At 62.5% G+C, this 41,610-nt stretch carries 27 protein-coding genes; 15 read left to right on the plus strand and 12 right to left on the minus strand.

Translation table 11 applies throughout. The annotated features are described in order from the left end of the window. The 6 genes from PMI30_RS13470 to PMI30_RS13445 form a co-directional block, all read right to left on the minus strand. Positions 1-944 (minus strand): vWA domain-containing protein (locus PMI30_RS13470; RefSeq protein ID WP_008010399.1); only part of this gene is annotated, 944 nt, incomplete at its 3' end. Next, positions 941-2,035, minus strand: a complete 1,095-nt coding sequence (locus PMI30_RS13465; RefSeq protein ID WP_008010400.1) for a vWA domain-containing protein — start codon at positions 2,033-2,035, stop codon at positions 941-943. The genes PMI30_RS13465 and PMI30_RS13470, both read right to left, overlap by 4 nt. After that, on the minus strand, positions 2,028-2,522 hold the full coding sequence (locus PMI30_RS13460; protein ID WP_008010402.1) for a DUF4381 domain-containing protein: 495 nt from the start codon (positions 2,520-2,522) through the stop codon (positions 2,028-2,030). The genes PMI30_RS13465 and PMI30_RS13460 overlap by 8 nt, the downstream gene beginning before the upstream one ends. Then, positions 2,519-3,463 carry a DUF58 domain-containing protein gene (locus PMI30_RS13455; protein WP_008010405.1) on the minus strand — a complete coding sequence of 315 codons (945 nt, stop codon included), beginning with the start codon at positions 3,461-3,463 and terminating at the stop codon, positions 2,519-2,521. Before PMI30_RS13455 ends, PMI30_RS13460 begins: the two co-directional genes overlap by 4 nt. A gap of 5 nt (positions 3,464-3,468) precedes the next feature. Further along, complete coding sequence (locus PMI30_RS13450) at positions 3,469-4,428, minus strand: AAA family ATPase (protein WP_007901181.1); 960 nt, start codon at positions 4,426-4,428, stop codon at positions 3,469-3,471. Between the two features lie 287 nt (positions 4,429-4,715). Next, entirely contained in the window at positions 4,716-5,069 is a 354-nt protein-coding gene (locus tag PMI30_RS13445; protein WP_008010408.1) for a hypothetical protein, read from the minus strand. A 503-nt stretch (positions 5,070-5,572) separates the two neighbouring features. Between PMI30_RS13445 and PMI30_RS13440 the strand changes: the two genes are divergently transcribed. Then, a complete protein-coding gene (locus PMI30_RS13440) occupies positions 5,573-10,480 on the plus strand; it encodes an NAD-glutamate dehydrogenase (RefSeq protein WP_008010410.1) in 4,908 nt (1,635 codons plus the stop codon). Positions 10,481-10,859: 379 nt separating this feature from the next. Here PMI30_RS13440 and PMI30_RS13435 read toward each other — a convergent pair whose 3' ends face one another. Together PMI30_RS13435 and pdxR are read right to left on the minus strand one after the other, a co-directional pair. Then, positions 10,860-11,153 (minus strand): antibiotic biosynthesis monooxygenase family protein, encoded by a 294-nt coding sequence (locus tag PMI30_RS13435; protein WP_008010413.1) that lies wholly within the window; start codon positions 11,151-11,153, stop codon positions 10,860-10,862. A gap of 123 nt (positions 11,154-11,276) precedes the next feature. Continuing rightward, positions 11,277-12,710, minus strand: a complete 1,434-nt coding sequence (gene pdxR / locus PMI30_RS13430) for a MocR-like pyridoxine biosynthesis transcription factor PdxR (protein ID WP_008010415.1) — start codon at positions 12,708-12,710, stop codon at positions 11,277-11,279. A 205-nt stretch (positions 12,711-12,915) separates the two neighbouring features. On the opposite strand from pdxR, the gene PMI30_RS13425 reads away from it, so the two are divergent. Then, on the plus strand, positions 12,916-13,356 hold the full coding sequence (locus PMI30_RS13425; protein ID WP_008010417.1) for a carboxymuconolactone decarboxylase family protein: 441 nt from the start codon (positions 12,916-12,918) through the stop codon (positions 13,354-13,356). A 166-nt stretch (positions 13,357-13,522) separates the two neighbouring features. On the opposite strand, the gene PMI30_RS13420 is transcribed toward PMI30_RS13425, so the two are convergent. After that, positions 13,523-13,870 carry a hypothetical protein gene (locus tag PMI30_RS13420; RefSeq protein ID WP_008010419.1) on the minus strand — a complete coding sequence of 116 codons (348 nt, stop codon included), beginning with the start codon at positions 13,868-13,870 and terminating at the stop codon, positions 13,523-13,525. Between the two features lie 191 nt (positions 13,871-14,061). Here PMI30_RS13420 and PMI30_RS13415 point away from each other — a divergent pair, with 191 nt between their 5' ends. The 3 genes from PMI30_RS13415 to PMI30_RS13405 are packed head-to-tail and all read left to right on the plus strand — an operon-like array spanning position 14,062 to position 16,254. Beyond that, positions 14,062-14,745, plus strand: coding sequence for an STN domain-containing protein (locus PMI30_RS13415; RefSeq protein WP_008010420.1), 684 nt, complete (start codon positions 14,062-14,064; stop codon positions 14,743-14,745). Then, positions 14,742-15,287, plus strand: coding sequence for an RNA polymerase sigma factor (locus PMI30_RS13410; RefSeq protein ID WP_007901197.1), 546 nt, complete (start codon positions 14,742-14,744; stop codon positions 15,285-15,287). The genes PMI30_RS13415 and PMI30_RS13410 overlap by 4 nt, the downstream gene beginning before the upstream one ends. Positions 15,288-15,324: 37 nt before the next feature. Beyond that, positions 15,325-16,254 (plus strand): FecR family protein, encoded by a 930-nt coding sequence (locus tag PMI30_RS13405; protein ID WP_032835545.1) that lies wholly within the window; start codon positions 15,325-15,327, stop codon positions 16,252-16,254. Between the two features lie 140 nt (positions 16,255-16,394). Here PMI30_RS13405 and PMI30_RS13400 read toward each other — a convergent pair whose 3' ends face one another. Together PMI30_RS13400 and gspH are read right to left on the minus strand one after the other, a co-directional pair. Then, positions 16,395-17,003, minus strand: coding sequence for a prepilin-type N-terminal cleavage/methylation domain-containing protein (locus PMI30_RS13400; protein WP_008010424.1), 609 nt, complete (start codon positions 17,001-17,003; stop codon positions 16,395-16,397). After that, entirely contained in the window at positions 17,000-17,452 is a 453-nt protein-coding gene (gspH, locus tag PMI30_RS13395; protein WP_008010426.1) for a type II secretion system minor pseudopilin GspH, read from the minus strand. Before gspH ends, PMI30_RS13400 begins: the two co-directional genes overlap by 4 nt. Positions 17,453-17,572: 120 nt before the next feature. Between gspH and PMI30_RS13390 the strand changes: the two genes are divergently transcribed. After that, positions 17,573-18,004, plus strand: a complete 432-nt coding sequence (locus PMI30_RS13390; protein ID WP_007901203.1) for a type II secretion system protein N — start codon at positions 17,573-17,575, stop codon at positions 18,002-18,004. A gap of 17 nt (positions 18,005-18,021) precedes the next feature. Here the strand turns inward: PMI30_RS13390 and gspI are convergent, their stop codons facing one another. Beyond that, the gene (gene gspI / locus PMI30_RS13385) at positions 18,022-18,402 is read right to left on the minus strand and encodes a type II secretion system minor pseudopilin GspI (protein ID WP_032835548.1); all 381 of its coding nucleotides are present in this window, start codon (positions 18,400-18,402) and stop codon (positions 18,022-18,024) included. Positions 18,403-18,549: 147 nt separating this feature from the next. Between gspI and gspG the strand changes: the two genes are divergently transcribed. The 9 genes from gspG (at position 18,550) to PMI30_RS13340 (ending at position 41,225) form a co-directional block, all read left to right on the plus strand. Then, on the plus strand, positions 18,550-19,008 hold the full coding sequence (gene gspG, locus PMI30_RS13380; protein WP_007901208.1) for a type II secretion system major pseudopilin GspG: 459 nt from the start codon (positions 18,550-18,552) through the stop codon (positions 19,006-19,008). Positions 19,009-19,016: 8 nt separating this feature from the next. Further along, positions 19,017-20,003 carry a type II secretion system minor pseudopilin GspK gene (gene gspK, locus PMI30_RS13375; protein WP_008010428.1) on the plus strand — a complete coding sequence of 329 codons (987 nt, stop codon included), beginning with the start codon at positions 19,017-19,019 and terminating at the stop codon, positions 20,001-20,003. After that, positions 20,000-21,175, plus strand: a complete 1,176-nt coding sequence (gene gspL / locus PMI30_RS13370) for a type II secretion system protein GspL (protein WP_008010430.1) — start codon at positions 20,000-20,002, stop codon at positions 21,173-21,175. Before gspK ends, gspL begins: the two co-directional genes overlap by 4 nt. After that, a complete protein-coding gene (gspM, locus tag PMI30_RS13365; protein ID WP_008010432.1) occupies positions 21,168-21,725 on the plus strand; it encodes a type II secretion system protein GspM in 558 nt (185 codons plus the stop codon). The genes gspL and gspM overlap by 8 nt, the downstream gene beginning before the upstream one ends. Beyond that, complete coding sequence (gene gspD / locus PMI30_RS13360; protein WP_008010434.1) at positions 21,722-24,097, plus strand: type II secretion system secretin GspD; 2,376 nt, start codon at positions 21,722-21,724, stop codon at positions 24,095-24,097. Before gspM ends, gspD begins: the two co-directional genes overlap by 4 nt. A 190-nt stretch (positions 24,098-24,287) precedes the next feature. After that, positions 24,288-25,706: a type II secretion system ATPase GspE gene (gene gspE, locus PMI30_RS13355; protein WP_008010436.1), complete on the plus strand. Its 1,419-nt coding sequence runs from the start codon at positions 24,288-24,290 to the stop codon at positions 25,704-25,706. Continuing rightward, positions 25,706-26,917 carry a type II secretion system inner membrane protein GspF gene (gene gspF / locus PMI30_RS13350; RefSeq protein WP_008010438.1) on the plus strand — a complete coding sequence of 404 codons (1,212 nt, stop codon included), beginning with the start codon at positions 25,706-25,708 and terminating at the stop codon, positions 26,915-26,917. Before gspE ends, gspF begins: the two co-directional genes overlap by 1 nt. Before the next feature lie 474 nt (positions 26,918-27,391). After that, positions 27,392-28,564 (plus strand): substrate-binding domain-containing protein, encoded by a 1,173-nt coding sequence (locus PMI30_RS13345; RefSeq protein ID WP_008010440.1) that lies wholly within the window; start codon positions 27,392-27,394, stop codon positions 28,562-28,564. A gap of 211 nt (positions 28,565-28,775) precedes the next feature. Beyond that, positions 28,776-41,225: a filamentous haemagglutinin family protein gene (locus PMI30_RS13340; RefSeq protein WP_008010441.1), complete on the plus strand. Its 12,450-nt coding sequence runs from the start codon at positions 28,776-28,778 to the stop codon at positions 41,223-41,225. The last annotated feature ends 385 nt before the right edge of the window (positions 41,226-41,610 follow it).

Below are 41,610 nucleotides of genomic sequence, written 5' to 3' on the forward strand. Positions count from 1 at the left end.
GGCAGCACCAGCCAATAGCCTTGATCGGCCCAGGTGTCGAGGCGCAATGTCTGGCCGTCGCTGCGCAGATCCCGTGGGCCATCGAGCAGGCCAAGGCCGCGCAGGTCGGCATCGTCCAGGCGCGCCTGGCGATAACGTCCGCCCAGGCCATTGGCAAAGGCTTTCAGGCTGGGGCCGTCCAGACGGGGCACCAGAATGGCGCCCAGGTCATCCTTGAGGAAACTGCCGTCGTCCTGCGCAACCGGCGCCCCTTCGGCGGTGCCGATACCGAGCATCAGAAACTGCGTGGACTTGTCGTCCAGCGCCTGACGAATCCCTTGGCGTTCCTGTTCCGTCAGTGACGAACCGATCAGCAGGATACGCCCCTGGCCGAGTGCGCCCTGATCCAGCAGCGCAAGGGCCTTGGCCACCGCCAGATCGGCACGATGACCGGCTTGGGGCATCAGCGACGGCTTGAGTGCATCCACCAGGTTGCGGCTGGTCGACAGGTCATCCGACAGCGGCACCAAGGTGTGGGCGCTGCCGGCGTAGACGATGATTGCGGTCTGCGCGTCGCTGCGATTTTGCAGCAGATCGAACAGTTTGCGCCGGGCTTGTTCCAGCCTGTTTGGCGCAGTATCGGTGGCGAGCATTTCCGGAGTCAGCTCAAGCAACACCACCAGCGGGTCGGCGGGTTTCTGGCTGGTTTGTTCGACGCGCTGCCAGCTCGGGCCGAGCAGGGCCAGAACGGTCAGCACCCAGGCCAGGCCGAGGGCGACCCATGGCAGTTTGCTTTCGCGACCGCTGCCACCACTGAGCAACGCGGCATGGAAGGCCGGCGGCAGAATCATTTGCCAGCGGCCAGCGCGTTTCTGTCGATGCCAGAGTTGCCAGAGCAACCAGCCCAGCAACGGCAACAACAGCAGCCACCAGGGGCGGAACCAGTGCGGCCAGAGCGCAATCATCGGCGCCTCCGCAGGCGCAGGCGTTTGAGCCGCTGACGCCAGTCGGGCAGTTGCGTTTGCAGAAACCGCTCTTTGTTAAACAGCTTCTTGGTAAGCAGCCGTTGCAACGGATTGTCCGGCCAGCGCTCGCGGATCACCAGCAGCATGCTCAACAGCAGCGCCATCGCCAAAGGCCAGTGATACAACGCTTGGGCCGGGCGGGCCTGAGTGGGTTGCTGGGTCACCGGCTCCAGTTTGTCGAGGGTGCGCTTGATCGCCTGCAATTCCTCGCCGTCGCGGGCGCGGAAGTACTGGCCGCCGGTGGCTTGGGCGATGGCTTTCAAGGCCGGTTCGTCGAGGTCCAGGCTCGGGTTGATGCCCAGGAATCCCAGGGTGCCGCTTTGTTCCGGATCGGCGCCAATACCGATCGGGTAGATTTTCACGCCTTCGTTGGCCGCCAGTCGGGCGGCGGTCAGCGGATCGATCTCGCCGCCGTTGTTGGCGCCATCGGTGACCAGAATCAGCACACGGCTTTGTGCCGGGCGTTGGCGCAGGCGTTTGAGCGCCAGGCCAATCGCGTCGCCGATGGCGGTGTTCTTGCCGGCGATGCCGATCCGCGCTTCGTCGAGCCACACGCGAACGGTGTGCCGGTCAAAAGTCAGTGGCGCTTGCAGATAGGCCTGGCTGCCGAACAGGATCAACCCGACCCGGTCGCCGTCGCGACTTTCAAGAAAGTCACCGAGCAAATGCTGCACCAGCGTCAGTCGGCTGACGTCTTCGTCCTGCCACTGCATATCGGGAAAATCCATGGAGCCGGACACGTCCACCGCCACCAGCAGGTCGCGACCACTGGCGGCAACCGGCAGGGGTTCGCCGAGCCATTGCGGCCGCGCGGCGGCGATCAGCAGTAACAGCCACAGCAGAATGAACGGTGCTTGCTGACGCCACGCTGGCAGATTCGCCCGGGCACGGCGGCGAGCGAGGCCTTCGAGGTCGCTGAGGAAGCTGACTTTCAGCGCCGGTTCGCCACTGTCGGCCACCGGCAGCAGCACCCGCATCAGCCAGGGCAGTGGCAGCAGGGCGAAGATCCACGGCCAGGCAAACTCAAACATGTTTGCGAATCCAGGTGTCGACGGCTTGAGTCAGGCCGGCGATGGCCTTGTCGTCGAGTTTGCATTCGGGTTTGTAGGCGCCTTCCACCAGCACCATCCAGCGTGTGAGGCCGGCGGCCGGGCAGCGGTTATCAAGGAACGCCAGCCATTTGCGCCCGTTAAGGGTGTGGCTCTGGCTGTAGGGGTAATGGTTGCGACACAGGCGTTTGAGCAAGCCGTTGAGTTGCTGCAGCCAGGCACCGGCCGGGGCGCCGTCGTAGGGTTTGGGCATCCGGGCGAGTTCGGCCAGCGCAGCGAGACGCACCGGGTCCAGCGGTTGTTCGGCGCGCGCGACAGGGCGCTTGTTCGGGATGAAACGGCGCAACTGCCACAGGCCGAAACCGATCAATGGCAGCAATAACAGCAGCAGCCACCAGCCCGGCGCCGGCGGCCAGAAGCCGATCGGTGGCGGGGAAATCAGCGGTTGCAGTTGATCGAGGCTGCTCATCGACCTTTCCCCGGACGTTGAGGATTGAGGTATTCGCGCAGTTGCTCGACCATTTCGCTTTGGGTGCTCAAAGGCATCAGCAATACCCGCAACTTTTGCGCCAGCAGCTCCCAGCGGGCGATGCGCGCTTCAGCCTGTGCGCGATAGGCCTGGCGCAAGTCGAAATTCAACGTGTCGAGTTCCAGCTGTGCCCCACGTTCCGCAAAGCGTAAAAGCCCGGCAGCGGGCAGGGCGTGATCCAGCGGGTCGGACACGGGTAGCAGCAACAGGTCGCAGTGGCGCGACAACAGGCTCAACTGCTGCTCCGCACCGTCGGACAGGGCGCGTTCGTCGCAGATCACGATCACCAGGCTGCCGGGGCGCAAGACTTCCCGGGCGCGACGCAGGGCAATGCCGAAGGCGTCGCGGTCGGGCTCGCGTTCGGTGTGCAGCGACTGATTGACCCGCACCAGTCGGTTGAGCAATTGCAGCAGGCTCTGCTTGCTGCGTCGCGGTTTGATCTCGTAGTGTTCGTTGTCGCCGAACACCAGCCCGCCGACCCGGTCGTTATGGCCCAGCGCGGCCCAGCCAATCAGGCTCGCCGCCTGAGCGGCAAGCACCGATTTGAACATCAGCCCGGAGCCGAAAAACAGCCGGCAGCTCTGTTCGACCATGATGAAAATCGGCCGCTCGCGTTCTTCATGGAACAGCTTGGTATGAGGTTCCTGGGTCCGGGCGGTGACGCGCCAATCGATGCTGCGCACGTCATCGCCGGCCTGATAGACCCGCACCTGATCGAAGTCCACCCCGCGCCCGCGCAGTTTGGAGTGATGCAGGCCGATCAGCGGGCTGCGCTGGCTCGGCGTGGAAAACAACTGCACTTCGCGCACGCGATGACGCATCTTGATCAGCTCGGAAAGGCTGACCCGGATTCCCGGCTCGGGCGGCAGGAGGGCGTTCATCGGGGTCAAGCGACGGCTACGACGTCGAGAATCCGCTGGACCACCCGGTCCTGGTCGATGCCAGCAGCTTCGGCTTCAAAGGAAAGAATGATGCGGTGGCGCAACACATCGAACAGCACCGCCTGAATGTCTTCCGGGCTGACGAAGTCGCGACCGGCCAGCCAGGCGTGGGCCCGGGCGCAACGGTCCAGGGCAATGGAGCCACGGGGGCTGGCGCCGTAGGCGATCCATTCGGCCATTTCCGGGTCGAACTTGGCCGGCGTGCGTGTGGCCATGACCAGTTGCACCAGGTATTCCTCCACGGCGTCGGCCATGTACAACCCGAGGATTTCCTTGCGCGCGGCGAAGATCGCCTGCTGGCTGACCCGGCGTTCGGGCTTGGTTTCGCCGTGCAGCGCTTCGCCACGAGCCTGTTGCAGAATCCGGCGCTCGACGGCGGCGTCAGGGAAGCCGATTTTCACGTGCATCAGGAAACGGTCGAGCTGGGCTTCGGGCAGCGGGTAGGTGCCTTCCTGCTCGATGGGGTTTTGCGTGGCCATGACCAGAAACAGCGGCGACAGGTCGTAGGTGCTGCGCCCGACACTGACCTGGCGTTCGCCCATGGCCTCAAGCAGGGCCGACTGGACCTTGGCCGGGGCACGGTTGATTTCGTCCGCCAGCACCAGATTGTGGAAAATCGGGCCTTGCTGGAACACGAAGCTGCCGGTTTCCGGGCGATAGATTTCCGTGCCGGTGATGTCGGCCGGCAGCAGGTCGGGGGTGAACTGGATGCGATGGAACTGTGCTTCGATGCCTTCGGCGAGCTCTTTGATGGCTTTGGTCTTGGCCAGCCCCGGGGCGCCCTCGACCAGCATGTGGCCGTCGGCGAGCAAGGCGATGAGCAAGCGCTCGATGAGTTTTTCCTGGCCGAGAATCTGCGTTGAAAGAAAGGTTCGCAGCGCGAGCAGCGCTTCACGATGTTCCATCGATGACTGTTCCTGGAAAGGGTGACCGAAGACGTTCGAATAACGCCAGGGCTGGGGGCGTTACTTTAATCCATCGCGGGGGGCGGCGACTAACGGCATTTTGTGCAAAGTGCGGGAATTGATGGGCTAAATTGTTGGAATTTTGTAGGGGGTGGGTATTGCGGTGTTCTTTTGGACGCCTTCGCGGGCAAGCCTCGCTCCTACAGGTATCGAGGCGCCGCGATATTGTGTCGACGCAAAACCTGTAGGAGCGAGGCTTGCCCGCGAAGGCGCCAGCTCAAACACCATCAGAGCTGGCTTATATAAGTACCAATCCCCTTGAGAATGTTCTGCAAGGTTTCTTCCACCTCGGCCAGGTCCTGCGCATCGGTGCTGTGCAGGATTTCCAGCGAATCTTCGCCATCGAGCACATCGGCGTCCGCGGCGGCGATTTCGATCAGCAGGCGGTCAGGGCTGAGGGTGACTTTCACACCGTTGAGGGCCGAAGGCTTGTCGTGGAAGATGATCTCCAGCTCATCTTCGTCCGGAAAGCGGCTCATCAGGAACATTTCGCCCTCGGCGCTGTTGCAGCAGAGCATGGCCAAGTTGTCTTCTTCTTCGTCGCACGGGTTGACGATCAAGAGGTCAGTTGTCATTTGCATGGGGAAAATCCTGGCTCGGCGAGCGTGGTGAACGTTACAAAAAGCAATTCTGCCAGCCTTGGGGAATTTCTGCTCGGCTGAGTGTCAGAAGATGTGTCGTGAACATTCGGGGTGTTACTGGTCATTTTTGGCACGCATGTACCGCAAAACCGGGCATAAAACGCCCATTTTGCTTCACGGCTGCTAGTGTTGTTCAGGGCGCATGCCGCGCGCTGCGTACCGTTGACCGAATATGTCGCAGCGCTGCAAGCACAGCCCTTGCCGCACTCGTTAAGCTGCGCAACGGATGAGCACCCGTAAAGGCATTGCCTGTTGCCTTGGCAGTCGTTTTTGCAGATGCCCATTCAATGGAAGGTGAATGTGACCTGAGTGTCTCGTCCAGCTTCACCCACCTGTCATCCTGTTTCCTCTGCCCGAGAATCAGGAACAGGGTGACGGATTGCCCCGAAAGGGGTTTGCACGCGACGCTTCCATCAATAACAAGCCCAAGCGGAGTACCACAGATGGCGTTCTTCACCGCAGCCAGCAAAGCCGACTTCCAGCACCAACTGCAAGCGGCACTGGCGCAGCACATCAGTGAACAGGCACTGCCACAAGTGGCGCTGTTCGCCGAACAATTCTTCGGCATCATTTCCCTGGACGAGCTGACCCAGCGTCGGCTGTCCGACCTCGCCGGCTGCACCCTTTCTGCGTGGCGCCTGCTTGAGCGCTTCGATCACGCGCATCCGCAAGTGCGCGTCTACAACCCTGATTACGAACGCCACGGCTGGCAATCGACCCACACCGCGGTCGAAGTGCTGCACCACGATCTGCCGTTCCTGGTGGACTCGGTGCGCACCGAGCTGAACCGTCGCGGCTACAGCATTCATACCCTGCAAACCACTGTGCTGAGCGTGCGTCGCGGCAGCAAGGGCGAGCTGCTGGAAATCCTGCCCAAAGGCACCCAGGGCGAAGGCATTCTGCAAGAATCGCTGATGTACCTGGAAATAGACCGTTGCGCCAACACGGCCGAACTCAATGTCCTGACCAAAGAGCTGGAGCAGGTTCTCGGTGAAGTCCGCGTCGCGGTCGCCGATTTCGAACCGATGAAAGCCAAGGTCCAGCAGCTGATCGAAGGCATCGACAACAGCCAGTTCATCATCAACGCCGACGAAAAGTCCGAAATCAAGAGCTTCCTGGAATGGCTGGTGGGCAACCACTTCACCTTCCTGGGCTACGAAGAATTCGTGGTGGGTGAGGATCAGAACGGCGGTCACATCGAATATGACCAGAACTCGTTCCTCGGCCTGACCAAACTGCTGCGTGCCGGTCTGACCGTCGACGATCTGCGCATCGAAGACTACGCCGTCAACTACCTGCGCGAACCGACGCCGCTGTCGTTCGCCAAGGCTGCACACCCAAGCCGTGTCCACCGTCCGGCTTACCCGGATTACGTATCGATCCGCCAGATCGATGCCGATGGCAAAGTCATCAAGGAATGCCGCTTCATGGGCCTGTACACCTCCTCGGTGTATGGCGAAAGCGTGCGGGTCATTCCTTACATCCGTCGCAAGGTCGAGATCATCGAACAGCGTTCGGGCTTCCAGGCCAAGGCTCACTTGGGCAAGGAACTGGCCCAGGTACTCGAAGTATTGCCGCGCGATGACTTGTTCCAGACCCCGGTGGACGAGCTGTTCACCACCGTGATGTCGATCGTGCAGATCCAGGAACGCAACAAGATCCGCGTGTTCCTGCGCAAAGACCCGTACGGCCGATTCTGCTACTGCCTGGCCTACGTGCCGCGCGACATCTACTCCACCGAAGTGCGCCAGAAGATCCAGCAAGTGCTGATGGATCGCCTGAAAGCCTCGGACTGCGAGTTCTGGACCTTCTTCTCCGAATCCGTGCTGGCCCGTGTGCAACTGATTCTGCGGGTCGATCCGAAGAACCGTCTGGACATCGACCCGGTTCTGCTGGAAAAAGAAGTGGTACAGGCCTGCCGCAGCTGGCAGGACGACTATGCGAGCCTGGTGGTCGAGAGCTTCGGCGAAGCCCAGGGCACCAACGTGCTGGCCGACTTCCCGAAAGGCTTCCCGGCCGGTTACCGCGAGCGTTTTGCAGCCCACTCGGCTGTGGTCGACATGCAGCACCTGCTGAGCCTGAAAGAATCCAATCCACTGGTAATGAGCTTCTATCAGCCACTGGGTCAGGTCTCCGGTCAGCGCGAGCTGCACTGCAAGCTGTATCACGCCGACACCCCGCTGGCGTTGTCCGACGTATTGCCGATCCTGGAAAACCTTGGCCTGCGCGTGCTGGGCGAATTCCCGTATCGCCTGCGCCACAACAGCGGCCGCGAATTCTGGATTCACGACTTCGCGTTCACCGCCGCCGAAGGCCTGGAACTCGACATCCAGCAACTCAACGACACCTTGCAGGACGCTTTCGTCCACATCGTGCGCGGCGATGCCGAGAACGATGCCTTCAACCGCCTGGTGCTGACCGCCGGCCTGCCATGGCGCGATGTCGCGCTGCTGCGTGCCTACGCCCGTTACATGAAGCAGATCCGCCTGGGCTTCGACCTGGGTTACATCGCCAGCACCCTGAACAACCACACCGACATCGCTCGCGAGTTGACCCGGCTGTTCAAAACCCGTTTCTACCTGGCCCGCAAGCTCGGTACTGACGATCTGGAAGACAAGCAACAACGCCTGGAACACGCGATTCTGGCAGCACTGGACGATGTTCAGGTGCTCAACGAAGACCGCATCCTGCGTCGTTACCTGGACCTGATCAAAGCGACCCTGCGGACCAACTTCTACCAGACCGACGCCCACGGTCAGAACAAGTCCTACTTCAGCTTCAAGTTCAACCCGCACCAGATTCCAGAGCTGCCGAAGCCGGTACCGAAGTTCGAAATCTTCGTTTACTCGCCTCGCGTCGAAGGCGTGCACCTGCGCTTCGGCAACGTTGCTCGCGGTGGTCTGCGCTGGTCCGACCGTGAAGAAGACTTCCGTACCGAAGTCCTCGGTCTGGTAAAAGCCCAGCAAGTGAAGAACTCGGTCATTGTACCGGTGGGTGCGAAGGGTGGCTTCCTGCCGCGTCGCCTGCCACTGGGCGGCAGCCGTGACGAGATCGCGGCCGAGGGCATCGCCTGCTACCGCATCTTCATCTCGGGCCTGTTGGACATCACCGACAACCTGAAAGACGGCGCGCTGGTACCGCCGGCCAACGTCGTGCGTCATGACGACGATGATCCGTACCTGGTGGTGGCGGCGGACAAGGGCACTGCAACCTTCTCCGACATCGCCAACGGCATCGCCATCGACTACGGCTTCTGGCTCGGCGACGCCTTTGCGTCCGGTGGCTCGGCTGGCTACGACCACAAGAAAATGGGCATTACCGCCAAGGGCGCGTGGGTCGGCGTACAACGCCACTTCCGCGAGCGCGGCATCAATGTCCAGGAAGACAGCATCACTGTAGTGGGCGTCGGCGACATGGCCGGTGACGTGTTCGGTAACGGCTTGCTGATGTCCGAGAAGCTGCAACTGGTCGCAGCGTTCAACCACCTGCACATCTTCATTGACCCGAACCCGGAGCCAGCCAACAGCTTCGCCGAGCGTCAACGTCTGTTCGATCTGCCGCGTTCGGCGTGGTCGGACTACGACACCAGCATCATGTCCGAAGGCGGCGGGATCTTCTCCCGTAGCGCAAAAAGCATCGCGATTTCCCCGCAGATGAAAGAGCGCTTCGACATTCAGGCTGACAAGCTGACCCCGACCGAACTGCTGAATGCCTTGCTCAAGGCACCGGTAGACCTGTTGTGGAACGGCGGTATCGGTACTTACGTCAAAGCCAGCAGCGAAAGCCACGCCGATGTCGGCGACAAGGCCAACGATGCACTGCGCGTGAACGGCAACGAACTGCGCTGCAAAGTCGTGGGCGAGGGCGGTAACCTCGGTATGACTCAGCTGGGTCGTGTCGAATTCGGCCTCAATGGCGGCGGTTCCAACACCGACTTCATCGACAACGCCGGTGGTGTGGACTGCTCCGACCACGAAGTGAACATCAAGATCCTGCTGAACGAAGTGGTTCATGCCGGTGACATGACCGACAAGCAACGTAACCAGTTGCTGGCGAGCATGACCGATGAAGTCGGTAACCTGGTGCTCGGCAACAACTACAAGCAGACTCAGGCACTGTCCCTGGCGGCACGCCGAGCCTTGCCGCGGATTGCCGAATACAAGCGTCTGATGAACGATCTGGAAGGCCGCGGCAAGCTGGATCGCGCCATCGAGTTCCTGCCGGCTGAAGAGGCGATCAACGAGCGCGTCGCGGCGGGCCATGGCCTGACCCGTGCCGAGTTGTCGGTACTGATCTCCTACAGCAAGATCGACCTCAAGGAAGCGCTGCTCAACTCCCTGGTGCCGGACGATGACTACCTGACCCGCGACATGGAAACCGCTTTCCCGCCGACGCTGGTGAGCAAGTTCTCCGATGCCATGCGCCGTCACCGTCTGAAGCGTGAAATCGTCAGCACCCAGATCGCCAACGATCTGGTGAACCACATGGGCATCACCTTCGTTCAACGACTCAAAGAGTCGACCGGCATGAGCCCGGCGAATGTTGCGGGGGCATATGTAATAGTTCGGGATATCTTCCACCTCCCGCACTGGTTCCGGCAGATAGAAGCCCTGGATTATCAGGTATCGGCCGACGTCCAACTGGAGCTGATGGATGAGCTGATGCGTCTGGGCCGCCGCGCTACGCGCTGGTTCCTGCGCAGCCGTCGCAACGAGCAGAATGCTGCCCGTGACGTCGCGCACTTCGGTCCGCACCTGGCGGCGTTGGGCCTCAAGCTCGACGAACTGCTGGAAGGCCCGACCCGTGAAGGCTGGCAGACCCGCTACCAGGCCTACGTCGCTGCTGGCGTGCCTGAGTTGCTGGCGCGCATGGTTGCAGGCACCACTCACCTGTACACCTTGCTGCCGATCATCGAAGCTTCGGATGTGACCGGTCAGAACGCAGCCGACGTGGCCAAGGCCTACTTCGCCGTGGGCAGCGCGCTGGACATCACCTGGTACCTGCAACAGATCAGCGCTCTGCCGGTTGAAAACAACTGGCAGGCCCTGGCCCGTGAAGCGTTCCGTGATGACGTCGATTGGCAACAACGTGCGATCACCATCTCCGTCCTGCAACAGGGCGACGGCACCCAGGACGTGGAAACACGCTTGGCGCTGTGGATGGAAGAGCACGAAGGCATGATCGAACGCTGGCGCGCCATGCTGGTGGAAATCCGTGCCGCCAACGGCACCGACTACGCCATGTACGCGGTGGCCAACCGCGAACTGCTGGATCTGGCGTTGAGCGGTCAAGCGGTAGTGCCTGCTGCTGTCACTAGCAGTGCGGACGCCGAGCTGGAGCCGGCTGCCTGATAAGCGCTGAATGAAGAAAGCCCCGTCTCGAAAGAGATGGGGCTTTTTTTTGTCTGAAGGTTTTGTGGTGTCTGGTCGGGCCTCTTCGCGGGCAAGCCTCGCTCCTACAGGTTTTGCGTTGAACGCCGATTTTGTGGTCACCCGCAATCCCCGTAGGAGCGAGGCTTGCCCGCGAAGAGGCCATCAGCCGCACCGAGACTTTTTTAGGTACGGCGCTCAGTTCTCCAAAGGAATCAACACTTTCTCATCCGGGGCCAACACCATGAACACGAAGCAGCCCCAAAATCGGTGGACGCGCAGGACAATGCAGACTGCGTTCGCCGGATTTACGTCTGCTGCGCAGACGAGCGGGAGCAAGCTCCCTCGCCACAGGTGTTTGTCAGACGATTGGAAAGCTGTTGAAGTCGACGGCATTGGCCAGTCGGCTGTCGATCAGGCCGATAAAGCCTTGCACTTCGGGGCAGTTGAAATGCGATTGCATGGCCGCTTCCGATTGCCAGCGGGCGCTGACTGTCCAGCGGGTGTCGTCCTCGGGGCAGCGGTCGACCATATAGGAGTCACAGCCCGGAAGTTCGCGCAGGGTGTCGACAATCTTTTGCAGTTGCTTACCCAGTTCGTCCGAGCGGCCGGCGGCAGCCTGCACCTTTACGGTGTTGATCACTTCGTTGGACATTGCTCACACTCCTGAATCAGGCCGGACGAATCCTGCTCACTGAGGGATAACGCCCAGTCAGGATAGGCCTGCCCCCCCAGACCGCCAATAGCCAATCGCCGGATAAAGCCACAGACCAATCCCTCAACCGAGCTGCTGCAAAATGTCCCTCAAGCGGTCCAGGGCGATGTCGATGTCCAGGGTTTCGATCGCGCCGAACCCCAGGAAAAGCCCGGCCTGAGGCGCTTGCTGGTAAAAAAAGCTGTCCAGGGCATAGAGCCCCACTTCGACTTTTCTTGCCAATTCGATCACCAATGGAATATCGACCGGCACCTTACACAGCACCGCCATGTGGAACCCGGCCGTGGTCGGCACCGCTTCAAACCACGGCGAAAGGTCGCCCGCCATGCGCGCCAGGATCCGTTCACGACGCCCGGCGTATATCGTATGGCAGCGCCGGATGTGCTTGAGCAGACAGCCCTCGGCGATGAACTTGGCGAGCGCCCATTGGGGCAGGGTGGAGGTATGCAGGTCGGTGAGTTGCTTGGCGCGGATCACCGCTTCGAGAATCGCCGGCGGCAAAATCGCGTAGCCGAGCCGCAGCTCCGGCAACAAGGTCTTCGAGAAAGTGCCGACGTAGGCGACGATACCGCGCTGATCCAGGCTTTGCAGCGAGTCGGTGGGCCGGCCTTCGTAGCGGAATTCGCTGTCGTAGTCGTCTTCGATGATGATCGCCCCCAGCTCATAGGCCCTGGCGAGCAGGGCTTCCCGGCGGGCCTGGCTTAAGGGCATGCCCAAGGGGAACTGGTGGGACGGGGTGACGTAAATCAGCCGGGTGCCGTCGGGAATGTGCTCGACCTGAATACCTTGCGCATCCACCGGCACGCCGACCACCGTCGCGCCATGGCTCCCGAACAACAGACGCGCCGGCGGGTAGCCGGGGTCTTCCATGGCCACGAGGCTGCCCGGTTGGGTCAGCACCCGGGAAATCAGGTCCAGCGCCTGCTGCGCGCCGTTGCACACCACCACGTCCTCGTCCTGACAATTGACCCCGCGCGAAAACGCGATGTGCCGTGCGATCGCATTGCGCAGCGCCGGCAGGCCTTCGGGCAGGCTATAGAAACCTTTGGAGCCGGCAATCTGGCGCAAGGCATGGGAAGTGCAGCGGCGCCAATCGTCCTGCGGGAACTGGCCCTTGCTGGTGGCGCCACCAATGAACTCGTAACGCAACGAACCTTCCAGCGTCGGGTGGCGCAAGAATGTCGGCAGGTTGCGCCAGCGTTCGATGACCTCAAAGCTCGCCAGCTCCGAGTGGCTCTGCTTGTGGACGATTTTCGCCGCCCGGGCATTGACGTAAGTGCCTTTGCCGATCACCCCGGTGAGGAAGTTCTCATAGGTCAGTTGCGCATACGTGTCGGAAATGGTCTTGCGCGAAATCCCCAGCTGTTCGGCCAGCAAACGGCTGGGCGGCAGCTGCGTCCCGGCTGTCAGGCGACCGGATTCAATGGCGTCGCGCAGTTGCCGGTACAACTGGCCTGTAAGGTCCTTGCGGCCGTTGATGACAACATGAAGTTCCATACCGGCGGGGCTCCCTGGGCGGTTGAGGCGACTGTGCGTCGCGCCAGATTACCCGCATGAACGGCTGCGCAGAAGTTGCGTGGGCGAAAAACCTGCGATTGGCCTGCTGCCGGGCGGTCCATGGTTTTTTCGACGAATTGGACCTGTGACGCCCGCGGATCAGCCTCTACCTTGGAGTCACCTATCCGATCCACGAGGTCGCCCCATGAACTCCCGTCTGGATTACTACAGCGCATCGCCCAAAGCGATGAAAGCCATGATCGCCATGGAGGCCTTGACCCGCGACCTGAGCATCGAACCGGCCTTGTTGAACCTGATCAAAATCCGCGCCTCGCAGCTCAATGGCTGCGCCTTCTGCACCGACATGCATTGCGTGGACGCGCGCCGCTTCGGCGAGAGCGATCGCCGGCTGTACGCGATCGTAGTCTGGCGCGACAGCAACTTTTTCAACCCTCGGGAGCGGGCTGCCCTGGCCTGGACCGAAGCGGTGACCCTGCTCTCGCAAAGTCACGTGCCGGACGACGTTTACGCTCAGGCCCGGGAGCAGTTCAGCGAAGGTGAACTGGTCGACCTGACAATGGCTGTCAGCACCATCAACAGCTGGAATCGCCTGGCGGTGAGCTTTCGGCAAACGCCCAGTGATTGAGCCGAGCAACTGTGGCGAGGGGGCTTGCCCCCGTTCGGCTGCGAAGCAGTCGTAAACCCAGGCAACTCGGTGGGTCTGAAAGAATGCAGGGGGCCGCTTCGCGACCCAACGGGGGCAAGCCCCCTCGCCACAGATGCAGGGGGACCGGCAGATTTCACGTGGCAGATCACCTGCCATTAAGCAGCGGTGAAGTTGCACTCGCCGGTGCCGGCCGCTGCGGTTTCACCGATGTGCCAAAGGTATTGCCCATGCGCGTGCTGGTGGCGGCTGGTGTGGCCAGGCCCAACTGATGGGGTGGCCGCTTGTTGATCGGCACGTTCATCGCCTGCTGATTTTTCTGCTCCGCCGTGGCACCCGCCGGGTTGTTGCCCATCTGCTGGCTGAGGCAGTTGTAGTCCGGCGCCTTGTAGCCACCGACCGTCACTTCGACGCAGCCCTGTGGTTGTTCGGCGTGAGCCAGCGACAGCCCGCTTATCAGCAGCACGCCCGCTGCAAGGCTCGATAGATGTTTCATTGAAGGCCTCCTGGCCGGCCACAAAGGGGCCGCTCTGGAGCGTGAGTCTAGAGCAATGCGCTTGAACGGCGCGTGATGGTTTTTTTGCACCGGCCGTCACATCAGGTTCATATACAGCCCTCAGGATGACGGTTTTCAGGGGTACGTCAGCCGTGCAGCGAGGCAGAGCCAGGGACGGGCGCCAGTTTTTAATGACTCACGTTCGCCAGGCTTGCCTGGCGTTGCTGTTTTGGTTGATGTCATCGGCAGTGTCCGCAGGTCCGGTCGATCCACGCACACCACTGGAACTGGACATCCCGGCCCAGGCATTGGCCAGCGCGCTTGAGCGGTTCAGCCGCTCCACCGGCATGGCGGTGCTGGTGGATCGCCAGCTGACCCGCGGTCGTCGTTCGGTCGCCGTGAAAGGACACTTGAATGCTACCGATGCGTTGAGCCTGATGCTCAGCGGCAGCGGGTTGATGGCGCGGTATGCCCGAGCGGATGCCTTCACCTTGCAGGTGGCGCAGGTCGCCGAGGTGCCCACGGTGTCAGGCACAGTCACAAACAATGCGCCGCTTGCGGGCGGCAGTTATGCGACGGCGATTCAATCAGCGCTCGAACGTCGCTTGTGTCGCTCGCCGTTGACCCGCCCGGGCAGTTTTCGGGCGTTGTTGCAACTGTGGATCGGCCGTGACGGTGTGGTGCAGTACAGCCGCCTGGTCAGTTCCACAGGTGATGTTCAGCGCGACTCGGCGCTGGTGGAAAGTTTACGCAACCTCAGAATAGAACGCCCGGCGCCCAGCTCCTTAGGTCAGCCGGTCACGCTGCTTTTGCTACCGGACTCGTCAGGAAAACGCATGGAATGCACACAATGGGAAGGAGTTTCCGGGGGATGAAAGACACCGGGCAAAGTTCGATGGTCAGGCTGTTCCTGACGTCCTATGACGATTTCAAGGTGCGCTTGCGCAGGCGCCTCGGTTCGGAGGATCTGGCCAACGACGTCCTGCACGAAACCTACCTGCGGGTCGACCGCATGGAAGCCCCGCCGAACATCGCGCAACCCAATGCCTACCTCTATCGCATGGCCCTGAACATTGCTGCCGACCGGCGCCAGTCGGACGCCCGGTTGCTGACCGGCAGCGAGGTGGAGGAGTTGTTGCAGGTGTCCGACGAAGCGCTCGACCCGGCACGGGTGGTGGGCGGTCAGAAGGAAATTCAGTCGCTGCTCAAAGCGCTGTACGAGTTGCCGGCGCGTCGGCGCAAGATATTTATCGCCGCGCGTCTGGAAGAGGCGCCGCACCTGGAAATCTCCCAGCGTTTCGGCATTTCGACACGGATGGTCGAGAAGGAAATCAAAGCGGCCCTGGGTCATTGCGCCGCGCGCCTCGAAAGAAAAGTCATTCAGCGGTTCGGTCCCGGCGCGGGAAAACCGTCTTGATAGAAGAGTCCAGATTAATCCGTGAGTACCCCCGCGCTTGAACATCTTCCGTATGTCATTCCCTGAGGCGACACCCCAGGATCGGCTGCAAAGCGAAGCCCAGGACTGGTTGATCCTTTTGACCTCGGGCCGGGCGACCGTCGCCGATGCCCGCGCCTTGCGCCAGTGGTGCGCGCAAAGCCCCGAACACGCCCGCGCCTTCGAGCAAGGCAAGCTGTTGTGGCAGCAGTTGCAGCCCGCCGCCGAAGGTTTGCAGGCACCGCGGCATATTGGGCGTCGGGCGTTTCTTGGCGGCGCCATCGCAGCGTCCGCGGCGTTCTTGCTGATTCGTGGCACCGTGCCGGGCGGTTTTTCCGGACTGGGTGCTGACTACATCACGCAAGTCGGCGAGCAGCGGCGGGTCGATCTGGCGGACGGCGTGAGCCTGGAACTCAATACCCAGACGCGGATCAACCGCCGTGACAGTGCCGATTTCGAACTGGTCAGTGGCGAAGTCGAGGTTCTGACCCGTGCTCAGGCGCCACTCAAGGTTCAGGCCGGGGCAGGGTGGTTGAGTGCGAGCCAGGCGCGGTTCAATCTGCGCAACACCGATCAGAGCGTATGCGTTACCTGTCTGGACGGCGCGTTGCAGATTGATGTGCAGGGGCGCAGCATTCGCCTGGAGTCAGGTCAGCAACTGACCTATGACGCCCAGCGAGTCGGCACGCCGCAAGCGGTCGACACCTCGGCGGTGATTGCCTGGCGCCAGCAAGTACTGGTGTTCAACGACGCCACGCTGTCGACGGTGATCGACGAGATCAACCGCTATCGCCCCGGGATGTTGCTGTTGCTCAACAGCGAGTTGGGCAAGCGCAAGGTTCAGGCACGTTTCAGCCTGGATCAACTGGCGGGGGTGGCGTTGTTGATCCGCGATGCGTATGGGGCCAAATGCACTGAATTGCCGGGTGGGGTGGTGGTGCTCAGTTGATGTGAAGGTGGCTGTTCTGACGCCATCGCGAGCAGGCTCGCTCCCACATGGAATGTCTGGCATACACAAAATCCATGTGCACTGAAGAACCCTGTGGGAGCGAGCCTGCTCGCGATGAACGATAACGCGGTCTGTGTGAGTCACTCCAACGGCCCGATCACCTGCCGATACTGCTCAACCCCCTGAGGCGTTTGCCGCGTCAGGCTGATCTCGATCCCCAGTGGATTCTCCCGCCGATTACCGCTCAGTTTCCTCCAGCCCTTGTCCACTTCCCACACCCGCAACGCGGCTTCGCTGACGTCATTGAGCACGGCAACTCCACCGGTGGGGGCTGGCAGTGAATACTGGCTGCGCGACGGTGCCTGAGCCCGATAGAGCGTGTCGCCCTTGAGCCACCAGCGCACGCGTTGCAACTCGCCATTCTGGTTGGGCGCGACGCGGATCACGTCCAGACGAAAGCCTTTGCCGTCGGTGCTGCGCACGGTCAGCGCAGGCGGGGCGCTGGGCGGTTCGTCGTCTGCCCCGGGCCTGGCCGGCTCGGACAGCTCGATGCTGGCGCGCATCGCGACGTCGCGCTCCAGTTGGTTCAGCGCCCGCAGCAGGGCTTCGGTCTGTTCGGTGCTGGCCTGCAAATGAGCGTCGGCACGGGTGACACTGTCCAGGCCACGCCAGGCAATCAGACTGACCACGGCCATCAGCATGATCGCGACCATCACTTCGATCAGGGTAAAACCTTGTTGGGCTTTCATTGGACGCTCACCTGGCCGGTGGCGTTGCGTTGCACGCTGATGCTGTTGAGCCCGTCCGACAGCTTCAGCTGCAAGGGCGGGTTGATCCACTCGGCGTTCAATACGACTTTTTGCCTGGGCTCCACCCGCACTTCCATCCCCGGCGTTTGCCAGGGGCGGGGGCGCAGTTGTGGGTCGTTGTTGAAGTGATCGAAGCCTTTGTCCTGGTCATTGCGGCGACTGAAACGAAAGCCCTTGGCATCGGCCAGCCAGGTGATCGGCCGCCCATCGGCGCGGGCTTCGGCCTGGGCCACCTGGAGCAACTGCGCGACACGCTCGGCGTCCTTGCGCAGCAGGTGCAACGGGTCCGGTTTGATGCTCAGGCTGATCGCCGCGCTGGCGATGCCGATGATCACCAGCACCACCATCAACTCGATCAAGGTAAAGCCCTGTTGTTTGAAGCCATTCATCGACTGCGCGCTCCTTTGCGTCGGCTTTTATCCTGCACGGCAAAGATGATGGGTGTGTGAAATAAAAACGTGAGAATTAAGCGGTAGGCTCAGGGCAGGGACTAAAAGGAGATTCAGCCCATGTCGTTCACCGATCGGTTTTCCCCGGCACAGTGCGTGCAGGCTGTTGCCTTGCTGGCGACCCTGGCCGGTGTCGTCACCTGGTCATCACTGCTGCTCACCTCGGCCGAATCGCGAACCCCGGAGGCGGCGCCGCAATTGATTGCCGAGCGCTCCAACAACCCGGCCCTGCAATGGTTTTCCAACCAACCGGCGCCGGTCGATATCAAGGTCGGCGGCGTGCTGGCGGGCAGCCGTGGCGCCGTGGCCATTCTCAGCCTCAACGATGGCCCGCCACGCAGCTTTCTGGTGGGCGAGCGCGTGAGCCAAGGGGTGAAAGTCGTGGCCATCGACGGCGACGCCGTGGTGATCGAACGCGGCACCGAACAAACCCGGCTGGTGCTCGACAAACTGCCAGATTCACCGGTACTGCCCGTGTTGACTCAACCCTGAAACCACAGGGATCGCGTTTATTTGGTGATCGGTCGACTGAGCAAGGTATCGAGTCGGGCCAGTGGCGGTGCTTCGCGGCTGCGGTCGAACACTTGCAGATCGACCCGCAACAAGCGGCCGTTCTGCGCGTTGCCGATGGCCTGTTCGCAGCGCAACAGCAATCGCCCCTGATCGCATTCGATCGCTTTCGCCCCCAGCGGCAAACGGCCCTCCAGGCGCAGCTCGGCCAGACGACTCTGGGCCGCCAGCAGCGCGATGGATTTGTCGCGCAACAGACCATTGCTCTGGGTCATCAACCCGGCCACCCGCACTGCGGCAGACATCGCGACGGCGATGATCGCCAGCGCCACCAGCACTTCAATCAAGGTAAAACCGGCTTCTCGGGAAGGGCGTTGCATCAGGCGCTCGGGCAGTCGGGACAGCACTTGACGGTAGCGTCCGGGCTTGACGGCTTGACGACCAAAGCTCCCGAGGAATTTCAACATCACTGACATATCTTCTTGCAACACTGCGCGTCGAATCGAATCAAGCCAGGGAATGTCGAGATGGATATCGCGCGCTTCAAGTTGCTGAATCAGCAACCCCGCCTGCCTCGGGGGCAGCAAGGTTTCACCTTGATCGAGATCATGGTGGTGGTAGTGATTCTCGGGATTCTGGCGGCGATGGTGGTGCCCAAGGTGCTGGACCGTCCGGACCAGGCGCGGGCCACGGCCGCCAAACAGGACATTGGCGGCTTGATGCAAGCCTTGAAGCTGTATCGCCTGGACCACGGCACCTATCCGAATATGACCCAGGGCTTGAAAGTGCTGGTCGAACGCCCGGCGGACGCCAAGAACAGCAACTGGCGTTCGTATCTGGAACGCCTGCCGAATGACCCGTGGGGCCGTCCCTACAACTATCTGAATCCGGGCGCGAATGGCGAAGTCGATATCTTCTCCCTCGGTGCCGACGGCCAGCCTGACGGCGAAGGCGTGAATGCCGATATCGGCTCCTGGCAGTTGTAAGCGCGGTCATGAAAGCCTATTCGCTGGCAGTGGCGAAGCAACGCGGCATGGCGATCATCAGTGCCTTGCTGATCGCGGCGGTGGTGGCGGTGATTGCTGGCGGCATGCTCACCCGGCAAACGGTGTTTACCCGAAGCCTTGAGGCTGAGCAGTTGCGAGTGCAGGGCGCCTGGGTGCTGCACGGCGGCATCGAAATCAGCCGACATCTGCTGTGGGATGCGCGCCGGCGTGACCCGTTGACCCGTCTCGATCAGCCGTGGGCGCAGCCGTTGGTGATGGCGCCTTATGACGGTCGTGATTTGCCCTTCGAAGGCCGGCTGGAAGATGAGCAGGGCAAGTTCAACCTGCGCAACCTGGTCGCCAATGAACGAATCGACGAGGAACAACGGGTGAACTTTCAGCGCCTGTGCCAGTTGATCGGGGTCAATGGGGCTCTGAGCCAACGCATCATCCAGCGGGTGATCGCCTCCTACCCCCGTCTGTTGAACCCAGAGTTGGCGGACAAAGCATCGCCCAAAAGCGGCTTTGACAGTGGCCGCGATACCTCGCCGAATGCCGTGCGCAAACCTCAATTGCCCACGCGCCCGATGCTGCGCAGCCTCGACGATTTACGCAGTATTGAAGGTATGAGTGATGCGCTGCTGGCGAAGATCACGCCTTACCTGACCATTCTCCCAGCCAATACCTGGCTCAACGGCAACACCGCCAGCGCACCGGTGCTGGCCGCTTATGTGCCGGGGCTGTCGATCGAACGCGCCCAGGCCTTGATCAACGAGCGTGACGGCGGTCAGTGGTTCATCAATCGGGGGGATTTCGTCAACCGCCTGCGCATGCCGAATCTGGAGCTGGCGACCGTCAAAGTCGGGATCACCAGCGACTGGTTCCGCCTGCGTGGCAAGGCTCGCAACGATCAGCGTCGGGTCCGCCTCGATGCCTTGCTGCACCGCAGCGAAGACCGCTTGCCCGAGGTGATCTGGTCACGGGTGGGTGTATGAGTCAGTTGCGCATCGCCTTGCCGCCACTGGCTGATCTGACCCTCGACAGCCCGCTGCAATTCGCCTGGCTGGACCGTCAGGGGCAGGTGACCCGCGAGGGCGAAAGCACCTTGCTGCAATTGGGCCAGAGCGGAAAAACCCCGGCGATTGCATTCTTTCTGCACCCCCAGGACAGCCTGTTGGCGAGTATCGACCTGCCGATTTTACCGGCCAGCAAAACCACGGCAGCGGTGCAGTGCGCGGCGCAGGCGTTGATCCTCGGGTCCTGCGAGCAGATGCACATCGCCCACAGCCCACGGGACGAGCAGGGGCGCGTGCACATTGCGTGGTTGTCCCGGGAATGGCTGAGCCAGTTCGGCCAGCTACTGCGGATGGCGCGATTGACCCTGCGCGGTGTGTACTCGGGTGCGTATTGCTTGCCTGTCGCGGATGGCCCGGTGGCCTGCGTTCGGGACGGGCATCTATTGGTGCGTTACAGCCTTCAGTACGCGGTCGTACACCCGGCGGTGGAGGAGGCGTTGAGTGATCTGTTGCTGGAGCACGGCGCCAGCGTGCAATGGATCGGCGAAGCGCTGCCAGAGACGACGATCACGCCGTTACCCGCCGAACAACGCTGGACCGGTGCCTTGCCCGGCTGGGGCGTGCACGGCGGGATTCAACAACGCAGCGCCGGTCAATCAGGCTGGGGTCGGGCGGCGGCCTTTTGTGCGATGGCCGTGGCGGTCTGGACCTTGGGGCTGAATCTGTACGCGGCCCGTGAAGCGACGCAGGGCCAGCGACTCAAGACGCACATGAACCAACGGGTGAAGCAGGCCTTCCCTGAGCTGCCGGTAATCCTCAATCCGCTGCAACAAGCGCGTCAGCAATTGGCCGCCCGCCAGAGCGGCGCCGCGACCGACCCGACCCAGCGTTTCGCCAGCCTGGTGCTACAGGCCGGCAGCGGCATGCCTTTCATCGCCGGCAGCGTGCAACAGCTGGTGTTTGAACAGGGCGAGTTGCAGCTGAGCTTGCTCAGCGATGCGCGTAAAACCGGCAGCGACAAGCAATGGCAAACCGCGCTGACCCAGGCCGGCGTTGCAATCAACGCCACCGACGATGGCTGGGCCTTGCGTCCGGCCGCCGAGGCTGCGGCCAGCGATGTAGACAACGCCAGCGGAGCCGACGATGAGTAAATATTCCCTGGGGATTTACCGTGCGCGCTGGCAGCACTTCAACGCCCGTGCCCAAGTGATCTGGCAAGGCCTGGCGCTGCGCGAGAAACGCATGGTCGCGGGCACGGCGCTGGTGCTGGCAGGTTTGTTGACCTGGCTGTTGCTGATTCAACCGCCGCTGAAAAAGATCGATTACTGGCAGACCGAAACGCCGAAGCTGCGCTCCCAGGCCGAAGCGCTGGAGGTCTTGCTGCGCGAGGTGGCGCGGCCGCCCACCGCGCGAGGCCTCGAGCAATCCCTGCGCCAGAGCCTCGAAGCCAGTGGCCTGACGGGGCATTACCAATTACAGGCGCCGGACACCGCAACCCCCCAAGCCTGGCGCTTGACGTTCGACGAGGCCCCGGCAGACGCCGTGGTCGGCTGGCTGCTGGGCAATCCCCGGCAATTTTCCCTTGAAGTGGTCGAGGTTCGTCTGCAGCGCGCAGGCGACCCTTTGCCCAATGACACGGCAGGCACTCTGTCCGGAACCGTTCGCATGGATCAGGCGCTTGGCGCTAAGGAAGCTTCATGAAGTGGTCAGGTTCTCTGTATGCGCGTCAGTGCCGCATGGCCGCGCCGTTTTTATTGCTGGCACTGAGCGCGTGCAGCAACACCGCCACCACGACGCAACAGCCACCGTTGCTGGTGGACAGCGAATTGGGACGCCCGTTGGCCGATACCAACCGTACCGGCGATGCATTGGCGGATCGGCAAAAAAACCAGGCGCAGTTGAAGCAGCCGCCGGGAGTGCAACACAAAATCAGCAGCCCCGGCCGCAGCAATGCACTGCCCGCCGGTAGCGCACCGGCGAGCAATCCGCTGGGTAACCAACCGGTGACGCTGAACTTTGTCGACGTCGATATCCCGGCGGTGGTGCGTGCATTGTCGCGGTCCACCGGTCGCCAGTTTCTGGTCGATCCACGGGTCAAAGGCAACCTGACGCTGGTCTCCGAAGGGCAAGTGCCGGCGCATCAGGCCTACGACATGCTGCTCGCGACGCTGCGCATGCAGGGTTTCAGCGTGGTCGATGTCGGCGGGGTTTCCCAAGTGGTGCCGGAGGCCGATGCCAAGTTGCTCGGCGGGCCGATTTACAGCGCCGACAAACCCGCTGGCAATGGCATGCTGACCCGTACCTTCCGCCTGCAATACGAAAACGCGGTGAACCTGATTCCGGTGCTGCGCCCGATCGTGTCGCCGAACAACCCGATCAACGCCTACCCCGGCAACAACACCATCGTCGTCACCGATTACGCCGAGAACCTGTCGCGGGTGGCGCAGATCATTCAGGGCATCGACAGCCCAAGCGCCATCGACACCGACGTGGTGCAGGTGCAGAACGGTATCGCAGCGGACATCGCCGGCATGGTCTCGGACCTACTGGAGGCGCCGGGCAACGACCCGACGCAGAAGATTTCGGTGATTGGCGATCCGCGTTCCAACTCGATCATCATCCGTGCCGGCAGCCCGGAACGCACCGAGCTGGCACGCAACCTGATCTACAAACTCGACAACGCCCAGAGCAACCCGAGCAACCTGCACGTGGTGTACCTGCGCAACGCCCAAGCCGCCAAACTGGCCCAGGCCCTGCGCGGTTTGCTGACCGGGGAAAGCGACAGCGGCAGCAGCGACGGCGCGCGTTCGGTGCTCAGCGCGATGGGCAGCAGCACCAGCGGTGGCCAGAACGGGCAGAGCGGCAGCCAGAGCAGCAGCGGCACGCAAACCTCTACGTCGGGCAGCAGCACCACGGGCGGCAACGGTTACGGGCAGGGCACCAGCGGTTCAAGTGGCCAGACAGGCAGCGGTCAGCAGAGTGAACAGAACGTCGCCTTCAGTGCGGGCGGCGTGACCATCCAGGCCGACGGCACCACCAACACCTTGCTGATTTCCGCGCCGGAACCGGTGTACCGCAACCTGCGTGAAGTGATCGACATGCTCGATCAGCGCCGCGCGCAAGTGGTGATCGAAAGCCTGATCGTCGAAGTCGGCGAAGACGATGCCAGTGAATTCGGCGTGCAATGGCAGACCGGTAATCTGGGCGGCAATGGCGTGATCGGTGGCGCCAACCTCGGTGGCTCGGGGATCAATACCAACGGCAAGACCAGCATTGACGTGTTGCCCCAAGGCCTCAACCTCGGCTACGTCAACGGCACGGTGGACATTCCCGGCATCGGCAAGATCCTCGACCTGAAAGTGCTCGCTCGCGCCTTGAAGAGCAAGGGCGGTACCAACGTGCTGTCGACGCCGAACCTGCTGACCCTCGACAACGAAGCCGCGAGTATTTTTGTCGGCCAGACCATTCCTTTTGTCAGCGGCAGCTACGTCACCGGCGGTGGCGGCACCAGCAACAACCCGTTCCAGACCGTGACCCGTGAAGAAGTCGGTTTGAAGCTCAACGTGCGACCACAGATTTCCGAGGGCGGCACGGTCAAGCTCGACATCTATCAGGAAGTCAGCAGCATCGACGAACGCGCGTCCAACAGCGCTTCCGCCGCCGGGATCGTCACCAACAAACGCGCGATCGACACCAGCATCCTGCTCGATGACGGGCAGATCATGGTGCTCGGTGGCTTGCTGCAGGACGGCTACAGCCAAAGCAACGACGCGGTGCCATGGCTGTCGACCCTTCCCGGGATCGGCGCGCTGTTTCGCAATGAGCGCCGGGCGATCACCAAGACCAACCTGATGGTGTTCCTGCGCCCATACATCATTCGCGACAGCGGCGCCGGGCGCGCGATTACCCTCAACCGCTACGACTTCATGCGCCGCGCCCAGGGCGGAATGCAACCGGAGCGCAGCTGGGCCATGCCGGACATGCAGGCACCGCAACTGCCGACGGCGGCTCAGGGTGTGCCGGTATCGAATGCGCAGCCGCGAGCGACCATTCGCGCGGTGCCGATTCAATGAACACAATCGCAGCACTTTTTGTGGCGAGGGGGCTTGCCCCCGTTCGGCCGCGAAGCGGTCGTAAATCCGGAGAATGCGGTGTGTCTGGAAAATTGAGTGCTCAGGTATGGGGGCCGCTTCGCAGCCCAACGGGGGCAAGCCCCCTCGCCACAACAAGCCCGCTCGCCAGAGGGACCGAGGGGCGTTCAGTATGAGCGCGTTGCCCTACGCCTGGGCCAAGGCCCAACGAATCCTGCTGCGCACCGGCGAGGAGGGCGCGGTGTTGACGGTGTGTCCGTCGACGCCGGGCTGGTCGATCAGTGAAGTGCGGCGTCAGTTCGGCCCGGCACGGCTGGAGCGGGTGCGCGACGAAGAACTCGACGGCTTGCTCGCCAGTGCCTATGCCGACACCGGCAGTGCGGCGGCGGTGGTCGGCGCGGCGGAAAACGAAGTCGATCTCGACCGGCTGATGCAGGACATCCCGGAAATCACCGACCTGCTGGATACCCAGGACGGCGCGCCGGTGATCCGCATGATCAACGCCTTGCTCACGCAAGCGGCGCGGGACGAGGCCAGCGACATTCACATCGAACCCTATGAAAGCCATTCGGTGGTGCGCTATCGGGTCGACGGCACGCTGCGGGATGTGGTGTCGCCGCGCAAGGCGCTGCACGGCGCATTGGTGTCGCGGATCAAGATCATGGCGCAACTCGACATCGCTGAAAAACGCCTGCCCCAGGACGGCCGCATCGCCTTGCGCGTGGCCGGGCGGCCGATCGACATTCGCGTCTCCACGGTGCCCACCGGCCATGGCGAACGGGTGGTGATGCGCCTGCTGGACAAACAGGCCGGGCGCCTGCAACTGGAAACCCTGGGCATGGACCCGCAAGTGCTGGCCAAACTCGACAACCTGATCCGCCAACCCCACGGCATCGTGCTGGTCACCGGCCCCACCGGCAGCGGCAAAACCACCAGCCTGTATGCCGCGCTGGCACGGCTGGACGCCAGCACCAGCAACATCCTCACCGTTGAAGACCCGGTGGAATACGACTTGCCGGGCATCAGCCAGATTCAGGTCAACGCCAAGATCGACATGACCTTCGCCCTGGCGCTGCGGGCGATTTTGCGGCAAGACCCGGACATCATCATGATCGGCGAGATCCGCGATCTCGAAACCGCACAAATCGCCGTGCAGGCCTCGCTCACCGGTCACTTGGTGTTGGCGACGCTGCACACCAACGACGCGGTGTCGGCGGTCAACCGGCTGATCGACATGGGCGTCGAACCGTTTCTGCTGGCGTCATCGATGCTCGGGGTGCTCGCGCAACGCTTGGTGCGGCGGCTGTGTCAGCACTGCAAACAGGAAGACCCGGCCACCCCCGGCACCTGGCGACCGCTCGGTTGTGCCGCATGCAACCACACCGGCTACAGCGGTCGTACCGGCATTCACGAATTGTTCTGCATCGACGATGACATCCGCACACTGATCCATCAGGGCGCCGGCGAGCAGGCCTTGAGAGCCGCCGCCCGCGAGGCCGGGATGTTCAGCATGCGTGAAGACGGCGAGCGCTGGGTTCGCAGCGGTGCCACCGCGCCGGAAGAAATCCTTCGTGTGACACGGGACGCCTGATGAACCGCTACCGTTTTGAAGCCGCCGACGCCAACGGCAAGATCGAGGCCGGCCACCTGGAAGCCGACAGCCAGAGCGCGGCGTTCGGCGTATTGCGCAGTCGTGGCTTGACGGCGTTGTTGGTGCAAGTCGAGAGCAACACGCCGGCGGGCGGTGGCGGTGGATTATTCAGCGCCAAGCTCTCGGACAACGACCTGGCCTGGGCCACCCGGCAACTGGCGAGCCTGCTGGGTGCGAGCCTGCCGCTGGAAGCCGCGTTGAGCGCCACCGTAGAGCAAGCCGAAAAAAAACACATTGCCCAGACCCTCAGCGCGGTGCGCGCCGATGTTCGTGGCGGCATGCGCCTGGCCGAAGCACTGGCGGCACGACCCCGGGACTTCCCAGAGATCTATCGGGCGTTGATTGCGGCGGGCGAGGAGTCCGGCGACCTCGCCCAGGTGATGGAGCGGCTGGCCGATTACATCGAAGAGCGCAACAACCTGCGGGGCAAGATTCTCACCGCGTTTATCTATCCAGGCGTAGTGGGGCTGGTGTCGATTGCTATCGTGATTTTCCTGCTCAGCTACGTGGTGCCGCAGGTGGTCAGCGCGTTTTCCCAGGCGCGGCAAGACCTGCCGGGGCTGACCCTGGCGATGCTCAACGCCAGTGACTTCATTCGTGGCTGGGGCTGGTTGTGTTTCAGTCTGATGGCGGGCGGCTTCTGGGGTTGGCGCCTGTACTTGCGCAACCCGGCGGCACGCTTGAGCTGGCACAGTCGAATCCTGCGTTTGCCTTTGATCGGGCGGTTCGTGCTGGGGCTGAACACCGCGCGTTTTGCCTCGACCCTGGCGATTCTCGGCGGCGCCGGAGTGCCGTTGTTGCGTGCGCTGGAGGCGGCGCGCCAGACCTTGTCCAACGACCGCCTGAGCCTTAGCGTCAGCGACGCCACGGCCAAGGTTCGCGAGGGCGTTAACCTGGCCGCTGCGCTGCGGGTCGAGAAAGTTTTCCCGCCGGTGCTGATTCACTTGATCGCCAGCGGCGAGAAAACCGGCTCGTTGCCGCCGATGCTCGAACGCGCCGCGCAAACCCTGTCTCGCGACATCGAACGCCGGGCCATGGGCATGACCGCGTTGCTGGAACCGTTGATGATCGTGGTCATGGGCGCGGTGGTGCTGGTGATCGTCATGGCGGTGCTGTTGCCGATCATCGAGATCAATCAGTTGGTGCAATAAAGGCGGAAAAGCTTCGCGAGCAGGCTCGCTCCCACATTGGGTCTGTGTCACACCGAAGATCATATGTGGGAGCGAGCCTGCTCGCGAAGACTGACTCCCTGACAACAATTACTTGAATTATTTTCCACTGATCCAAGCCTCACCCGAGCCCCAATCCCGGCATCCTCGGGTTCGTCGTTCTGTCATCTGCAACGACCCATCAAGCCCTCCAGCCGACCTTCGGCCAAACCGACCAAAGCCTCGCGCCAAACACCGCGAAAAGCCCCCGCGAACACCCGAGAATCCGCCGAAAAATCAACGCCCGGCTCCCGAGGTTTTTTCCTTTATCTGTCACTGGAAGCTGCGAACTTCTGACCCATGGCCTCACCCCATACGCCGTTCAACCCTCGCGGTTCCGGGCACAGGACTTGAGCGCCATGGCGTCATGCACGAGCAACTCACCCAACGTACGAACACGATGAAAGGAGATTCTTCATGTTTAAGCGCAACGTTCTCGCGGTATCCCTGACCCTCGCTGCCCTGTGCTCGGCACAGGCTGCAATGGCTGACATCAATGGTGGTGGCGCGACCCTGCCACAACCGCTGTACCAGACCACTGGCGTACTGACCACTGGCTTCGCCGCCTACATCGGCGTTGGCAGCGGCAACGGCAAGGCTGCCTTCCTGAACAACGACTACACCAAGTTCGTGGCCGGCACCACCGGCAAGAACGTGCATTGGGCCGGTAGCGATTCCAAACTCAGCGCTACCGAATTGAGCAACTATGTATCGGCTCACGGCGCTGCCTGGGGTCCATTGATCCAGGTGCCTTCGGTGGCCACTTCGGTTGCCATTCCGTTCAACAAAACCGGCACTGCCAACGTTGATCTGAGCGTCAACCAACTGTGCGGCGTGTTCTCCGGCCGTCTGACCGACTGGAGCCAGATCACCGGTTCCGGCCGTACCGGCGCGATCAACGTGGTTTACCGCAACGAAAGCAGCGGCACCACCGAGCTGTTCACCCGCTTCCTGAACGCCAAGTGCGCTGAAACCGGCACCTTTGCGATCACCACCAACTTCGCTTCCAGCTACTCGGGTGGCTTGCCGGCCGGTGCCGTTCCAGCGGTCACCAGCCAAGGCGTGATGGATGCACTGAACGCCGCTCAAGGTCGCATCACTTACATGAGCCCGGACTACGCCGCGCCAACCCTGGCCGGTCTGGACGACGCCACCAAAGTCGCCAAGGTTGCCGGTGTTTCGCCAGCGCCTGCCAACGTGTCGACTGCTATCGCTGCCGTCGCCGTGCCTGCCGCTGCCAACCGTGCCAACCCTAACGCCTGGGTCCCAGTGTTCGCCGCCACCACCAGCCCGACCGATCCAAGTGTCGTGGCTTACCCAACCACCGGTTACCCGATCCTGGGCTTCACCAACCTGATCTTCAGCCAGTGCTATGCCGACGGCACTCAGAGCACTCAGGTTCGTGACTTCTTTACCCGTCACTACGGTTCCAACGCCGCCACCAACAACGACGCCGCCATCACCGCCAACCGTTTCGTACCGCTGCCACTGGCCTGGAAGACTGCGATCCGCAACACCTTCCTGACCGCGACCAGCGCTCAAAACATCGGCAACACCAACGTCTGCAACGCCATCGGTCGTCCGCTGTAACCCTCGCTTCAACGACCCGCAATACCCGGTCAGCAACGGCGCAAGCCGTTGCTGATTTTTTTGCGTATGACCTGCGCAAAACGGCCAGATGAATATTGCATGACAGAAGTTCGGTCGCGTCTTCGCGAAACCGCCTATCCCCTATAAGCAACGCTGGCCGCTTGATGGCATGGCGTTGCAGACCTTCTGCAAATCGAAAGGATGAGTAGTGATGCTGCGCTGCAAACCTCTGGCAAAACCGAATGCCCCGCGTCGTGATGGCGAGCTGTCGATACTGCGGCTCAAGCCGTTGGCCCAGGCCATTGCGTTGTTGATGGTTGCCGGCAATGCCCACGCGGCGACCGCATTCAGTTCCAGCTGGTTCGCCGCCAAGGGCGCGGCGCAGTCTGCCGGTGCTGCGCGGCCAGGGGCGGCAGTGCCGGGCATGCCACCACCGTTGGCGCAGCAGCAAAAGGCCAATCAGCAGTTGCAGCGTTCACTGACCAACCTCAACAACACCGTGGCTGCGATTGCCGCGCAGCAAGCCGCGCAAGCGGCGGGGCGTCAGGCAGCGTTCGGTCGGGTGCAGGCGGTGCCTGACGGGCTGGGCGAGGGCGGTTTGAAAGTCGACAACAGCCTGACCCAGGGCTGGGCCAATGCCCAGGCGCCGGAGCAAAGCCAGGCCGATGGCAAGACCACGGTGAAGATCCAGCAGACCGCCGACAAGGCGATTCTCAACTGGGAAACCTTCAACGTCGGGCGCAACACCACCGTGGATTTCAAGCAGCAATCGAACTGGGCGGTGCTTAACCGCATCAACGATCCGAGTGCGCGCCCGAGTCAGATCCAGGGGCAGATCAAGGGCGATGGCACGGTGATGCTGATCAACCGCAACGGCATCGTGTTCAGCGGCAGCAGCCAGGTCAACGTGCGCAACCTGGTAGCCGCCGCGGCAACGATCACCGACGAACAGTTCAGCCAGCGCGGCTTGTATGTCGATGCCACCGGCAGTCAGCCGACCTTCGCTGATGCCGCCGGCAAAGTGTTGGTGGAGCGCGGTGCCTTGATCGAAACCCACAAGGCGGCATCGTCCACCGACGCCGGCGGTTACACCTTGCTGCTTGGCACCGAGGTGGAGAACGCCGGCTCCATTGTCACTGCCAAAGGGCAGACTACGTTGGCCGCCGGCGACAGCTTTTACATCCGTCATGGTGTCGGCACCAGCGGCAACCAACGCTCTACCACCCGCGGCAACGAAGTGGCCACGGCGCTCAAAACTGGCAGCAGCGCCGGTACGGTGATCAACAACGGGCTTATTCAGGCGTCCACCGGCGACATCACCCTGACCGGGCATCAGGTGCAGCAAAACGCCGTGGCCGTGGCCAGCACCTCGGTCGATATTCGTGGCACCGTGCACCTGCTCAACTCGGCCACCGACAGCACCGGCAGCGTGACGCTCGGCCAGGGCAGCACCACGGCGATCCTGCTCGACGCCGCCAGCGGCTCGGCCCTGGACAGCCAGCGCAATGCGGCGCTGGCGGGCCTCGACGGTTTATCGAACACGCTGAATACCGGGCGCTTCAACAACCTCAGCGCTGTTGCCGACCGCACCGACCAGTCGCGGGTCGAGATCGTCAGTGGCGGCAGTGTCGATTTCCAGAACGGCTCGATCACCCTGGCCACCGGCGGCCAGGTCGCGGTCAGTGCCGGCCGTCGCAGCCTGGTGCAAGAGGGCGCGGTGATCGACGTGTCCGGCGCCATCGGCGTCAAGGTGGCGATGGAATCCAACAGCATCAAGGTCAACGTCCAGGGCAACGAGCAGCGCGACGCGTCGGTCAACCGCGATGGCGGCAAACTGAGCAACAGTGATGTGTGGGTCGATTTACGTGAGCTGGTGCAGGTAGCCGCCGGCACCAACGGCTACGCCACTGATCGTTGGTACACCGCCGGTGGTTTGCTGGAAGTGGGTGGTTACCTCGGCACGCAAAATCACAGCGTCGGCGAATGGATGGCCCTGGGCGGCACGTTGACCTTCACCGGCAATGACGTGGTGACGCAGCAGAACGCGCAGCTCAACTTGTCGGGTGGCACGCTGGATGTGCAGAGCGGTTACGTCCAGCAATCCTGGCTCAAGGGGCCGAATGGCCGTTTGTATGAATTGTCGCGCGCACCGGGGGACATTCTCTATTCCGGGCTTTACAAAGGCTACGAAGATCACAGCGAGCGCTGGGGCCAGACCGACTATTACTACAGCCCGCTGATCGCGCCCAAGCAACGGTACGAGCAGGGTTACACCGTGGGCCGCGACGCCGGCAAACTGGTGATCGCCACCACCAGCGCGGTGCTCGAGGGGCAGATCGTCGGTGAAGTGTTCAAGGGCGAGCGCCAGACGCAAGCACCGATTTCCGGTCTCGACGGATACCGGCAATCGCAAACCGCTGTGGCTCGACGGGCACAGTTGTTGGTCGGCAACTACACACCGATTTACGACACCACCACGGGTTCGCTCAACAGTGGCTTGAGCCCGACCCTGAATCAGGTGCTCATTGGCGATGTCGAGCAGAAGATCGCCGCCGGCCTTGACTTGACCTCGGTGGTGGCCAGTGACCGGCAAGGCAAACTGCAACTGGACGGCGATCAGCTCAATGGTTTCCAGCTCGGCACGGTGAAAGTCGCGGCCCGGCAACAGGTTCAGGTCGACGCCGCGCTGACCGTGGCTGACGGTGGTGAAATCACCCTGTATGCCCCGCAAGTCAGCGCCAACGCTGACCTCACCGCTCGCGGTGGCAGCATTCGTCTGGGCAACGTGCTCAAACAGGTCAATGTCGACAGTAACTTCGTGGTGGGCGATGTGATCCTGGCACCCACCAGTGATTTCAAGGCCCAGGTAACGGTGGCCGATGGCGTGCGGCTGAACACCGCCGGTCTGTGGAGCAACCTGCTGCTTGATGCCAGCGACAGCACGCGTTTGCCGTACCTCAATGGCGGCACGGTGTCGTTGCGCAGCAGCGGCGATATCGACTTGCAGGCGGGCAGCCTGATCGATGTGTCCTCTGGCGGCGCGGTCATGGCCGACGGCAAGACCCGCGGCGGCAAGGGCGGTGATCTGACCCTGGCGGCGGGTGACGGCAGCCCGTCAGGATCGGCTTCCTTGACGTTGGGGGCAGGGTTGCGCGGTGAAGGCGTGACCGGTGGCGGCACCTTGAAAATCCAGTCCCATAAGGTGCAGATCGGGGAGGCAGACGCTGTCCCCGCGAGCGACACGCTGCAGTTGGCCGCAGACTTTTTCAACAAAGGCTTTTCTGCCTACGACATCACCGGCAATGAAGGTTTGATCGTCGCGGATGGCGCTCAGGTCGAGGTGATCGCGCCGGCCTATCGCTTTGGCGAAGATGCCGCGCGCACGGAAACCGGCGCGGAACCGGCGACGGCGCTGGAGCGTTGGCTGCCGACCCTGTATCAGGAAAATCCGCTCAAAGGCGTGCTGACCCAGCGTCGCGGCGCCAGCCTGAACCTGAACGCTGGCACGCAGCAATCGAGCGCGGCGGCCATGGCCAGCACCGCATTGACCCTGGGCCAGGGCTCAGTGATCAGCGTTGACCCTGGCCAGTCAATCAACCTGCGCAGCATCGGCCAACTGACCGCCAACGGCACGCTGAATGCCTGGGGCGGGCAGGTTACGCTGGGCGCGCTGAATGTCACCGGGCAGGCGGCCGACGCGGTAAACGCCATCGGTCATGGCCGTTCCATCTGGCTCGGTGAACAGGCATTGATCGATGTCGCGGCCCGCGCAGCGACGGCGGTTGATGCCCGTGGCAGGACCTATGGACAGGTGCGCAATGGCGGCCAGATTGTGTTCGGTGGCCAGATCGACGGTAAAACAGGGATAGCCACGGCGTCCGATCTGTTCGTGGTACTGCGCGAAGGTTCGCGCCTGGAAGCCTCGGGCACTCAGGCGTTGCTGGACATCCCCGGCCAGGGCAAGACCTGGGTGGCAAGTAATGGCGGCAGTATTTCCCTGGGCTCCAATAATGGCTTGTACCTGGACGGCAGCTTTAACGCCAAAGCGGGCGGCGCGGGGGCGGCGGGAGGCAGTTTGTCGGTCGCGCTGCAGACGCCTTATTACCTGAAAACCACCGTCACTGATCGGGTGCTGCAGGTTCGTGAGCTGATCCTCAGCCAGACCCATGTGCCCGGCACGGTGCAAGGTTCGCCTGAGGAAGCCGCCGGTTCGCTGGTTTACGGTCGCGGCCAACTGGGTGTCGATCAGATCCAGGCCGGCGGTTTCGACAATGTGGCGCTGCTCAGTAATGGCTTGTTGAGCGTGGCCGGCGATGTGGCGCTGACCACCGGCCAGAGCCTGAGCCTGTATTCCCGGGGCATTGGCCTGGCCAAAGACGCGGCGGTCAATAGCCGGGTTGAGCTGAACGCGCCCCATGTGCTGTTGGCGGGGATACTTGCCCCGGATGATCCAAACAAGACTGTTTACGTCCGACCGCTGCTCGACGCTACTGTGTCCACGGCGAACAACCAGGCGCTGTTCGCGGTCAATGCCGATCTGCTGGATGTTCAAGGCAGCGTCAGTTTTAGCAGCAAAGGTACGTTCAGGCGTGCCGACGAGTCTGCCGTCACCGTCGAGCGCGAGGGCTTCGACCAGATCGAGCTGAACAGCCGCGGCGACCTGCGCTTTCTCGCTGGCATTGAGGGGCTGGGAATGCCGACCGGTATTAGCACGCAATTGATCACCCCCGGCGATATGACCTTGCGCGCTGCCCAGTTGTACCCGGCCACCGGGGTCGGCGCGCGGGTGCTGGCGGGTTATGGCTGGAACGCGGGGGCGGGGACGTCAGTGACGCTCTATGACCCGACGCGAACCTTGGTCATCGGTCGCACAGGCAGCGTGACACCCGATGTACCGTATTCGGTTTTCGGTCGATTGCAATTGGGTGCAGGGAGAATCGAGCAAGGTGGTGTCGTTCGGGCGCCATTGGGGCTTCTCGAGATCGGAACCGTGACCGACATGCCAGGTAAAACGACGAAAGTCGAGCTGCTCCCCGGCAGCTTGACCTCCGTCAGCGGCAAGGGATTGACATTGCCCTATGGCGGCACCGTCGATGGTCAGGCCTACAGCTATGGGGGCAAAAATGTGGCACTGGTCGGCCAAGGATCCGTGCTCAACGAGAACGGTGATCTGACGGTCGGGGTGATTTTGGGCGGGCAGTCGATCACGGCCCAGGAAGGGGCCGTTCTGGACCTGTCCGGTGGCGGTGATTTGTTGGGGGCCGGGTTTATCTCCGGGCGTGGCGGTTCGACCGACGCCCGTTACAACCCGTTGGTGCAAATCGGCGCCAATGGTGGCTTTACCTTGCCGGGCCTTGCCACTAACCCGGTGTATGCCATCGTGCCGGGCAATCAGAGTGCCTATGCACCAGTGGCCGTCGAAGGTGGTGCAGTCGACCCGGTGATCGGGCGACAAGTCACCATTGGTGCAGGAGTGCCAGGGCTGGCAGCGGGCACCTACACGTTGATGCCTTCCACCTATGCCTTGTTGCCGGGGGCATTGCGGGTCGAGGTCAACGGCCTGGCGGGATTGGGCAGCGTAGCTGGCGCGCAACGGATGCGTAATGGTTCGTGGACCACCGCCGGTACGCTCTCGGTGGCCAATACCGGGCTGCGTGACAGCATTGCCAGTCAGTTGATCCTCACCTCGGGTGACGTGTTGCGCCGTTACTCGCAATACAACGAAACCAGTTACGCCCAGTTCGCGGTGGCCGATGCCGCGCGGTTGGGCGTTCCGCGAGCGATGCTGCCGATGGACGCGAAAACGCTCAAGCTGGCGCTGCTCAAGGGTGCCAAAGAAGAGGCGTTTTCGTTCAACGGCACCGGCAAATTCGACGCCGCACCGGGTGGGTATGGCGGCACTGTCGTGGCCTTGTCGGCCATCTCCAATGTTGACCTGGAAATCGTCGGCGCGGGTCAACCGGCTACCCCGGTCTTCTCCGGCATCACTCTGGATGCCGACAGCCTGAATGCCTTGCAGGCGACGCGGTTGATGGTCGGCCGACTGCCTTACGCGGTGTATGGCCAGGGCGGTAACTACATCAATTTCACCGGCGTCGGCGCCAGTTCCAACATCACCCTGCGTCAGGGTGCGACACTCTCTGCCCCGGAAGTCTTCCTGGTGACCGGCAACGGTAATCTGGTGGTAGAGCAGGGGGCGATGATCAACACCATTGGCCGTGGCGCGGCGTCGTTTGATGCCCGGGACGGCTTCATTTACCAGGCGACCAACCTGCTCGCGGCCTCCAATGGCTTGCTCAACGTGCAGTTAGCGCCCAATACCCTCAGTGGATCGATCAGCGTGGGCGGTTGCGACAGCCTCTGCGCCGGGCAGACACGGCTTTATTCCGAAGGCAGCCTCGTCGCGGCGACGGGCACGACCCTGGAACTGGGCGATCAGGTGCGCTACGGCACCCGCCACCTGACTCTGGCCGTGGGCAACATCAACGTCGGCAGCAGCCAGGCATTGACCGATGCCGCGACGCGCAATGTATTGCCCACCGGTTTGAGTTTGGGCCAGCCAGTGCTTGAACGCTTATTACGGGGCGACACCGAGTACGGCGCTCCGGCATTGGAAACGCTGGAACTGTCGGCCCGCGAAGCGCTGAATTTCTACGGCAGCGCCAGCCTCGACACCTACGATGCCCAGACCGGTCGCTCGCGACTGAACAACCTGATGCTCACCACTCCCGCGATGTATGGCGCTGGCGGCGCGAATGATGTGGCGACGATTCGCACGTCCAATCTGATCTGGAACGGCGCCAAGGGCGTACCCGGCACAGTGATCGCCGGCGGTGCCGGCACCGGCAGCGGGCGCTTGGACATTCAGGCCGAGCGCATCGAGTTCGGTTATGGCGATTTCGCCCAGCCCAATTCTGTCGATAGCCTTGATCGTCTGGCGCTGGGCTTTGCCAACGTCAACCTGAGCGCCAGCGAGCGCGTCACCGCCAATCATAAAGGCAGCTTCGCGGTGTACCAGACCCAGGGCGCCTTCGACGCGCAAAAGGGTTTCAGTTACAGCGGCGGCAACCTGAACATCCTCACGCCGTTGATGACCGGTGAAGCCGGCTCGGTCAATCGCATCACTGCCGGCGGTGTCATTGACGTCAGCGGCACGGCCAACCCGGCAGCCAGCGCTGTCGGCCTCGGGGCTGAATTGTCATTGAGCGCCAGCCGCATCAATCTGGCGAGTGCGGTGGTGTTGCCCAGCGGCAAGCTGACCCTCAACGCTACCAACGACTTGACGCTGACGGATGGCGCGCTGATCGATGTGGCCGGACGCGCCATTGTCTTCAATGATCTGACGAAATACAGCGGCGGCGGTGAAGTCATTCTGCAGAGCCGCAACGGCAACATACGCCAGGCCGCCGGTTCGCGGATTGATCTGTCGGCCCGCAACAACCGCGCCGGCCAACTCAGTGCCGTGGCGCTGGACCCGACGGCCGGAGTGGTCGACCTGCAAGGCAGCGTTCTGGGGAGCAGCAGCGGTTATTACGACGCCGGTAGCACCTACATGCCGTATCAGGCCGGCGGGATCGAAATCCAGGCGCAACGCCTGGGCGATAGCGGCAACCTGAGTGAACAATTCGCCGCGCTCAACCAGCGTTTGAATCAGGGCGAAGTGTTTGGCTCACGCAGTTTCCAGCTCAAGCAAGGTGATCTGGTCATTGGCAACGACCTTAAGGCGTCGAACATCACCGTGTCGCTGGATAACGGCAGCCTCTGGGTTAATGGCACGGTGGACGCCAGTGGCGAGCGGGTCGGCAACATTAGCCTGTCGGCAAAAAAAAATCTGACCCTGGGCAGCGGCGCCTTGCTTGATGCCCATGGTCGTCGTCTGCGGGTGGATAGCTACGGCAAGATCATCGACTCGCCGAACCGCGCCATGATCGACCTGACCTCCCGCGAGGGCGTATTGACCCTGGCCAGCGGAGCGCGCATCGATCTGCGTCACGGCACCGACGTGGCGGTCGGCAGTCTGCCGGGGCAGAACGACGGTCGCGCCCGTGGCACCCTCGAACTCAATGCCCGGCGCATGGGCCTCAGTGCTGCCGATCCGGTCTACGGGGACATCGCCATTGATGCCAGCGGCAATCTGGATATCGAAGGTGCACGCTCCATCGCCGTGAACGCCACGTGGCAATACGACGATGCACCGCTGGGCACTGACCCGGCGGCCAGTGGCCGACCGTATCAAGTGATCGATCAGGCTTATCTGGACGGCAAGCATCAACAGAGCATCCAGTTCATCAACGCCGCGCTGGCCAACAACGACTTGATGCAGCGCAAACTGGCGGGGGTGAATAATGCCCGTTATGCCGACGTCTTCCATCTGCGACCCGTTATCGAGATTGTCAGTGCCACCGCTGACGGCGATCTGGTGGTGCAGGGTGATCTGGACCTGTCGGGTTACCGTTACGCCAGCGTCAACCCGCATACGCAAAAAACAAGCATCTACGGCTCCGGCGAGTCCGGCAACCTGACGTTGCGTGCCGGTGGTGACCTGAGCATCTACGGCAGCATCAACGACGGCTTCGCGCCGCCGCCGGACACCCAGGACGACAAGGGCTGGGTGCTGTTGCCCGGCATCGATTTCACCGGTGGCGACATCGTCGTGCCGGGCGCGGGCGTCACCCTGGCCGACGGCACCACGTTCCCGGCCGGGACGACTTTGAACTACGACGTACCGCTCAAAGGCATGACGGTGGTTGCAGGCACTCGTTTACCGGTGGCCGTGACACTCGCTCAGTCGCTGGTACTGCCGGCGGGCACGGTTCTGGCGGCCGAGGTGCGCGATAACGTGGGCAACCTGTTGTTCGCCGCCGGCACCTTGTTGCAGCAAAGCGTGACCCTGGCCATCGATTCTCAACTGGGCGCCGGGAGCCTGTTGACCAGCACTGCGTCCTTGCAAAACTTTGTCTGGCCCAAGGGGGTGCCGTTGCCGAGTGTCGCGGGAGCAATGAATGCTCAGACCAATGTGTTGAGTCTCGTCGGCAATCTGGCGCTGGCCCGTGGTGCGCTGATTCCGTCCGGCACCGATGTGAAACTGCTCACCGGGGTGGATTCGGTGCAGTTGCGGCCGGAAGTCGCGGGGCGACAGGGGCGCAACTGGGCGATCGCACCGATGCTGGCCGAAGGCTCGCAATCCTGGTCGCTACGCCTGGTGGCCGGGGCCGATACCGACGCAGCGGACAGCCGTATCGTGCAGCCGCTGTCGGCCAGAGGTGACCTGCATCTGGCCGACAGTCACTACGGCGTGTTTGGCAAGGCAGGTGGCCAGGTGTGGACCGAAGCGGGGGCGAATGAGATTTTGGGTGATCCCAGTATGGTGGGCCAGCCGATTGACTTCGACGCCATCGGCTGGCCGGAGCTATGCACTGACTATCCGACAGCCTGCCAGGCCAGCGGTCAGCCTGAGTACCAGCCCGGCAGTCAGCGCTGGAGCGTGATTCGCACCGGCGCGGCGGACCTTGAGCTGCTGTCGGCAGGCGATCTGAAAATGGATTCGCTGTACGGTGTCTATACCGCTGGTACCTCGGCGAGCGCCACCTACGCCAATGATCCCTATAACCAGCCTAGGGCGCGGGGGACCGATGACAAGGTGCTCACGGACGCGTTCGGTGAAAACGAAAAATGGGTGGATGGCGGCACCAGCAGCCTCTATCGCGCCTGGTACCCGGACTTTGGCGGCAATCTGACATTGAAGGTCGGCGGCAACCTGACTGGCAACAGTATGGATGCTGCTACCAGTCGCGCTGGACGCCCCAACCCTGGTGATTGGGGTTATGACACGGTCAATGTCGGCAACTGGTTATGGCGCCAGGGCAATGGTGGAGTTGCGACCGGTGGTACGGCGCAGCCGACTGCCTGGTGGATCAACTTCGGCAGTTACACCGCCGGCGCAGAGACTGGCAAGGCCGATCTGATGGTTGGGTTCACCGGCTTCGGTACCTTGGGTGGTGGTGACCTGAACGTACAGGTTGGGGGCGATGCCGGGGTGTTGAATACCCTGGCTGGAAACTCCTTTCAAAGTATCAACCCTCGGAGCCAAGGGCTGGTACTGGCAGTGGGCAGCACCGGGCGTGTGGGCGCCGATGGCAACGTGCAACTGACCGGCGGTGGCGACCTTGACCTGCGCGTCAGTGGCGCAATCAATCCGGCCAGCACCATCCTCACCGGGCATCTCAACGGAGCAGTGATCGACCTGCGCGGCCATGCTCAACTCGACAGCGCGTCGATGGGCAGCCTCAACCTTCATTACGGCAGTGTGTTGAACGACCAGTCTCCTGGTGAAACCCGTGCCTATGACGTATTCCGTGCGACCCGCGGTCTCGCGGCGGGCGGGCTGACATTGATGCCCGGCGATGCCACGTTTGCGCTGTCGACGTTGGGATATCTGGTGGTACAGGATGTCGTGGATCCGGGGCGTTCGCCGTTGATGAGCGGTTCGGCGTTTACCTCTGGCGCTGGCGTCCAGGGGCTGGGGCTCAGTTGGTTCACGTTGTGGACAGAGCGCACCGCCATCGATTTGTTCTCGGCGGGCGGTAATCTCACGCCTTACACCCAAGGTTTGGAGACGGACCTGGCGGTGGTTTACCCGTCCATTCTTCGTGCCGTTGCGGCCAGCGGCAGTCTTTACTATGGCGAAGCCAGCAAGCTGGGGACCGGTGGTGGTGTGAGCAATCGCCGCCCTGCCTTGGTACTCGCACCGTCGGCGAGCGGGGAGTTGCAGTTGCTGGCCGGTGATTCCATCTACGGCGGTGATCTGACCGTCACTCAATCGAGTGCCTCCGGCAGTGCGATGGCGACACCTCAACGACCTGCATTTTTGGCAACGGTCTCTACAAGTACAGTCGGAAGTAATCTGTCCGAAACCGGCAATCGTTACGTGGCGGGCTCTAACATCTTCCCACTGTTCGCCTTTGGTGCAGACAGCGCGGCCGGCGAAGGGGACGCTAATGCCAACCCGGCGCGTTTTTACGCCGTGAACGGCGATTTGCTGGCGGTCAGCAGCGGTAGGGCGATTACCTTCACCACAACCACTGATTCTCGCTTTGGACAAACCTGGTACGAGGGCGGCGGGCCGGTCTGGATGATGGCCGGGCGAGACATCGTCAGCAGCGGTACGGGGCTCAGTGGTGGTGTGGGTGGTGATACAACCTTGGCGTATACCCACACAGGCAACCTGTTCATCCACAACAACCCGAATGACATATCCATAGCCTCCGCCGGGCGCGACATTCTCTACAGCAACTTCAACGTCGCCGGTCCCGGCACGCTGGAGCTCAGCGCCGGGCGCAATCTGCTGATGGAAGACAAGGTCAGCGTCACCAGCATCGGTGCCGTGGTGCCGGGGGATTCCAGAGCCGGGGCGAGCATTGTGATGCAGGCCGGGGTTGGTGCCGGCGGACCTGACTACGATCGCTTCATCACTCCTTATCTGTCATCTGCGAACCTGGCTGAGGCCGGTCTTGGGCTGGCCAGTCAGGACGGCAAAGTCGCCAAGACCTACGAAACCGAACTGGTCAGCTGGCTGGCCGCTCGTTATGGCTTCATGGGCACCCCGCAGCAGGCGCGCAGCTTCTATGTCGCCTTGCCGGCCGAGCAGCGCCGGGTGTTCGCCCGTGAGGTGTACTTCGCCGAACTCAAGGCCGGTGGCCGCGAGTACAACGAAGAGGGCGGCCTGCGTCAGGGCAGCTACGTGCGCGGTCGCGAGGCGATTGCGGCGTTGTTTCCCGAGAAGGACGTGGCCGGGAATCCGATCACCTACAAGGGCGATATCACGATGTATGGCGGTGCCGGTGTGCACACCGATTTTGGCGGCGGCATCCAGATGCTGACGCCGGGCGGTGGCCAGGTCTTCGGCATCGAAGGCACTGCACCGCCGTCCACCGCTGGTGTGATCACTCAAGGCGAGGGCGACATTCAGCTGTACGCCAAAGGCAGCATCTTGCTTGGCCAAAGCCGGATCATGACCACCTTCGGTGGTTCGATCATGGGCTGGTCCGCCGAAGGCGACATCAACGCCGGTCGCGGATCGAAAACCACCGTGGTCTACACGCCGCCCAAACGTCTGTACGACACCTGGGGCAACGTGACCCTGTCGCCCTCGGTGCCGAGCACCGGGGCGGGGATCGCGACGTTGAACCCGATTCCCGAGGTGGCACCGGGTGACATCGACCTGATCGCGCCACTGGGCACCATCGATGCTGGCGAGGCGGGGATTCGGGTGTCGGGTAACGTCAACATCGCCGCGTTGACGGTGGTGAACGCGGCGAACATTCAGACCCAGGGCAAGTCGACCGGTGTGCCGATGACCGCTTCGGTGAACACCGGGGCGATCACCTCGGCCAGTTCCGCGGCGTCGTCGGCCACCCAAGCGGCAGAGGACGTGGCGCGTCAGCAGCAGGCAGCATCGAGGCAGAATCAGGCGTCGGTATTTACCGTGCAGGTGTTGAGTTTCGGCTCCGAACAACTGGCACCGACCCGCGATGGCGCGAGCCGAGCGCCGGAGGCTGGGTACAACCCGAACAGCCCGGTGCAGGTGTTGGGGGCCGGGGCTCTGGATGAGTCAGCGCGGCAGCGGTTGACGGAGGAGGAGCGGGGCAGCCTTACCTTATAGGACTCTCGTTGTAATTTTGGGCGACCTTTGGGTCGCCTTTTTTTCTGGTGTGTGGGTGAAGCGCGGCATAGCCGGATTCCCCGTTGACTACACGACCGCCATCGCGGGCAAGCCCGCTCCCACATTTGATCTGCGGCGTTCGTAAAAGTGAGTACACAGAAGATCCCCTGTGGGAGCGAGCCTGCTCGCGATGGGGCCGGCCCATTCAACAGGGAAGTGACTGACAGACCGCTTTCGCGAGCAGGTTCGCTCCCACATTTGATCTGCGGCGTTCGCAAAAAGTGAATACACAGAAGATCCCCTGTGGGAGCGAGCCTGCTCGCGATGGGGCCGGTACAGCCACCACAAGGCTCAGCGTCAGACCGCTAAACAAGCACTGTTTAAA

The organism is Pseudomonas sp. GM50, from assembly GCF_000282375.1.
Classification (GTDB): domain Bacteria; phylum Pseudomonadota; class Gammaproteobacteria; order Pseudomonadales; family Pseudomonadaceae; genus Aquipseudomonas.

Excerpts from the sequence above, each read along its gene's own strand:
- PMI30_RS13410 (WP_007901197.1), top strand. The coding sequence starts at position 14,742 with ATGAAAGACACCGGGCAAAGTTCGATGGTCAGGCTGTTCCTGACGTCC.
- PMI30_RS13455 (WP_008010405.1), bottom strand. The coding sequence starts at position 3,463 with ATGAACGCCCTCCTGCCGCCCGAGCCGGGAATCCGGGTCAGCCTTTCC.
- PMI30_RS13390 (WP_007901203.1), top strand. The coding sequence starts at position 17,573 with ATGTCGTTCACCGATCGGTTTTCCCCGGCACAGTGCGTGCAGGCTGTT.
- PMI30_RS13415 (WP_008010420.1), top strand. The coding sequence starts at position 14,062 with ATGACTCACGTTCGCCAGGCTTGCCTGGCGTTGCTGTTTTGGTTGATG.
- PMI30_RS13420 (WP_008010419.1), bottom strand. The coding sequence starts at position 13,870 with ATGAAACATCTATCGAGCCTTGCAGCGGGCGTGCTGCTGATAAGCGGG.
- pdxR (WP_008010415.1), bottom strand. The coding sequence starts at position 12,710 with ATGGAACTTCATGTTGTCATCAACGGCCGCAAGGACCTTACAGGCCAG.
- PMI30_RS13400 (WP_008010424.1), bottom strand. The coding sequence starts at position 17,003 with ATGAAAGCCCAACAAGGTTTTACCCTGATCGAAGTGATGGTCGCGATC.
- PMI30_RS13450 (WP_007901181.1), bottom strand. The coding sequence starts at position 4,428 with ATGGAACATCGTGAAGCGCTGCTCGCGCTGCGAACCTTTCTTTCAACG.
- PMI30_RS13340 (WP_008010441.1), top strand. The coding sequence starts at position 28,776 with ATGCTGCGCTGCAAACCTCTGGCAAAACCGAATGCCCCGCGTCGTGAT.
- PMI30_RS13435 (WP_008010413.1), bottom strand. The coding sequence starts at position 11,153 with ATGTCCAACGAAGTGATCAACACCGTAAAGGTGCAGGCTGCCGCCGGC.
- gspI (WP_032835548.1), bottom strand. The coding sequence starts at position 18,402 with ATGCAACGCCCTTCCCGAGAAGCCGGTTTTACCTTGATTGAAGTGCTG.
- gspH (WP_008010426.1), bottom strand. The coding sequence starts at position 17,452 with ATGAATGGCTTCAAACAACAGGGCTTTACCTTGATCGAGTTGATGGTG.
- gspD (WP_008010434.1), top strand. The coding sequence starts at position 21,722 with ATGAAGTGGTCAGGTTCTCTGTATGCGCGTCAGTGCCGCATGGCCGCG.
- gspK (WP_008010428.1), top strand. The coding sequence starts at position 19,017 with ATGAAAGCCTATTCGCTGGCAGTGGCGAAGCAACGCGGCATGGCGATC.
- PMI30_RS13465 (WP_008010400.1), bottom strand. The coding sequence starts at position 2,035 with ATGTTTGAGTTTGCCTGGCCGTGGATCTTCGCCCTGCTGCCACTGCCC.
- PMI30_RS13445 (WP_008010408.1), bottom strand. The coding sequence starts at position 5,069 with ATGCAAATGACAACTGACCTCTTGATCGTCAACCCGTGCGACGAAGAA.
- PMI30_RS13425 (WP_008010417.1), top strand. The coding sequence starts at position 12,916 with ATGAACTCCCGTCTGGATTACTACAGCGCATCGCCCAAAGCGATGAAA.
- PMI30_RS13440 (WP_008010410.1), top strand. The coding sequence starts at position 5,573 with ATGGCGTTCTTCACCGCAGCCAGCAAAGCCGACTTCCAGCACCAACTG.
- PMI30_RS13345 (WP_008010440.1), top strand. The coding sequence starts at position 27,392 with ATGTTTAAGCGCAACGTTCTCGCGGTATCCCTGACCCTCGCTGCCCTG.
- gspF (WP_008010438.1), top strand. The coding sequence starts at position 25,706 with ATGAACCGCTACCGTTTTGAAGCCGCCGACGCCAACGGCAAGATCGAG.
- gspM (WP_008010432.1), top strand. The coding sequence starts at position 21,168 with ATGAGTAAATATTCCCTGGGGATTTACCGTGCGCGCTGGCAGCACTTC.
- gspG (WP_007901208.1), top strand. The coding sequence starts at position 18,550 with ATGGATATCGCGCGCTTCAAGTTGCTGAATCAGCAACCCCGCCTGCCT.
- gspL (WP_008010430.1), top strand. The coding sequence starts at position 20,000 with ATGAGTCAGTTGCGCATCGCCTTGCCGCCACTGGCTGATCTGACCCTC.
- gspE (WP_008010436.1), top strand. The coding sequence starts at position 24,288 with ATGAGCGCGTTGCCCTACGCCTGGGCCAAGGCCCAACGAATCCTGCTG.
- PMI30_RS13460 (WP_008010402.1), bottom strand. The coding sequence starts at position 2,522 with ATGAGCAGCCTCGATCAACTGCAACCGCTGATTTCCCCGCCACCGATC.